The sequence below is a fragment of the Streptomyces sp. NPDC044064 genome, from assembly GCF_056434245.1.
The window spans coordinates 1-57,671 of sequence record NZ_JBWKFN010000042.1; the positions used below are offsets into that span (position 1 = coordinate 1).

At 73.3% G+C, this 57,671-nt stretch carries 34 protein-coding genes (1 of these 34 running past the window's edge); 9 read left to right on the forward strand and 25 right to left on the reverse strand.

Translation table 11 applies throughout. From position 1 onward, the window contains the following. Nucleotides 1-7,877, reverse strand: a 7,877-nt coding sequence (locus AC07DS_RS41850) for an amino acid adenylation domain-containing protein (RefSeq protein ID WP_479153981.1), incomplete at its 3' end; no start/stop codon positions are given. Between the two features lies 1 nt (nt 7,878). Continuing rightward, nucleotides 7,879-21,999: an amino acid adenylation domain-containing protein gene (locus AC07DS_RS41855; RefSeq protein WP_479153982.1), complete on the reverse strand. Its 14,121-nt coding sequence runs from the start codon at nt 21,997-21,999 to the stop codon at nt 7,879-7,881. A gap of 276 nt (nt 22,000-22,275) precedes the next feature. Between AC07DS_RS41855 and AC07DS_RS41860 the strand changes: the two genes are divergently transcribed. Beyond that, on the forward strand, nt 22,276-23,352 hold the full coding sequence (locus AC07DS_RS41860) for a polyprenyl synthetase family protein (protein WP_479153983.1): 1,077 nt from the start codon (nt 22,276-22,278) through the stop codon (nt 23,350-23,352). A 75-nt stretch (nt 23,353-23,427) separates the two neighbouring features. Here AC07DS_RS41860 and AC07DS_RS41865 read toward each other — a convergent pair whose 3' ends face one another. The 8 genes from AC07DS_RS41865 to AC07DS_RS41900 are packed head-to-tail and all read right to left on the reverse strand — an operon-like array spanning nt 23,428 to nt 31,265. Then, entirely contained in the window at nt 23,428-24,366 is a 939-nt protein-coding gene (locus AC07DS_RS41865) for a TauD/TfdA family dioxygenase (protein ID WP_479153984.1), read from the reverse strand. After that, the gene (locus tag AC07DS_RS41870; RefSeq protein WP_479153985.1) at nt 24,363-25,202 is read right to left on the reverse strand and encodes an enoyl-CoA hydratase/isomerase family protein; all 840 of its coding nucleotides are present in this window, start codon (nt 25,200-25,202) and stop codon (nt 24,363-24,365) included. Before AC07DS_RS41870 ends, AC07DS_RS41865 begins: the two co-directional genes overlap by 4 nt. Beyond that, the gene (locus tag AC07DS_RS41875; RefSeq protein ID WP_479153986.1) at nt 25,199-26,029 is read right to left on the reverse strand and encodes an alpha/beta hydrolase; all 831 of its coding nucleotides are present in this window, start codon (nt 26,027-26,029) and stop codon (nt 25,199-25,201) included. Before AC07DS_RS41875 ends, AC07DS_RS41870 begins: the two co-directional genes overlap by 4 nt. Beyond that, nucleotides 26,011-27,615 (reverse strand): amino acid adenylation domain-containing protein, encoded by a 1,605-nt coding sequence (locus AC07DS_RS41880; protein WP_479153987.1) that lies wholly within the window; start codon nt 27,613-27,615, stop codon nt 26,011-26,013. The genes AC07DS_RS41875 and AC07DS_RS41880 overlap by 19 nt, the downstream gene beginning before the upstream one ends. Continuing rightward, nucleotides 27,612-28,799 carry an acyl-CoA dehydrogenase family protein gene (locus tag AC07DS_RS41885; protein WP_479153988.1) on the reverse strand — a complete coding sequence of 396 codons (1,188 nt, stop codon included), beginning with the start codon at nt 28,797-28,799 and terminating at the stop codon, nt 27,612-27,614. Before AC07DS_RS41885 ends, AC07DS_RS41880 begins: the two co-directional genes overlap by 4 nt. Then, nucleotides 28,796-30,205, reverse strand: coding sequence for a TrpB-like pyridoxal phosphate-dependent enzyme (locus AC07DS_RS41890; RefSeq protein ID WP_479153989.1), 1,410 nt, complete (start codon nt 30,203-30,205; stop codon nt 28,796-28,798). Before AC07DS_RS41890 ends, AC07DS_RS41885 begins: the two co-directional genes overlap by 4 nt. Continuing rightward, a complete protein-coding gene (locus AC07DS_RS41895) occupies nt 30,202-30,492 on the reverse strand; it encodes a phosphopantetheine-binding protein (RefSeq protein ID WP_145883672.1) in 291 nt (96 codons plus the stop codon). Before AC07DS_RS41895 ends, AC07DS_RS41890 begins: the two co-directional genes overlap by 4 nt. Further along, nucleotides 30,489-31,265, reverse strand: coding sequence for a thioesterase II family protein (locus AC07DS_RS41900; RefSeq protein WP_479153990.1), 777 nt, complete (start codon nt 31,263-31,265; stop codon nt 30,489-30,491). Before AC07DS_RS41900 ends, AC07DS_RS41895 begins: the two co-directional genes overlap by 4 nt. Before the next feature lie 233 nt (nt 31,266-31,498). Between AC07DS_RS41900 and AC07DS_RS41905 the strand changes: the two genes are divergently transcribed. From AC07DS_RS41905 to AC07DS_RS41925, 5 genes are all read left to right on the forward strand, one after another. Continuing rightward, nucleotides 31,499-32,926: an aldehyde dehydrogenase family protein gene (locus AC07DS_RS41905; protein WP_479153991.1), complete on the forward strand. Its 1,428-nt coding sequence runs from the start codon at nt 31,499-31,501 to the stop codon at nt 32,924-32,926. 260 nt (nt 32,927-33,186) lie between these two features. Next, a complete protein-coding gene (locus tag AC07DS_RS41910; protein ID WP_479153992.1) occupies nt 33,187-34,296 on the forward strand; it encodes a terpene synthase family protein in 1,110 nt (369 codons plus the stop codon). A gap of 44 nt (nt 34,297-34,340) precedes the next feature. Further along, nucleotides 34,341-35,252 carry an oxygenase MpaB family protein gene (locus AC07DS_RS41915; protein ID WP_479153993.1) on the forward strand — a complete coding sequence of 304 codons (912 nt, stop codon included), beginning with the start codon at nt 34,341-34,343 and terminating at the stop codon, nt 35,250-35,252. Next, nucleotides 35,249-36,286: a cysteine synthase family protein gene (locus tag AC07DS_RS41920; protein WP_479153994.1), complete on the forward strand. Its 1,038-nt coding sequence runs from the start codon at nt 35,249-35,251 to the stop codon at nt 36,284-36,286. Before AC07DS_RS41915 ends, AC07DS_RS41920 begins: the two co-directional genes overlap by 4 nt. Then, complete coding sequence (locus AC07DS_RS41925; protein WP_479153995.1) at nt 36,283-37,314, forward strand: ornithine cyclodeaminase; 1,032 nt, start codon at nt 36,283-36,285, stop codon at nt 37,312-37,314. Before AC07DS_RS41920 ends, AC07DS_RS41925 begins: the two co-directional genes overlap by 4 nt. Before the next feature lie 51 nt (nt 37,315-37,365). Here the strand turns inward: AC07DS_RS41925 and AC07DS_RS41930 are convergent, their stop codons facing one another. Beyond that, on the reverse strand, nt 37,366-38,526 hold the full coding sequence (locus AC07DS_RS41930) for a CaiB/BaiF CoA transferase family protein (protein ID WP_479153996.1): 1,161 nt from the start codon (nt 38,524-38,526) through the stop codon (nt 37,366-37,368). Between the two features lie 180 nt (nt 38,527-38,706). Here AC07DS_RS41930 and AC07DS_RS41935 point away from each other — a divergent pair, with 180 nt between their 5' ends. Together AC07DS_RS41935 and AC07DS_RS41940 are read left to right on the forward strand one after the other, a co-directional pair. Beyond that, on the forward strand, nt 38,707-40,335 hold the full coding sequence (locus tag AC07DS_RS41935; protein WP_479153997.1) for an AMP-binding protein: 1,629 nt from the start codon (nt 38,707-38,709) through the stop codon (nt 40,333-40,335). 35 nt (nt 40,336-40,370) lie between these two features. Then, the gene (locus AC07DS_RS41940) at nt 40,371-41,420 is read left to right on the forward strand and encodes an LLM class F420-dependent oxidoreductase (RefSeq protein WP_479153998.1); all 1,050 of its coding nucleotides are present in this window, start codon (nt 40,371-40,373) and stop codon (nt 41,418-41,420) included. Nucleotides 41,421-41,460: 40 nt separating this feature from the next. On the opposite strand, the gene AC07DS_RS41945 is transcribed toward AC07DS_RS41940, so the two are convergent. The 3 genes from AC07DS_RS41945 to AC07DS_RS41955 all read right to left on the reverse strand — a co-directional run bounded on the left by AC07DS_RS41945 (nt 41,461) and on the right by AC07DS_RS41955 (nt 44,215). Next, nucleotides 41,461-43,530 (reverse strand): BTAD domain-containing putative transcriptional regulator, encoded by a 2,070-nt coding sequence (locus tag AC07DS_RS41945; RefSeq protein WP_479153999.1) that lies wholly within the window; start codon nt 43,528-43,530, stop codon nt 41,461-41,463. A gap of 50 nt (nt 43,531-43,580) precedes the next feature. Then, entirely contained in the window at nt 43,581-43,754 is a 174-nt protein-coding gene (locus AC07DS_RS41950) for a hypothetical protein (protein ID WP_479154000.1), read from the reverse strand. 149 nt (nt 43,755-43,903) lie between these two features. Continuing rightward, nucleotides 43,904-44,215, reverse strand: coding sequence for a hypothetical protein (locus AC07DS_RS41955; RefSeq protein WP_479154001.1), 312 nt, complete (start codon nt 44,213-44,215; stop codon nt 43,904-43,906). 178 nt (nt 44,216-44,393) lie between these two features. Here AC07DS_RS41955 and AC07DS_RS41960 point away from each other — a divergent pair, with 178 nt between their 5' ends. Then, complete coding sequence (locus AC07DS_RS41960) at nt 44,394-45,392, forward strand: LuxR C-terminal-related transcriptional regulator (RefSeq protein WP_479154002.1); 999 nt, start codon at nt 44,394-44,396, stop codon at nt 45,390-45,392. 98 nt (nt 45,393-45,490) lie between these two features. Here AC07DS_RS41960 and AC07DS_RS41965 read toward each other — a convergent pair whose 3' ends face one another. From AC07DS_RS41965 to thrC, 11 genes are all read right to left on the reverse strand, one after another. After that, complete coding sequence (locus tag AC07DS_RS41965; protein ID WP_479154003.1) at nt 45,491-46,783, reverse strand: MraY family glycosyltransferase; 1,293 nt, start codon at nt 46,781-46,783, stop codon at nt 45,491-45,493. A gap of 151 nt (nt 46,784-46,934) precedes the next feature. Continuing rightward, the gene (locus tag AC07DS_RS41970) at nt 46,935-48,173 is read right to left on the reverse strand and encodes a serine hydroxymethyltransferase (RefSeq protein ID WP_479154004.1); all 1,239 of its coding nucleotides are present in this window, start codon (nt 48,171-48,173) and stop codon (nt 46,935-46,937) included. A gap of 69 nt (nt 48,174-48,242) precedes the next feature. Next, nucleotides 48,243-48,920 (reverse strand): arsenate reductase/protein-tyrosine-phosphatase family protein, encoded by a 678-nt coding sequence (locus AC07DS_RS41975; protein WP_479154005.1) that lies wholly within the window; start codon nt 48,918-48,920, stop codon nt 48,243-48,245. After that, nucleotides 48,917-49,564, reverse strand: a complete 648-nt coding sequence (locus AC07DS_RS41980) for an L-threonylcarbamoyladenylate synthase (protein ID WP_145883687.1) — start codon at nt 49,562-49,564, stop codon at nt 48,917-48,919. Before AC07DS_RS41980 ends, AC07DS_RS41975 begins: the two co-directional genes overlap by 4 nt. 52 nt (nt 49,565-49,616) lie before the next feature. After that, on the reverse strand, nt 49,617-50,462 hold the full coding sequence (prmC, locus tag AC07DS_RS41985; protein WP_145883688.1) for a peptide chain release factor N(5)-glutamine methyltransferase: 846 nt from the start codon (nt 50,460-50,462) through the stop codon (nt 49,617-49,619). Nucleotides 50,463-50,490: 28 nt separating this feature from the next. Further along, entirely contained in the window at nt 50,491-51,567 is a 1,077-nt protein-coding gene (prfA, locus tag AC07DS_RS41990) for a peptide chain release factor 1 (protein WP_479154006.1), read from the reverse strand. A gap of 106 nt (nt 51,568-51,673) precedes the next feature. Further along, on the reverse strand, nt 51,674-51,898 hold the full coding sequence (gene rpmE / locus AC07DS_RS41995; protein WP_030672379.1) for a 50S ribosomal protein L31: 225 nt from the start codon (nt 51,896-51,898) through the stop codon (nt 51,674-51,676). Nucleotides 51,899-52,044: 146 nt separating this feature from the next. Continuing rightward, on the reverse strand, nt 52,045-53,169 hold the full coding sequence (locus tag AC07DS_RS42000; RefSeq protein ID WP_479154007.1) for an LCP family protein: 1,125 nt from the start codon (nt 53,167-53,169) through the stop codon (nt 52,045-52,047). Between the two features lie 403 nt (nt 53,170-53,572). Beyond that, nucleotides 53,573-55,597 carry a transcription termination factor Rho gene (gene rho / locus AC07DS_RS42005; RefSeq protein ID WP_479154008.1) on the reverse strand — a complete coding sequence of 675 codons (2,025 nt, stop codon included), beginning with the start codon at nt 55,595-55,597 and terminating at the stop codon, nt 53,573-53,575. Nucleotides 55,598-56,001: 404 nt separating this feature from the next. Further along, a complete protein-coding gene (gene thrB, locus AC07DS_RS42010) occupies nt 56,002-56,919 on the reverse strand; it encodes a homoserine kinase (protein ID WP_479154009.1) in 918 nt (305 codons plus the stop codon). Nucleotides 56,920-57,201: 282 nt separating this feature from the next. Beyond that, nucleotides 57,202-57,671 carry the 3' portion of a threonine synthase gene (gene thrC / locus AC07DS_RS42015; protein WP_145883695.1) on the reverse strand. Its footprint extends 589 nt past the window's final position, so the window shows 470 of its 1,059 coding nt (coding positions 590-1,059); its start codon lies beyond the right edge, outside the window; it ends in the stop codon at nt 57,202-57,204.

Below are 57,671 nucleotides of genomic sequence, written 5' to 3' on the forward strand. Positions count from 1 at the left end.
ACCCGGGCATCCAACCCCGCATAAGTGACGGAATCCCCACCACAACACACGGCCACCACATCCGCAGACACAGCCACCCGCCGAACGAACTGCTCGGGAAGCAACGCCGCCGGCAACACCTCAGCCGTCGCGTTCCACTCCCCCAGCAGCAGCCCACGCTCCTCGACCGAGAGGACGTCGAGGTCGTCGACGCGGGCCGTGGGATCGGTCGCCGCCTGGTGCAGCAGCCGTACCAGACGGTCCGTGAGGGAGTGGGCGGTGGCCGGGTCGAAGAGGGCGGTGGAGTACTCGAGGACGCCGTCGACCCCGGCCGGGGTCCCGTCCTCGGTGTGACGTTCGCCGAGGCCGAACGACAGGTCGTAGCGGGCCCACTTGGCGGTGCCGCGCTCCACCGTCGCGGTCAGGTCCGGCAGGTCCAGCGCGGTGCCGGACGCGTGCTCCAGGGTGAGCATGACCTGGAAGAGCGGGTGCCGGGCGAGGGAACGCTCCGGGTTCAACTCCTCGACCAGCCGTTCGAACGGCAGGTCCTGGTGGGCGTAGGCCGCGAGATCGGTCTGCCGGACCCGGTCCAGCAGTTCCGCGAAGGCCGGGTTGCCGCTCGTGTCGGTGCGCAGCACCAGCGTGTTGACGAAGAACCCGACGAGGTCGTCCAGGGCTTCGTCGGTGCGGCCGGCCACCGGGGTGCCGAGCGGGACGTCGGTGCCGGCGCCGAGCCGGGTGAGCAGCGCGGCGACACCGGCCTGGAGCACCATGAAGAGGCTGACGCCGTGCACCCTGGCGAGGGCGGCCAGCCGTCCGTGCAGCTCCGCGTCCAGGGTGAAGCGGACGTCGTCGGCCGGGTGCGGCCCGCCCGCCGTGCGGTGCCGGTCGAACGGAAGGGGGGTCTCCTCGGGGAGTCCGTCCAGGGTGTCGCGCCAGAAGGCCAGCTGGCGGGCGATCTCCCCCGGCTCTGCCCCGCCTTCGGCACCTTCGCCTTCTTCGACTCCTTCGGCACCTTCGCCTTCTTCGACTCCCTCGTCGCCGAGGACGTCCCGCTGCCACAGCGCGTAGTCCGCGTAGCTGACCGGCAGCGGCTTCCAGCCGGGAGCGGAGCCGGTGGTGCGGGCCGTGTACGCGGTGCCCAGATCGGTGGCGAAGGGCCGCCACGACCAGGCGTCACTGGCGATGTGATGCATCACCAGCACCAGGAGGTGCTCCTCCGCGCCCAGTTCGACGAGCGTCGCGCGCAGCGGCGGTTCGGTGGTCAGGTCGAAGCCCCGGCCGGTCAGTTCGGCGAGCAGCTCCGGTGCGTCTCCCTCGGCCGCCGTCCGGACGGGCAGGCCGAGATGGTCCGTGCCGTCGAGCACGCACTGCACGGGCTCGCCGTCCACGGCGGGGAACACCGTACGCAGCGTCTCGTGCCGGACGGCCACGTCACGCACCGCGTCGCGCAGCGCGGCGCGGTCCAGTCGCCCCCGCAGCCGCAGCACGGCGGGCACGTTGTAGAGCGGGCTGTCCGGGTCCATCCGGTTGAGGAACCACAGCCTGCGCTGGGCGTACGACACCGGGACGTGCTCGGGGCGCGGCATCGGCGCGAGCGCGGGACGGGCGTGCTCGGCGTCGCGCAGCAGGCTCGCGAGGCCGGCCGGGGTGGGCCGCTCGAAGAGGGCGCGCAGTGGGAGTTCGACGCCGAGGACGGACCGCACCCGGTTGACGAGACGGGTGGCCAGCAGCGAATGCCCGCCCAGGTGGAAGAAGTTGTCGTCCGCTCCGGCCCGGCCGATGCCCAGGATCTCGGCGAACAGCGCGCACAGCACCTCCTCCTCGGGGGTGCGCGGCGCGCGGCCGGCCGGGACGTGCGAGTCGTCCGGGACGGGCAGCGCGGCCCGGTCGGTCTTGCCGTTGGCGGTCAGCGGCAGCGCGTCGAGGACGACGACGTCATTGGGAAGCAGGTAGGGGGCGAGGCTCCCGGCGAGGTGTGCGTGCACCGACTCGGCGTCGACCTCGGCTCCCGGCCCGTCACCCGCGGGGTCGCGCGGGACGACATAGGCGGCCAGGCGCAGGTCTCCGGGCCGGTCCTCGCGCAGGGCCGCGGCGGCGGACGCCACACCGGGCACCCGCAGCAGGGCCGCCTCGACCTCGCCGAGTTCGACGCGGTGGCCGCGGATCTTGACCTGGTCGTCGGCACGGCCGACGAACTCCAGTGCGCCGTCGGCGTTCCAGCGGACCCGGTCGCCGGTGCGGTACATCCGGGAGCCGGCCGGGCCGTGCGGGTCGGCGACGAACCGCTCGGCGGTCAGGGCGGGCCGGTTGGCGTAGCCCCGGGCCAGGCCGTGCCCGGCGACGTACAGCTCGCCGACGGTGCCGTCGGGGACCGGGCGCAGCCGCGCGTCCAGGACGTAGGCGCGCGTGTTCCACATCGGACGGCCCAGGGGCACCGGCCCGTGCGGGACGGGTCCGTCCTGCGGGAGGCGGTGGTCGAGGCAGCCGACGGTGGTCTCGGTCGGGCCGTAGTGGTTGATCAGTGCCAGGCCGGGGCGGCCGGCCCGGCGGCCGGTGAGCTGCTCGCCGCGCAGGGCCTCGCCGCCGGTCATCAGCTCGGCGTGCGGGGCGAGGACGTCCGGCATCAGCTCCAGCAGCGGCAGATGGCTCGGCGTGACCTTCAGGAAGGTCAGTCCGCCGGGCACGTCGAGCCGTTCGTCCAGGTCACCGACGTGCAGGCAGCCGCCGGCCAGCAGCGTGCCGTACAGGGTGGTCAGGCCCAGGTCGAAGGAGAGCGACGAGTGCAGCAGGGTGCGTCCGGCCAGGCCGGGGTAGGTCCGGGCGGCGCGGGCCGCGTAGTCGGTGAGGGCTCGCTGCGGGACGACGACACCCTTGGGGGCGCCTGTGGAGCCGGAGGTGTAGATGACGTAGGCCGCCTGGTCGGGCGAGGGCGGGCCGAGCGGGTCCGGCGCCTCGGAGGACATGCGGCGCAGTGCCGCGCGGGTCTCCTCGGCGTCCAGGACGAGGAGCCGTTCGGGTCCGTCGGCCAGGCCCGGCGCGCCGGCCAGGGTGTCCTCGGTGGTCAGCAGGACGGCGGCGGCCGCGTCCTCGCGGATGAAGTCGAGCCGGCCGCCGGGCTGTTCGGTGTCGAGCGGGAGGTAGGCCGCGCCCGTCTTGCCGACCGCGAGCATGGCGACGACCGCGGTGACGGAGCGGGGCAGCGCGAGCGCGACCAGGCCCTCCGGGCCGATGCCGCGGCTGGTGAGCAGCCGGGCCAGCCGGTTGCTGCGGGCGTCCAGCTGGGCGTAGGTGAGCACCTCGGTGCTGTCCGCGACCGCCGGGGCCTCCGGGGTGCGGGCGGCCTGCCGGGCGAACAGGGGCGGCAGCGTGCTCCCGGGGAGGGCGTGCGCGGTGTCGTTGCGGCCGTGCAGGAGGTCGGCGTGTTCCTCGGCGGCGAGGATCTCCAGGTCGCCGATCGAGCGGTCGGGCTCGGCGACGGCAGCGCCCAGCAGCCGGACGAACCGGGCGACGAGACGCTCGACGGTCGCCCGGTCGTACAGGTCGGTCGCGAACAGGGCCTGGGCGCGCACCCCGCCGGGGGTGCCGTCCGCGGCCTGTGTCTCGCCGAGCCGCAGGGCCAGGTCGAAGCGGGCCGTGTCGTCGTCGCGCCGTACGACCTCGGCGGTCAGGTCCGGGAAGGCGGGCACGGGCGGCGCGGCGTTCTGCAGCGACAGGGACACCTGGAACAGCGGGTGGCGGGCGAGGGACCGCTCGGGGTTCAGCTCCTCCACGATCCGCTCGAACGGCAGCTCCTGGTGGGCGTAGGCGGCCAGGCCGGTCTCCCGGACCCGGGCCAGCAGCTCCCGGAAGGCGGGGGCGCCGGAGGTGTCGGTGCGCAGCACCAGTTCGTTGATGAAGACGCCGACGAGGTCGTCGGAGGCGTCGTCGGTGCGGCCCGCGACCGGGGTGCCGAGCGGGATGTCGGTGCCGGCGCCGAGCCGGGTCAGCAGTGCGGCGAGCGCGGCCTGGAACACCATGAAGAGGCTGACGCCGCTCTGCCGGGCCAGGACCAGCAGCCTGCGGTGGAGCTGGGCATCGAGTTCGAAGGGCACCTGGTCGCCGCGGTGGGTGGCGAGGGCCGGGCGGGGCCGGTCCGCCGGCAGCGGCAGCTCCTCCGGAAGCCCCGCCAACTGCCGCTTCCAGTAGGACAGCTGCTGTGCGGACAGGCTCTCGGGGTCGTCCTCGGCGCCGAACAGCTCTCGCTGCCACAGGGCGTAGTCGCCGTACTGGACGGGCAGCGGGGTCCAGCGCGGGGCGGCGCCGGAGCGGCGGGCGGAGTAGGCCTCGGTGAGATCGCGGACCAGGGGGCGCATCGACCAGGCGTCACCGGCGATGTGGTGCAGCACCAGCACCAGCACGTGGTCGTCCGGACCCACGGCGAGCAGGGTGGCCCGCAGCGGGATCCGGGCCGAGAGCACAAAGCCCTCCCGGGTGGCCGCCGCGACGTCCCGGGCCAGGTCGTCCGCGCCGGTGGTGCCGGTGCGCAGCACCTGGGCGGCCGCCTCGGCGGGGCCGAGTATGTGCTGGTACGGCTGTCCGTCGCGCTCGGGGAAGACGGTGCGCAGGGACTCGTGGCGCTCCAGCACGTCGGCGAGGGCCGCCCGCAGCGCGTCCAAGTCGAGTGCGCCGCGCAGCCGCAGCGCCATGGCCATGTTGTAGTGGGAGGCCTCCGGGTCCATCCGGTTGACGAACCACAGGCGGTGCTGGGCGAAGGACAGCGGCAGGGTCTCGGGGCGTTCCCTGCGCACCAGCGCGGGACGGGCGGCCGCTGCCGTGTCGACGTACCGGGCCAGACCGGCCACCGTCGGCGCCTCGAACAGCGCCCGGACCGGCACCTCCGCGCCGAGGACCGTGCGGATCCGCGAGACCAGGCGGGTCGCCAGCAGCGAGTGACCGCCCAGCTCGAAGAACCCGTCGTCGATACCGACCCGTTCCAGGCCGAGGGTCTCGGCGAACAGCCCGCACAGGATGTCCTCCTGCGCGGTCCGTGCCTCGCGCCCCTGCCGTGCGCCCAGGTCGGGGGCGGGCAGCGCCTTGCGGTCGGTCTTGCCGTTCGGGGTCAGCGGTACGGCGTCCAGCGCCACGATCGCCGAGGGGACCATGTACTCCGGCAGCAGCCCGGCCGCATGGCGGCGCACCGCCGTGACGTCCGCCTCGGCGGGCACCACGTATCCGACCAGCCGCTTGTCGCCGGGCGTGTCCTCCCGGACCATCGCCACCGCGCGGGTCACCCCGTCGGCACCGGCCAGCGCCTGCTCCACCTCGCCGAGTTCGATGCGGTGGCCGCGGATCTTGACCTGGTCGTCCGCCCGGCCCACGAACACCAGCCGGCCGTCCGGCGCCCACTGGACCACGTCACCCGTGCGGTACATGCGCGAGCCCGCCGGACCGAACGGATCGGCCACGAACCGGCCCGCCGTCAGCCCCGCACGGCCCAGGTAACCACGCGCCACACCGTCACCGGCGATGTACAACTCCCCCGCCACACCCGGCGGAACGAGCCGCAGGGCACCATCGAGGACGTACACCCGCTGGTTGGCCAACGGACCCCCGATCGACACCTCCGCCCCGATGACCGGAGCCGACGTCGACCAGATCGTCGTCTCCGTCGGGCCGTACAGATTGCGCACGGAGGCCGCGCCCGTGGCCAACTGCCCGGCCAGGGAGGCGTCCAGGGCCTCACCACCGACCAGGACCCGCAGGCCGTCGACCGCCCGCGGCGCCTGCTCCAGCAGCGCCCGCCACAGGCTCGGCGTCGCCTGCATCACCGACACGCCCTCGGCGCGGACCAGTTCGCCGAGGACGACCGGGTCGCGTACGTCGTCGCCCGAGGCCAGCACCACCGTCGCGCCGGAGACCAGCGGCAGGAACACCTCCAGCAGCGCGATGTCGAACCCGAAGGTCGTCACCGCCAGCCAGCGGTCCCCCGGTGACAGCGCGACGTGCGACGCCATCGTCCCCAGGAAGTTGCGCAGTGCGCCGTGCGGGACCACCACACCCTTCGGGCGTCCTGTCGAACCCGATGTGTAGAGCACATACGCCGCATCGCCGGCCGTCACCTCCGCTGCCGTCACCGGCCGCTCGGCCGGGGGCACCTCTTCCACGAGCACCGCGCCGGGCACCACGGACGCCGTCTCCCGCGACGCCAGCACCACAGCAGGCGCCGCATCCCCCAGCACGAACGCCACACGCTCCGCCGGGAAACCCGCATCCACCGGAAGGAAGGCAGCACCCACCCGCCCGACAGCAAGCATCGCCGCCACCGCATCCACCGAACGCGGCAACACCAGAGCCACCACCGAACCCCGGCCCACCCCACGCCGCAGCAACTCCGCAGCCAGCGCATCAACCCGGGCATCCAACCCCGCATAAGTGACGGAATCCCCACCACAACACACGGCCACCACATCCGCAGACACAGCCACCCGCCGAACGAACTGCTCAGGAAGCAACCCCGCCGGCAACACCTCAGCCGCCGCATTCCACTCCCCCAGCAGCAGCCCACGCTCCTCGGCCGAGAGGACGTCGGCGGCCGCGACGCGGCTGTCCGTGCTCAGGACGGCGGCCCGCAGCATCCGGACGAAACGGTCCAGCAGGGCCTCGGCCGCCGGGCGGTCGACGAGGTCGGGCCGGTGGTCGAGGCGGACGTGGAGGTCGTCGCCGCGCTGGGAGACGACGAGGGTGAGCGGGTAGTGGGTGGCGTCGCGGCCCTTGGCGCCGACCAGGCGGAGCCCGGAGTCGAGGGGGGCCGAAGCGGCCGCGTCGACCGGGTAGTTCTCCACCAGGACGGCGGTGTCGAAGAGGTCGCCGGTGCCGCTCAGCGACTGGATGGCGGACAGGCCCAGGTGCTGGTGGGCGCCCAGGGCGGACTGTTCGTCCTGCACCCGGGTCAGGGCCTCGGCCCAGGTCTCGGCGGCGTCGAGGCGGACGCGCACCGGAACGGTGTTGATGAACAGGCCGATCATGGTCTCGACGCCCGGGATCTCGGCCGGGCGGCCGGAGACCGTCGTACCGAAGACGACGTCGTCCCGGCCCGTCAGCCGGCCGAGGAGGGCGCCCCAGGCGGTCTGGACGACGGTGTTGAGCGTGACGGCGTGCTCGGCGGTGAGGCGGGCCAGGCCCGTGCGGAACTCCGCGGGCAGGGAGGTCTCGACGCGTTCCGGCAGCCGGGGTTCGGCGGCGGACAGGGCGCCGGGGCACAACCGGGTGGGCCCGTTCAGGCCGTCCAGGGCGGCGCGCCAGGCCCGTTCGTCGGTCTGCCGGTCACGGCGGCCGAGCCACTCCAGGTACCGCCGGTAGGGCGTGGCGGGGGCGAGGGCCTCGGCGCCGCGGTCGTAGGCGGTGAAGACCTCGCGCAGCAGGACGGGGACGGACCAGCCGTCCATCAGGATGTGATGGTTGGTCAGGACGAGGCGGTGCAGGTCGTCGGCGCGGCGGACGAGCAGGCAGCGCAGCAGGGGCGGTGCGGCGAGGTCGAACCGCTCGGCGCGCTCCGCGTCGCAGAGCCGGGCCAGCGCGCTGTCCGCCTCCTGCGCCGGCAGACCGCCGAGGTCCTCCTCCCGCCAGGGCAGATCGACCTGGCGCGGCACGAACTGCACGGGCTTGCCGGAGCGCACCGCCCGGAAACCGGCCCGCAGGTTGGGGTGCCGGCGCAGCACCGCGGTGACGGCCTCGCGCAGCCGGGCGGGGTCCAGCGGGCCCGCCAGGTCGACGAACAGCTGGACGGTGTAGGCGTCCTGGCCCGCGCCGTCGTCGTACAGGGAGTGGAAGAGGAATCCTTCCTGGAGCGGCGACAGCGGCAGCACGTCCTCGATGCCGGACGGGCCGCGCCCCCTGCCGGTGTTCTGTGTCGTCACTTCACTGCCTCCAGTCGGACTCGAGCTCGTCGATCTCGTCCTGGAGGAGGTCCACCAGGGAGAGATCGGCAGGGGTGGCGGGGTCGGCGTCCGGGCCGGGTGTCGCCCCGGTCAGCGCGTCCAGCGCCTCCCACCACAGGTTGGTCAGGGCCGCGATCTCCGGCTCGTCGAACAGCGCGCCGGGCCAGGACCAGGTGGCCTTCAGCCGCGGGCCGTCGGGGCCGTCGTGGACGATCGCGTTCAGTTCCAGGGCGTGCGCGAACGGCATGCCGGGGTCGGTGGGCGCCACGGTCACCCGCTCGGGTGCCGCGCCCCAGGTGGTGGGGCCGTCGCCGCCGGTGCGGACCCGGCCCAGGTAGTTGAAGGCGATCTGCGGGCTGTGCCCGGCGGCGAGCAGCGGTGCGGTCCTCGGGTTGAGGTGGCGCAGCAGGCCGTGGCCGGTGCCCTTGTCGGGCAGGGCCCGCAACTGCTCCGCGACCCGGGTCAGCGCCCCGGCGAGGGAGTCGGGGTCCGCCGTCTCGTGCCAGCGGATGCCGGGGTCGAGGCGCAGCGGGTGCATGGCGGTGAACCAGCCGACCGTGCGCGACAGGTCGGCGGTGTCGTCGCCGTCACGGCCGTGGCCCTCGCGGTGGATCAGAACGGGGCTGCCGCCGCCGGTGCCGCGCCGCCGCCGCCACTCGGCGAGGGCCAGCGCGAACCCGGTGAGCAGGGACTCCTCGGCTCCGGTCGTGAGCAAGGCCTCGGTCCGCTCGGGCGGCAGCTCGGCGGTGTGGTGGCGGGCGGTGCCCTTGGTGTGCTCGGCCGGATCCAGCGGCCGGGCGGTCAGCCTCGGGTCGGGGGCGGCCGTGAGGCCTTCCCACAGGGCGAGTTGGTCCTCGGCCGCCGGGGAGACGGCCCGTTCGGCGAGCCGGTGCGCCCAGGTGCGCAGCGAGGTGCCCACCGGCGCGAGCTCGCGGTCGCCGTCGAGCCACGCGTCCATCAGGTCGGGGGCCAGGATGCGCCAGGACACTCCGTCGACGACCAGGTGATGGGCCATCAGCAGCAGGCGTCCGGGACGGTCGGCGCCGGCGTCGAACCAGACGGCGCGCAGCATGTCGCCCTTGTCGGGGTCGAGCGAACGGCGGGTCTCCTCGGCCTCGCGGGTCAGCAGTGGCTCGAGGTCCGTCTCCGGTACGTCCGCGACGTCGACGCGGCGGACGTGGCGGGTGGCGTCGGCGGTCTCGGCGGCGGGGATCTCCAGCCGCCAGGGGCCGGGTTCGGCGCGATCGAGGCGTCCGCGCAGGGCGTCGTGCCGTTCCAGCAGCGCCTGGACCGCCTCGGTCAGGGTGTGCTCGGTCAGGCCCGCCGGGACCCGGAGCAGCACGGACTGGTTGAAGCCCTCGACCGGGCCGCCGAGTTCGCGCAGCCACTCCATGATCGGGGTGGCCGGCACCTGTCCGGTGCCGTCGTCGTCGACCGCCTGGTCGCCTGCTTCGGCGGCCGCCCGGGCGAGGGCGGCGACCGTCTGGTGCTGGAAGACGTCCCGGGGGGTGAGGGCCAGGCCCGCTTGGCGGGCGCGGCTGACCAGCTGGATCGAGACGATGCTGTCGCCGCCGAGGGCGAAGAAGTTGTCGTCGGCGGTGACGTCGGCGACGCCGAGCAGGTCGGCGAAGAGCGTGCACAGCAGCCGCTCGCGGGCGTCGCCCGGTGCCCGGCCGCCGGTGGCGGAGCGCTCCGGTGCGGGCAGGGCCGCGCGGTCGAGCTTGCCGTTGGCGTTGAGCGGCAGGGCGTCCAGCGTGACGAAGGCGTCGGGGACCATGTAGTCGGGCAGCAGCCCGGCCGCATGCCGGCGCATCGCCGTGACGTCCAGGTCGGCCGGTACGACGTAGGCGACAAGACGCCGGTCGCCGGGCCGGTCCTCGCGGACGGTCACGAAGGTGTGGGCGGTGCCGGGGAAGGAGGCGACCGCGTTCTCCACCTCGCGGGGTTCGATACGGAAGCCGCGCACCTTGACCTGGTCGTCGCCGCGGCCGACGAACTCCAGTGCGCCGTCGGCGTTCCAGCGGACCCGGTCGCCGGTGCGGTACATCCGGGAGCCGGCCGGACCGTAGGGGTCGGCGACGAACCGCTCGGCGGTCAGGGCCGCGCGGCCCGCGTAGCCCCGGGCCAGGCCCTCTCCGGCGACGTGGAGTTCGCCGACGACGCCGTCCGGTACGGGACGCAGGCGGTCGTCGAGGACGTAGACGCGGGTGTTGTCCAGCGGGCGGCCGATGGGGACCGCGCCGCGCTCCAGGTCCCGCGGGGTGAGGGTGTGGTGGACCACGCACAGCGTGGACTCGGTGGGGCCGTAGCTGTTGGTGATGCGGGCGGCCGGGGCGTGGGCGAGGACCTGGCGGACGCTCGTCGCGGCCGGGGTGTCGCCGCCGACGCAGATGTCGCGCAGGTGCCGGAAGCTGTCCGCGTGGTGCTCGGCGAGCAGCCGGAACAGGCCTTCGCTGAACAGGCCGACGGTGACCCGGTGGTCGGTCATGGTGCGGGCTAGGGCCGCGATGTCGGTGGCCTCCGCGTCGCAGACGACGATCCGGCCGCCGCTCAGGAGCGGGCCCCACAGTTCGTACGTCGAGGCGTCGAAGGTGGTCGGCGAGTGGAACAGGACGCGGTCCTCGGGGCCGTGGCCCCAGTAGCGGTCGCGGGCCAGTCCGGCGACCCCGCGGTGGGTGACCGCGACGCCCTTGGGCGCTCCGGTCGAGCCGGACGTGTACATGATGTAGGCGAGCGCGTCGGGGCGGACGGCGGGCCGCGGACGGGTGGCCTCCGGCCGGGACCGGAGCGAGGGGTCGTCGACCAGGACCAGCGGGGCCGCGCCCTTCGGGACGAGAGGTGCGGTGGCACGGTCGGTGACGACGGCCACGGCGGCGGTGTCCGCCAGGATGTGCCGCAGGCGGGCCTCGGGGCTGCGCCCGTCCAGGGGTACGTACACCGCACCCGCCTTCGCCACCGCCAAAGCGGCCACGACGTGGTCGACGCGCCCGCCGAGGAGCAGCGCCACCCGGTCCTCGGTGCCCACACCCCGCTCGGCCAGCGCGTCGGCGAGGGCCTCGGCGCGGGCGTCGAGCTGGGCGTAGGTGAGGGTCAGCTCCGCGCTCTGCACGGCCGGGGCATCGGGCGCCCGGGCGGCCCGCTCCGCGAACAGCTCGGGCAGGGCGGCATCGGGGCGGGCCACGGAGGTGTCGTTGCGGTCGGTGAGCAGCGTGTGCAGCTCGTCCTCGGCCAGCACCGGCAGGTCGCCGATGCCGCGGTCGGGCTCGGCGACGGCGGCGGTGAGCAGCCGGGTCAGCCGGGCCGCGAACGCCTCGGCGGTGGCGGCGTCGAAGAGGTCGGTGGCGTACTCGATCTGCCCTGCGATGCCGTCGGGCCGGCCCTCGTCGGTGTGCCGCTCCCACAGGCTGAAGGAGAGGTCGAACTTGGCCACGGGGGCCTCGGTGGCCTCCACCCGCACCGGCAGGCCGCCCAGTTCGGCGTGCGGCCGGTCACTGATCGCGTTGTGCAGCACCAGCATCACCTGGAACAGCGGGTGCCGGGCCAGCGAGCGCACCGGGTTGATCTCCTCCACCAGGCGCTCGAACGGCAGGTCCTGGTGGGTGTAGGCGGCCAGGTCGGTCTCCCGGACCCGGGCCAGCAGTTCCCGGAAGGTCGGGTCGCCGGAGGTGTCGGTGCGCAGCACCAGGGTGTTGACGAAGAAGCCGACCAGGTCGTCCAGGGCGTCGTCGGTGCGGCCCGCGATCGGGGTGCCGAGCGGGATGTCGGTGCCGGCGCCGAGCCGGGTCAGCAGCGTGGCCAGGGCGGCCTGGAGCACCATGAAGACGCTGACCCCGCTCTTGCCTGCCAGCTCCGCGAGCGCGGTGTGCGCCGCGGCGTCCAGGGCGAGGGGCACGTTCGCGCCGTGGTAGCCGGCGGCCTCCGGGCGGGGCCGGTCGGCGGGCAGGTCCAGCTCCTCCGGCAGCCCGGCCAGGGCCTCGGTCCAGTACGCCAGCTGCCGGGCCAGCGGACTGTCCGGGTCCTGCGGGTCTCCCATGACCTCCTGCTGCCACACCGAGTAGTCGGCGTACTGCACCGGCAGCGGACGCCAGTCGGGCGCGGCGCCGCGGACCCGGGCGGTGTAGGCACGGCCGAGGTCGTGCAGGAGCGGGGCGATCGACCAGCCGTCGGTGGCGATGTGGTGCACGGCCAGCACGAGAACGGCTTCGTCGGACTCGCCGGCGCCGGTCAGCAGCCGGGCCCGCAGCGGGGGTTCGCAGACCAGGTCGAAGCCTCGGGTGACGGTCTCGCGGATCGCCTCGGCCGGGCCCTCGGGCCCGGTCTCGGTCTCCTCCAGCACGGGCGCGCCCTCGACCGGTCCGAGGACCCGCTGCCAGGGCACACCGTCCCGCTCGGGGAAGACCGTGCGCAGGCTCTCGTGCCGGGTGACGACGTCGCGCAGCGCCTCCCGCAGCGCGGCCCGGTCCAGGCCGCCGCCGATGCGCAGCACCAGCGGGACGTTGTAGGTGGCGTCGTCGGCGCCCTCCAGGCGGTTGAGGAACCACAGGCGGCGCTGGGCGTAGGACAGGGCGACGCGCTCGGTGCGCTCGGCGGGCACCAGCGGCGGCCGGGTGTCCTTGGCCGAGCCCAGGCGGGCGGCGATGCCGGCGACGGTGGGGTCGTCGAACAGCGCCTTGATGCCGATCCGGGCGCCCAGGGTGGTGGCGATACGGCTGAGCAGGCGCATCGCGAGCAGCGAGTGGCCGCCCAGGGCGAAGAAGTCGTCGTCGATGCCGACCGGTCCGGTGCCCAGGATGTCGGCGAACAGACCGCAGAGGATCTCCTCCTCCGGGGTGCGCGGCGCCCGTGCGACGGGGCCGGACGGGGCGGCGGGGTCGGGCAGCGCGGTGCGGTCGACCTTGCCGTTGGCCGTCAGGGGCAGCCGGTCGAGGACGACCACGGCGGACGGCACCAGGTACGCGGGCAGCGCCGCGGCCGCGTGGGACCGCAGCCCCTCGGCGACGCCGGGGCCGGCCTCGGCGGCGACGTAGGCGACGAGCCGCCGGTCACCCGGCTGGTCCTCACGGACCAGGCAGACGGCCTGGGTCACCCCGGACGCGGTGAGCAGGCGCGCCTCCACCTCGCCCGGTTCGATGCGGTAGCCGCGCACCTTGACCTGATGGTCGGCACGGCCGACGTAGGTCAGGAGTCCGTCGCGGCTCCAGCGGACCCGGTCGCCGGTGCGGTACATCCGGGACCCGGCGGGGCCGAACGGGTCGGCCACGAACCGCTCGCCGGTCAGTGCGGGGCGGTGGAGGTAGCCGCGGGCCACGCCGGTGCCCGCCACGTACAGGTCACCGGTGACACCGTCCGGCACCGGGTTGAGCCGGGCGTCGAGGACGTAGACCCGGGTGTTGGTCATGGGCCGGCCGAGCGGCACCGGTCCGGCCGGGAGCGCGCTGCCCGCGGGGACGCAGTGGTCCAGGCAGCCGACCGTGGTCTCGGTGGGGCCGTAGTGGTTGACGACCTCGACGCCGGGGTGGCGCTCGCGCCAGGCGGCGAGCTGCTCGGCGTGCAGCGCCTCGCCGCCGATGACGAGCTGGGCGGTGGGCGAGCAGGCCTCGGGCAGCTCCAGCAGCATCGGCAGGTGACTGGGCGTCACCTTGGCGAAGGTGAGACCGCCCGGCACCCGCAGCCGTTCGTCCAGGTCGGCGACGTACAGGCAGCCGCCGGCCAGGAGGGTGCCGTACAGGCCGGTGAGGCCCAGGTCGAAGGAGAGCGGCGAGTGCAGCAGGGTGCGGCCGGCCAGACCCGGGTAGCGGGCGGCGCAGTACGTGGCGTACTCGGCGATCGCGCGCTGCTCCACCACGACGCCCTTGGGGGTGCCGGTGGAGCCCGAGGTGTAGACGACGTACGCGGCGTCGTCCGGGGTGAGCGGGGCGCCGCGCTCGGCGTCGGAGAGCGGGCCTGCGGCCAGCCGGGCGAGGGCCGCCTCGGTGTCCGGATCGTCCAGGACGACGGTGGTGCCGGGCCGTTCGGCGAGGTGCGGGGCCGTCTCCACGGCGGCCCGGGTGGTCAGCAGCAGTGCCGGACGGGCGTCGTCGAGGAGGGTCCGGACGCGGTCGCCGGGCTGGTCGGGGTCGAGCGGCAGGTAGGCGGCTCCGGCCTTCCCGGCAGCGAGCATCGCGACGACCGCCTCGGCCGAGCGCGGCACCGCGAGCGCCACCACGGACCCGGCGCCCGCTCCGTGGGCCAGCAGCAGCCGGGCCAGCCGGTCGGAGTCCTGGTCGAGCCGGGCGTAGGTGAGTTCCCGCGGGCCGCAGACCACGGCGGGCGCCTCGGGCGAGCGGGCCGCCTGCGCGGCGAAGAGCTGCGCGAGGGTGTGCCGGGAGACCTCCGCCGCGGTGTCGTTGCGCCGCCGCAGGGCCTCGTCCCGCTCGGCGGCGGAGACGATCTCCAGCTCGGTCAGACGCCGGGCGGGGTCGGCCAGGGCCGCCTCCAGGAGCCGTACGAAGCGGGTGGTCAGGGACGCGACGGTGGCCTGGTCGAACAGGTCGGCGCAATAGCCTGCCGCGGCGGTGATCCCGGCCGGCTCGCCCTGCTCGCCGAACCGTTCGGCGACGCTGAACAGCAGGTCGAACTTGGCCAGATCGGGGTCCTGCTGGACGAACTCGGCGGTCAGGCCTGGCAGGTCGGCCGCCGGGCGCCCGAGGTTCTGCAGGACCACCTTGGTCTGGAACAGCGGGTGCCGGCCGGCCGAGCGCACCGGGTTGAGGGCCTCCACCAGCCGCTCGAACGGCAGGTCCTGGTGGTCGAAGGCGTCGATATCGGCGCTCCGGACCCGGGTGAGCAGTTCGCCGAACGTCGGGTCGCCGGAGGTGTCGGTGCGCAGCACCAGGGAGTTGACGAAGAAGCCGACGAGGTCGCGGAGGGTGTCGTCGTCCCGGCCGAAGACCGAGCCGCCGATGACGATGTCCTCGCCCGCTCCGACACGGGTGAGCAGGGCGGCGAGCGTGGCGTGCAGCACCATGAACGGCGTCACGCCGTGCTCGCGGGCCGTGCGCAGGACGGCCCGGTGGGTGCCGGCGCCGATCTCGAAGGGGACGAGGCCGCCGGTGCGGCCGCTCTCGCGCGGCCGGGGCCGGTCGGTGGGCAGCGTGAGTTCCTCCGGCAGATCCGCCAGGGCGCTCTTCCAGTGGGCGAGTTGACGGGACAGCACGCTGTCGGGGTCGTCCTCGGCGCCCAGCCGCTCGTGCAGGCGCAGCGCGTGGTCGGCGTACTGGACGGGCAGCGGGGCCCAGTCGGGGGTGCGGCCGTCGAGCGCGGCGCGGTAGGCGGCGGACAGGTCGCTCAGCAGCGGCGCGGTCGACCAGCCGTCACTGGCGATGTGGTGCACGACGAGCACCAGGACGTGCTCCTCGGGACCGCGCGCCAGCAGGGCTGCACGCAGCGGCGGTTCGGTGGCCAGGTCGAAGCCCCGGCCGGTGACGGCCGCGATCAGGGGCGTCTCGTCCCGGCCGGCGGCGTCGACGACGTCCAGGCGGGGCGCCGGGCCGGCCGGCAGCACGACCTGACGCGGGGTGCCCTCGGACTCCGGGAAGACGGTGCGCAGGGTCTCGTGCCGGGCCACCAGGGCGGCCAGGGCCGCTTCCAGGGCAGGCCGGTCGAGGGCGCCGGTGAGCCTCACGACCAGCGGGATGTTGTAGGAGGCGTCGGCGGGGTCGAGCCGGTTGATGAACCACAGGCCGCGCTGGGCGGGCGAGAGCGGCAGCACCTCGGGGCGGGACCGCGGGGCGAGGACCGCGCGCGCCGGCGGGCGCAGGCCGAGCGCGGCCGCGAGGCCCGCGGGGCTGGGGTTGCGGAAGACGGTGGCGACGGAGACGTCCGCGTCCAGCGCCGAACGGACCCGCGCCACCAGGCGGGTGGCCAGCAGGGAGTGGCCGCCGAGCTGGAAGAAGTCGTCGTCGGCGCCGACCCGTTCCACGCCGAGGAGTTCGGCGAAGATCCCGCACAGGATCTCCTCCTGCGCCGTGGCGGGCGCCCGGCCGGCCGTTCGGGTCAGGTCGGGCACGGGCAGCGCCTTGCGGTCCACCTTGCCGTTCGCGGTCAGCGGCATCGACCCGAGCGCCGTCCAGGCGGTGGGGACCATGTGCTCGGGCAGCACCCGGGAGACCGCCTCGCGGACCGCCTCGGAGTCGGCGCCGCCGACCAGGTGGGCCACCAGCCGGCCGTCGACGACCGTGGCCGCCGCGTCGGTGACGCCCGGCACCTCGCGCAGCCGGGCCTCGATCTCGCCCAGCTCGACCCGCTGGCCGCGGATCTTCACCTGCGCGTCCCGGCGGCCCAGGAACTCCAGCTGCCCGTCGGGCAGCCGGCGTACGCGGTCGCCGGTGCGGTACAGCCGGGTCCCGTCCGCCGCGAAGGGGTCCGCCACGAACACGCCGGCGGTGCGCGCCGGGTCGTCCAGGTAGCCGCGGCCGACTCCGGTGCCGGCGACGTACAGGTCACCGGGGACACCGGCGGGCACCGGCCGCAGCCGGTCGTCCAGCACGTACAGGGACGTGTTGCGCACGGCCCGCCCGATCGGCGCGCTCACCCGCTCGGATCCGGCCGAGGCGGCGGTGATCACGGCGTGCGTGACGTCGTCCGAGCACTCGGTGGGGCCGTAGGCGTTGACCACCGGCACCGCCGAGAAGCGCGCGAACCAGCGGCGGCACAGCTCGGCCGGCAGGTCCTCGCCGGTGACGACGAGCCAGTTCAGCGCGGGCAGTTCGGGCAGCTCGGCGCCCTCGTCCCAGGCGTCCAGCGCGGCCCGCAGCAGCGACGGCACGACTTCCAGCACGGTCACCGCGTCCCGCCCGGCCGCCCGGAACAGGCCGACGGCGTCGACGGCCAGTTCCTGGCCGACGGCCACCACCCGGCCACCGACCACCAGTGGCGCGAGCATCTGCCAGACGGAGACGTCGAAGGTGAGCGGCGCGTTCTGCACGACCGCGTCGCGGGCGTCGAGGGCGAGGTCCTCGATCTTGGCCAGCAGGTGGTTGTTCATGCCCCGGTGGTGCACCATCGCGCCCTTGGGCCGACCGGTGGAACCGGACGTGAACAGTACGTACGCCAGCCGGTCCGGGACGGCCGGGACGGCGACGGCCGTCCCGGCGGTCAGGTCGCCGTCCAGGGCCACCGTGTCCGTGCCGAGCCCGGCCGCGAGGCCGGTCAGCCCGGGTCCGGCGAGCACCAGCCGTACTCCGGCGTCGGCCACCAACTCGGCGGAACGGGCCACCGGTGAGCGGGTGTCCAGCGGCAGGTACACGGCGCCCGCGGCGAGGATGCCCAGCAGCGAGGCCACGGCCCAGCGGCCGCGCTCCGCGAGCACGGCCACCACCGGCTCCGGCCCGGCGGGCAGCGCGCCGACCCGGGCGGCGATCCGGTCCAGCAGGTCGACGAGTTCGGCGTACGTCAGCTCGCCGTCGTCGTCCGACACCGCGACCGCATCCGGCCGGCGCGCGGCCGTCTCGCGCACCCGGCGCACCACGTCCGTCAGGGACTCGTCGGCCGCCGTGGCGTTGAACTCCACCAGCTCCCGGCGCAGTTCTCCGTCGGTGAGCAGCGGTACGTCGCCGACGCGCAGCTCCGGGTCGTCCGCGACGGCGGTGAGCAGCCGGGCGAAGCGGTCCAGGAGGTCCTGGGCGGTGCCCGCCTCGAAGGCGTCGGTGCGGTACTCCAGGGCGACGAGGATGCCGTCGGGGGTGCCGGAAGCGGCGTGCTCCTCGCGGACGTTGAAGGACAGGTCGAACTTGGCCGTGGTGTTCGGCACGTCCATGAGTCCCAGCCGCAGGCCGGGCAGTTCGGGCAGCGGGCGGCGCGCGCCGTCCATGGACAGCATCACCTGGAACAGCGGGTGCCGGGAGGCGGACCGCACCGGGTTCAGGGCCTCCACCAGCCGCTCGAACGGCAGGTCCTGGTGGGCGAAGGCCGCGAGGTCGCCCTCCCGCACCCGGGCGAGCAGCTCCGTGAAGGAGGGGTTGCCGGCGGTGTCGGTGCGCAGCACCAGCGTGTTGTTGAAGAAGCCGACGAGCGGCTGGAGCGCCTCGTCGTCGCGGCCGGCGACAGGGGCGCCGAGCACGATGTCGTCCCCGGCGCCGAGGTGGGCGAGCAGGGCGGACAGACCGGCCTGGAGCACCATGAAGGGAGTGGCGCCGGCGGACCGGGACAGCGCGGCGAGGCGGGCGTGGGTGTCCGCGTCCAGACGCGTGGTCAGGGTGCGGGCCCCGGGCGCGCTCGCGGTGGCTGCGGGCAGCCGGTCGAAGGGCAGGTCGAGGTGGTCGGGCAGGCCCGCCAGCCGGTCCTGCCAGTAGGCGAGCTGGCGCACGGCCGCCTCGGAGGGCGCGTCCTCGTCGCCGAGCAGGCGCCGCTGCCAGACGGCGTGGTCGGCGTAGCTCACCGGGAGCGGGGCGAGCTCGGGTGTACGGCCCCGGGTACGGGCCGCGTAGGCGGTGAGCAGGTCGTTCAGCAGGGGTGCGACGGACTCGCCGTCGGCGGCGATGTGGTGCAGCAGGAGCAGCAGGACGTGCTGCCCCGGGGCGAGGGTGAACAGGGTGACCCGCAGCGGCGTCTCGGTGCCGAGGTCGAAGGGGCGGGCGGTCTCCTCGGCGAGCAGGGCGGGCAGTTCGGCCGTGGCCGCGGCCCGGCGCCGCGGGGCGGGCCCGTCGCCGGGCGGCGTGATGTGCTGGCGGGGGGTGCCGTCACGGTCGGGGTAGACCGTCCGCAGCACCTCGTGCCGGTCGGTGAGGTCGGTGAGGGCGGCCGTGAGCGCCTCGGTGTCCAGGTCGCCGTCGAGGGTCAGGACGAGCGGGATGTGGTACGCGCTGCTGGGGCCCTCCAGACGGTGCAGGAACCACAGCCGGCGCTGTGCGGCGGAGAGTTCGGGGTCTCCGTCGTGCTCCACCGGCGTCAGCGCGGGACGGGCGGGCGCGGCGTCGGTGAGCCGCTCGGCCAGGCGGCGCACGGTGGGCGCCTTGAAGACGGCCTCGACTCCGCACTCGACACCGAGTTCGGCGCGGATGCGCGGGGTGAGGCGGGCGGCGAGCAGGGAGTGGCCGCCCAGGGCGAAGAAGTCGTCGTCGAGTCCGACCTGGGGGGTGCCGAGTGCCTCGGCGAACAGGGCGCACAGGCGCTCCTCGCGCGGGGTGCGCGGCGGGGCGTACGGCGTGGCGGGCGCGCCGCCGGTTCCGGCGCCCGGGTCGGGCAGGGCCTTGCGGTCGGTCTTCCCGTTGGGGGTGACGGGGATGGCGTCGAGGACCGTGAGTGTGGCGGGCACCAGGTAACCGGGGAGGCGGTCGGCCAGGGCGGCGCGCAGGGCGGCGAGGTCGAGGGTGCGGCCGTCGGCGGGCACGACGTAACCGGCCAGGGCGGGCACGCCGGTCCGGTCGGTGCGTACCGCCACGGCGGCCTGGGCGACCGCGTCCAGCTCGCGCAGGGCGGCCTCGGCTTCGCCGGGCTCGACCCGGTAGCCGCGGATCTTGACCTGCTCGTCGGCCCGGCCGGCGTACTCCAGGGTGCCGTCGGGGCGCTGCCGCGCCAGGTCGCCGGTGCGGTACATCCGCTCTCCGGGCAGGCCGTGGGGGTCGGCGACGAAGCGCTCGCCGGTGAGCGCCGGCCGGCCGAGGTAGCCCCGGGCCAGGGAGGCTCCCGCCACGTACAGTTCGCCGGTCACGCCGGGCGGCACCGGCTGCAGGGCGGCGTCCAGGACGTAGGTCCGGCTGCCGGTGACGGCGCGGCCGATCGGGGGTTCGCCGGGACCGGAGAGGGGTTCGCTGATGGTGGCGCAGACGGTGGTCTCGGTGGGGCCGTAGCCGTTGAGGAAGAGCCGCCCGGCCGACCAGCGCTCGGCGAGGTCGCCGGAGCATGCCTCGCCCGCGACCAGGATGGTCAGGTCGGCGGGCAGGTCACCGGCGGGGTCCATGACGGCGAGCGAGGACGGCGGCAGGATCGCGTGGGTGACACCGGCCGCGCGGGTGAAAGCGGCCAGCGCCTCGCCCGGCATCAGGTGCTCGGCGGGCGCCAGCACGAAGGACGCGCCCGCCAGCAGACCCATGCACAGCTCCGGGACCATGGCGTCGAAGCCCAGCGAGGCGAACTGCAGCACACGGCTGCCGGGCCGTACCCGCATCTGCCCGACGAAGGTGTCGGCGAGGTGCGGGACGCCGCGGTGGGTGACCACGACGCCCTTGGGCCGGCCGGTGGAACCGGAGGTGTAGATGACGTAGGCCGGGTGGTCCACGGTGAGCGGGGCGGTGCGCTCGGCGTCCGTGAGATCGCCGCCCGGCCGCCCGGCCAGGGCGGCCGCCACCGTGGGGTCGTCCAGCACGAGCGGCGGCGCGGCCCCGGCGGCCTCGCCGGCGAGCGGTGCGGTGGTGGAGTGGGCCAGCAGGCAGGAGGGCCGGGCGTCGCCGAGGACGTGCTCGATCCGGGCCCGGGGATAGGCGGGATCGAGCGGCAGGAACGCGGCACCCGTCTTGAGCACGCCGAGCACGGCCACGACGAGATCGGCGGAGCGGGGCAGCAGCAGGGCGACCCGGTCCTCGGGGCCGATGCCGCGGGCGGTCAGGTGCCGGGCCAGCCGGTTGGCCCGCCGGTTGAGTTCGGCGTAGTCGAGCACCGTGTCGCCGAAGCGGACGGCCGGGGCGTCGGGGAAGCGGGCCGCGGTCCGCTCGAACAGGGCGGGGAAGGTGGCCGTGGGATCGGCGGCGACCGGCTCGGCGGCGGGTACGACGAGGGCGCGTTCGGCGTCGTCGAGGAAGCCGAGGCGGCCGACGGGGGTGGCGGGGTGCTCCAGGGCGCGGGCCAGGCGGCCCAGGAAGCGGACGTACCGCTCCTGGTGGGCGGCGAGTTCCGCGGCGTCGTACAGCTCGGGGTGGACGTCGAAGTCGACACGGATCGCGCTGCCGTCGGAGCGGTCGTACACCGAGATCGCGAGGTCCTCGATGAGGCGCAGCGACATGTTGCGGGCGTCCGCACGGTGGCCGCCGAAGCGGATGTCGTAGGAGAACGGGACGACGTTGAGCAGCGGCCCGAAGAAGCGCCGGTACTCGTGGCCGAGGCCGAGGTCACGGCGCAGGTCCTCGCCGCGGTAGCGCTGGCGCGGCACCAGTTCGCGCAGGGCGGTCCGGGTGCGGTCGAGCAGTTCGCCGACGGTGGTGGCGGAGTCGACGGCCACCCGCAGCGGCAGCACGTTGGCGACCATGCCGGGCGCCCTGCGGACCTCGTCGTGGGTGCGCGCGGTGACCGGCAGACCGGCGACGACGTCGGTCAGGCCGGTCAGGCGGTGCAGGTACGCCATGGTCGCGGCGATGACGATGCGGGAGCGGGCGACGCCGATCCGCTCGGCCGCCGCGGTCAGTTCGCCCTGGACGTCCTCGGGCAGCAGGGCGGTACGGCGGACGAACTCGGCGGACGGCTTGAGGGGACGCGCCGAGAGCGCCACCGGTTCGGGCCGGTCGGCGAAGCGGTCGGTCCAGTGGGCGCGGTCCTCGTCGAACGCGGCGGACGCGCGGTAGGCGGCGTCGTCGTCGAGCAGGACGCGCACGGAGGCGAACGGCGACGGCCCGGGATCGGTGCCCTCGGCCAGGGCCGTGTACAGGTGTGCGGCACGCCGGACCAGGAGGGAGGCGCCCACTCCGTCGAGGAGGATGTGGTGGTAGGCGTGGTACCAGAACCACCTGTCCTCGCCGGCCCGGAACAGGGCCTGGGTGAACAGCGGTGAGCGGGTGAGGTCGACGCGGCGGCGCAGGTCGCGGCTCATCCACTCCTCGGCCGCCTGCCGGGGGTCCCCGGCGGCGGAGACGTCGACGACGTGCAGGGTCCACTCGGGAGCCGGGCCGACCGTCTGCCGGGGACCCTCGTCGGTCTCCAGGAACCGCACGTGCAGCGCGTCGGCCTCGTCGACCAGGCGCCGAAGTGCCCGCTCGAAGAGCTGCGGGTCGACCGGTCCGTGAATTTCCAGGTATTCAGCCGCCCGGAATATCGGGCTGTCCGGGTCCATCTGCTGCGCGAACCACACCCCGGCCTGGGCGCCGGTCAGAGGAAACTTCCGCGCACCGTCGACAAAAGACTGAAATCGCTCCATGACTCCTCGTCAATTCACCCGGGTATATGCGGCGGACACCGACGACGGGCGCACCTTCGCCGCCGTGCTCGATTCACCTGGATCGGCCCGCTTGCCATGTCGGAGACTAGGTGCGGCCGCCTCGTCCGACCTGGACGGTGGCTGGACGAGGAGCTGCCTCTGCCGTTCACGGCGGCGTCCGCGCCGGAAGAATGGGCCGGGCCATTGGAGATCAAGAGGCAGCGTCATTCGCTTGGTTCCCGGTTCGATCGCTGCCGCGGCACGAGGAGAGCTGACATGTCGACCGCCCCGCCGGTGAGCCAGGAATTCACGGACACCGGACTCATGGAAACAATCGCGACTCGGGACGAGTTGCTGAACCGCGTCGAGCTGCGCCTGCGGAATTTCCTGGACGAGGAACGCCGGGTGTGGAAGTCACGCAACCCGGATTCCGTCGAACTCGTCGACTGCGTCGCGCGCATGGTCGGCAGCGGCGGCAAGCGGCTGCGCCCCGCGTTCTGCGTGGCCGGCTATCTGGCCGCCGGTGGCGACCCGGACAGTGCGGAGATCGTGGACGTCGCCGCGGCGCTGGAGCTGCTGCACAGCTTCGCGCTGCTGCACGACGACGTGATGGACGAGTCCGAACTGCGCCGCGGCGCCTCGACGGCACAGGTCGCCCATGCCGAGCTGCACACCGAGCGGGGCTGGCGCGGGACGGCCCGCCGCTACGGCGAGAGCGTCGCCGTCCTGGCGGGCGACCTCGCCCTGGTGTACGCGGAGCGGCTGCTCGCGGGCTGCCCGGAGCGGGTGCGGCCGGTCTGGGGCGAGCTGTGCACGGAGTTGATGGTCGGTCAGTTCCTGGATGTACGGGCCGCCGCCCAGTTCGCCCCGGACGCGGAACTGTCCAGCTGGATCGCGCTGTTCAAGTCCGGCCGGTACACGGTCTTCCGGCCGCTGGCCATGGGTGCGCGGCTGGCCGGTGCGGACGAGCTGGTGGCGCCGTTCGAGGCGTACGGGCTCGCGGTGGGCGAGGCGTTCCAGCTGCGCGACGACCTGCTGGACGCCTTCGGCACCTCGGCGGCCACGGGGAAGCCGGCCCGGCTGGACTTCAAGCAGCACAAGATGACGCTGCTGATGTCTCTGGCGCTGCAGACGGTGCCGGAGGTACGGGAGCTGGTGGGTGACGACCTGTCCGCGACCGACCCCGACGAGCTGCACGACCTGCTGCTGCGGACCGGGGTACGGGACCGGGTGGAGTCGGTGATCGCCGACCGGCTGGCGGCGGCGGAGGACGCGCTGCGCGGGACGGTACGGGCCGACTGGGCCGAGGGGCTGCGGCGGATGGCCGTGCAGGCGGTGTACCGCGACCACTGAGCCGGACGGCCACGGCCACCGGACGGGACGACGAAAGGGGGGAGGCCACCGGGCCTCCCCCCTTTTTTCGTGCGCTCAGCCGGACATGGCCACCAGGATGCGCCGCCGCCCCGTGTACGCCCGCCTGCCGTGCGCCACGGCCACGTTGTCCACGAACAGCAGGTCGCCCACCTGCCAGTCCACGTCGACCGCCAGCCGCATCCCGGTCTCCTGGATGTGCCGGACGTACGCGTCGGGGATCGGCGAACCGTCCGCGAACACGGCGTGCTGCGGCAGTTCGTCCTCCGGGACGACCGCGGCCAGCGCCGCCGCGTCCTCGCCGAGTCCCGCCGGGTGGAACTGGTCGGCCTGGTTGAACCACACCTCGGTCCCGGTGACCGGGTGGGTGAGGGTGGCCGGGCGCAGCAGGCTCACCCGCAGCGAGCCGTCCGCGCGCCACTCGTGGTCGGCGCCCGTACCGGCGAGGAACTCCTCGACCGCCGTCCGGTCGTCCGTCTCGAAGGTGGCCTGCCAGCTCTTGCCGAAGCCGACACCGTCGTGCAGGTTCTGCGTGTACCGCACCCCGCCGGCGAAGGCCTCGCGCACCTCGGCGTCCAGCGAGTCGAGCCACAGCTGCCCGTCGACCACCGGGGTGGCGCCGCCGGTCTCGGCGGCGATCGCACAGTGGAAGAGGATCCGCGACGGCCAGGAGCTGGCGTACGACATCTCGTTGTGCATGGAGATCTCGTACTCGGCCGGGTACTCGGTCGAGGTGTAGAGGTTGCGGCCGACCTTGGTGCGCGGGGAGTTGCCGTGCACGTAGGCCAGCCGCTCCGGCAGCAGCAGGCCGGCCAGGCCGTCGTAGCTGTCCTCGGTGACGAAGAAGCCGCGCAGGACGACCGCCTTCTCGCGGACGAGGAGGTCGTCGAGGTCGGTGCCGCGCAGGTACTCGGCGAGCCCGTCGGGGCTCGCGGCGACGCCCGCCTCGGCGGGCCCGACCAGTTTCGGTGCCCAGGTCGTGCTGGTCTGCGTCATGGTTGTTCCTCCTTGGTGCCGGCCCGGTCGCCGGTGCCGAAGTGCGGGGACCTGCGCTCGCGGAAGGCGGTCACCGCCTCGTGGACGTCGGGTGACTTGGCCGCCATCACCTGGACGGGGATCTCGCGCTGCAGCGCGGCCCGCAGCGACGGGGCGTCGATGTTGGACTGCAGGACCTGCTTGGTCAGCCGCAGCGACACGGGGCTGTTGCCGGCGATCTGCCCGGCGCTCTCCATGACGACGGGCAGCAGGTCCTGGATGGCGCAGACCCGGCCCGCCAGGCCCCGCTGGAGAGCCTCCTCGGCGGTCACGAACCGGCCGGTGAGCAGCATCTCGGAGGCGAAGCCGAACCCGGCGATCCGCGGCAGCAGCCAGGACGCGCCCATGTCGCCGCCGGACAGGCCCATCCGCACGAACGCGGCCCGCAGCCGGGCGCGGGCGGTGAGCACGCGGACGTCGGCGGCCAGGGCGAGCGAGAGCCCCGCGCCGGCCGCGACCCCGTCGACGGCGGCGACGACGGTCTGCGGCAGTTCGCGCAGCGCGGCGATCACCTCCGCCTGGCGCTCCAGCAGGGCGGTCAGCTCCAGCGGCGGCAGCGCGGCCACCCGGCCGACCTCGGCGACGTCGTACCCGGAGCAGAAGGTCTCCCCCGCCCCCCTGAGGACCAGCACCCGCACCGAGGGGTCGGCGGCGAGCTCGGCGCACAGCGCGCCGAGCTCCTCGAAGACCTCCTCGGTCAGCGCGTTGGCGCGGTGGGGACGGTTCAGGGTGGCCGCCACGACACCCTCGCGCGGCCGGGTCACCAGGACGACGGGCGCCTTCTCGTGGGCGGTCATGCCCGTACCTCCTGGGGTGTCGCGGCCGCCGCGGTGAGCCGGCCGTGCAGGAAGGCCAGCGCGCCGGGCAGGGCGTCGTTCACGAACTGCCAGTCGTGGCCGCCCGGCAGTTCCCGGTACTCCATCGGCCAGCCCCGCTCCCGCAGAGCGTCGCGCACGGACCGGTTCATCCGGACCATGCGGTCGTGGTCGCCGGTGCCGACGTCCAGGTACAGGGCCGGCGGCGGCAGCGGGTCCTCCCGCGCCATCAGCCGGTACGGGTCGTAACTGCGCCGGGTCTCGCTGCCGGGCGGTCCCCACACGCGCTCGTGGCTCTCGACCGTGGGCATCACGAAGTCCGCCTCGCCGCGGTGCTCGTGGTAGGGGTCGCCGATCCGCCGGGGGGCCTCGAAGGCGCCCGCGTGCGAGGTGACGGCCGAGAACAGGGCGCGATGGCGCAGCGCCAGGAAGAGCGCGGTCGCCCCGCCCATGGAGAACCCGCCCACGGCCCGGGCCGAGCGGCGGGCGAGCGTGTTGAACCGGGCGTCGACGGCGGGCAGCAGTTCCTCGGTGAAGTGGTCCTCGTAGCGCAGGCCCGCGTGGTCGTTGACGAACCAGCGGCGCCCGCTCTCCGGCATGACCACCACGAGCCGGCTGCCCCGCAGGTACTCCGCGAGCCGGGTGCGCTCCAGCCAGGTGCCGCGGCCGCCGCCGTAGCCGTGCAGCAGGTAGAGCACCGGGTGGCCGGGGCCGTGCGGCTCGTAGCCGTCCGGCAGCAGGACCGTGGCGCGCTTGGTGCGGCCGAGGATCCGGCTGGGCACTTCCAGGGTCAGTGGTTCACCAGGCACGGTTCCTCCTCGGGACGCGGGCGCGGCGGCGCGGCCAGCGCCCGGCGGTCGACCTTGCCCGTCGAGGTGCGCGGGAAAGCCGTCAGGAACCGGAACTCCTGCGGGACCATGTAGCGCGGCAGGTGCTCCAGGCAGTGCCGGCGCAGCGCGTCCGGGTCGGGGCGGGCCCCGTCGGCGGGGATCACATGGACCTCCAGCGCGGTGGCGTCGGGGTCGCCGCCGGGGTCCGGTACGGCGACGCAGGCGGCCTCGTGCACCTCGGGCAGTTCGAGCAGCCGGGCCTCGATCTCCTCGGGTTCGACGCGGTAGCCGCGGATCTTCACCATGTGGTCCCGGCGGCCCAGGTAGACGTACCCGGTGCCGGCCTCGTGGCGGACCAGGTCACCGGTGCGGTGCACCCCGGCCGGGCCCTCGGGGGCGCCCCAGTAACCGAGCATCACCGAGTCGCCGGCGATGACCAGTTCGCCCTCGGCGCCGGGGACGTCGTCGACCGGGCGGCCCTCCGCGTCGTGCAGGGTGGCCAGGGCGTAGGGGCAGGGCCGGCCGATGGGCGGCGGGGCCGTCCGGCCGGGGGCGAGGTCGTCGCCGGTGACCCGGTGGAAGGTGCACACGTTGGTCTCGGTCGGCCCGAACAGGTTGTAGAGGGCCGCCTCGGGCAGGGCCTCGCGCAGCCGCCGTACGTGCTTGAGCGGGAACGGCTCCCCGGCGAACAGGACCGTGCGCAGCCCGCTCGACTCCAGCAGCTCGCGGTTCTTCGCGTCGAGCATGCGGATCAGGGCGCCCGGCACCGAGTACCAGACCGTGATCCGTTCCTCGGCGACCAGCCGGTTCAGGGCGACGCCGAGCCCGCGCCGGTTCTCCGGCACCAGGACGAGGCAGGCGCCGGCCCGTACGGTGGCGAACAGGTCGAAGACGGAGAGGTCGAAGTGGACCGGGGCGTGCGAGGACACCCGGTCGGCGGCGGTCAGCCCGGTCTCGGCCACGGCCCAGTCGACGAACGCCAGCGCGTTGCGGTGCGAGAGCATGACCCCCTTCGGGGTGCCCGTGGAACCGGACGTGTACAGCACGTAGGCGAGGTCGTCCGGCGCGGCCGGGGCGGGCGCGACGCCGTCGGCCGGGGCCAGTTCCAGCGCGGCCTGCCAGCCCAGCCGCGGGGCGCCCTCGGGGCGTCCGTCCGGCGCCGGGTCCGGCGTGTCCGTCACCACGACGAGCCGGAACGGGTCGTCGTCGCCGGCGTTCTGCTCGTCCAGCAGGGCGAGCCGGCCGCTGTCGGTGACCAGGGCCGCGACGGAGCAGTCGCGCAGGATGTAGGCGGCGCGGGCGGGCGGGGCCGCGGGGTCCACCGGTACGTAGGCGGCGCCCAGCCGCAGCGCCGCGTGGACGGCTACGACGGTCTCGGCGGACTTGGCCAGCCACAGCCCGACCCGGTCGCCGGGGCCGACGCCGGCCTGCCGCAGCGCGGCGGCCAGCGCACCGGCGGCCCGGTCCAGTTCGGCGTAGGTCAGCGTCCGCTCGCGGTCGCGCAGCGCGGGGGCGCCGGGCCGCTCGGCGGCGGCGCGCGTGAGCAGGTCGGCAAGGGTCGTCACGGTGTGTGCCTTCCGTCCGCGGTGTGCCGCGCCCGGACGGTGAGGCCCAGCTTGTCGGCCATCACCTTGCGCTGCATGTCGGAGGTGCCGGAGGAGATCCGGGTGCCGAGGGCGTCCCGGAGATTGCGCTCGGCGTCGGTGGCGGTGGTGTAGCCGAGGCCGCCGTAGAGCTGGACGGCGTCCAGGAAGGTCTGGACGGCGGACTCGCTGGTCTCCAGCTGGGCGGCTTCCGGGAACACCGAGCCGGTGTCGCCGCGGCCCAGGTCCCAGGCGGCGCGGTAGGTGAGCAGCCGGGCGGCCTCCAGCCGTATCTGCATGCCGACCACGCTGTGGGACACGGAGGGGAAGCGGCCGATGATGCTGCCGAACTGCTCGCGGCTGCGGGCGTACCGGGTGCACTCGTCGATCTGGCGCTGCATGGTGCCGAGCAGCGGGGCCAGGATGAGGGACCGTTCCCAGGCCATCGCGGTGGCGAGGATCCTCGACCCCTGCTTCTCCGCGCCGAGCCGGTTCGCGACGGGGATGCGGCAGTCGCGCAGGACGATCTCGCCCCAGGGCGCGGTGCGCAGCCCCGTCTTCTCGAAGCCGCTCTCGACGGTGAGGCCGGGCGTGTCCCGGTCGACGAGGAACGCGGTGACGCCGGTGAATCCCAGCTCGGGGTTGACGGTCGCGTAGACGATGAACAGGTCGGCCACCGGCGCGTTGGTGATGAACCGCTTGCCGCCGTTCAGCACGTAGTGGTCGCCCTCGCGCCGGGCCACGGCGGACAGCGACAGTGCGTCGGAGCCGGAGCCCGCCTCGGTGATCGCGTGGGCGCCGATGCTGCTGCCGTCGACCAGGGCCGGCAGGTGGCGGCGCTGCTGCTCCTCGGTGCCGAAGAGCAGCAGCGGCAGCTCCACCGCCCACAGGTGGGCGCCGGCGGCGATCAGCAGCCCGTTGTCCCGGCAGCCCCGCCCCAGGCCCTCCAGGGCCAGCGCGCAGGTCAGCGGGTCGAGGCCGAGGCCGCCGTACTCCTTCGGGACGGGCAGCGCGAACACCCCGGCGTCCGCGCAGCGCTGCCAGTCGCCGGGCTGAAGGGTCCGGGTGCGCTCCCGCTCCTCCAGGTCGCCGCCCAGGGCGGTGGCGCCGAGTTCGCGCAGCCGCTCCGCCAGCGCCGTCTGCTCGTCGGTGGGGGCGAGTCTCATGACACCGCACCCGCGGGCTCGGCGTCCGGCAGGGCGGCCAGCGAGGCGGCGATGGTCTCGTCGGAGACCACGTGGTCGTCCAACTGCCCGGACAGGTACTGCTGGTAGGCGGACAGGTCGAGCATGCCGTGCCCGCTGATGTTGAGCAGGATGACCTTCTCGGTGCGCTCCTCGCGGGCCCGTACGGCCTCGTCGACGGCGGCCCGCACGGCGTGCGCCGACTCGGGTGCGGGCACCAGGCCCTCGGCGCGGGCGAACAGCACGCCCGCCTCGAAGACGGTGTTCTGGCCGTAGGCCACGGCCTCCATCAGGCCCTGGTCGTACAGGGCGCTGACCAGTGGCGCGGCCCCGTGGTAGCGCAGCCCGCCGGCGTGCACGCCCGGGGCCTCGAAGGCGTGGCCGAGGGTGTACATCTTGGTCATCGGGGTGGTGCCGGAGATGTCGTTGTAGTCCCAGGCGTAGCGGCCCCGGGTGAGCTTGGGGCAGGCCTCGGGCTCGACCGCGACGAGCCGGGTGGCGGCGCCGGTGCGCAGCCGCTCCCGGTGGAAGGGGAAGGCGAGACCGGCGAAGTTGCTGCCGGCGCCCATGGAGGCGACGACGACGTCCGGGAACTCGCCGACGGCGGCGAGCTGTTTGAGCGCCTCCTCGCCGATGACCGTCTGGTGCAGCAGGACGTGGTTCTCGCCGCTGCCCACGCAGAACCGGCCGCCCGGCACGGACCTGGCGTACTCCAGCGCCTCGGCGTTGGCGACGGAGACGCTGCCCGCGCTGTCGGGCCGCTCGGCCTGCAGCCTGCGCCCGGTCTCGGTCAGCCCGCCGGGGCTCGGCACGACCCGGGCTCCGTGCAGCTCCATCAGCGCGCGCCGGTAGGGCTTCTGGTCGTGGCTGACCCGGACCATGAACACCGTGCACTCGAGGTCCATGGCCTGGCAGGCCACGGCCAGGGCGCTGCCCCACTGCCCGGCGCCGGTGCCGGTGGTGAGGTGCTCGACGCCGGACTTCTTGTAGTAGTACGCCTGGGCCAGCGCGGAGTTGAGCTTGTGGCTGCCCACCCCGTTGGCGCCCTCGTACTTGTAGTAGATGCGGGCCGGGGTGTCGAGGACGCGCTCCAGGGCCCGGGCCCGGACCAGCGGGGTGGGCCGCCAGCGCTGGTACTCGGCGCGGACCTCGGCGGGAATCTCCACGAAGCGCTCGCGGCCCACGCTGGCCCGGTACATCGACAGCGGGATGTTGGGGGCGAGCCCGGACGCGGCGCCCCGCTGCGGCGGGGTGCCGTCGGCGGGTTCGGTGCGCGGGCGGGCCCGGCGGACGTCGGCCGTCGGCACGTCCAGGTCGGCCAGGATGTTGTACCAGTGGGTGGGGACGTCGTCCTCGCCGAGCAGGATCTGGTTGCGGGTCACCTTCATGCCACGCCGTCCCGGACCGCGGTCGCCGGCATGTGCTTGCCGATCAGCGCGACGAGGTCGCCGACGTTCTCCAGGTCGGCCTCCATGATGTCCTCGTCCTCGATATGACCGCCGAATTCCTCCTCGACCGCCATCAGGAGTTGCAGCAGGTTGAGCGAGTCCAGGCGGATCACCGGAGAATAGAGCGATATGTCGTCGCGTATTTCCGCCGGCGTCAGCCGAAGATCCAGTACGTCGACCATGATTTCCCGGACGCGGCGGGCCACTTCGTCGTCGTGACCGATCATTTGCAGTCTCCTCCCAGCCGTTCGGTGATGTCGGCCAGAAGTGCTTCTTCGTGGTCCGACAGATAGAAATGCCCCCCGGAAAAGGCACGGAACGAGAACTCCGCGGAGGTCAGGTCCTGCCAGGCGCGCGCGTCGTCCGGGTCGACTCCGGGGTCGGCGTCACCGACGTACGCGGTGACCGGGGCGGCCGTCAGCCGGCCCGACGGTGGCCGGTAGGTCTCGATGAGCCGCAGATCCGCACGCATCGCAGGAAGCACGAGCGGACGCAGTTCAGGGTCCGCCAGCACCGCCTCGTCCATCGCACCGAGTTCACCGAACCACTCCACCATCGCGTCGTCGCTTCCGAGATGTACGTCCGTGTGGCTCCGCGGGCGCAGCGGGGAGGCTGCGGCGGACACGAACACCCGCTGTGGCCTGGCCCGATAGCGGTGTTCCAGGCGCAGCGCCACCTCGTAGGCGACCGACGCCCCCATGCTGTGCCCGAAGAGGGCGAAGGGCCGGTCGAGCAGCGGCACAAGGGCCGCGGCGACGCCGTCGGCGAGCGCCTCCATGTCCGGGAGGCACTCCTCGGCGAAGCGGTCCTGACGCCCCGGGTACTGCACGGCGACCACCTCGACCCCGTCGAGCGGGGCCTGGGCCCACCGGTGGAACGCCCCGGCGTTGCCGCCCGCGTACGGCAGGCAGAACAGCCGCAGAGAGGGTGACTCCAGCGGTCGGTATCTCTTGATCCACGCGCTGTCGCCGTGCGCTGGGCGAATGTGTGTCAGGGACACTGATGGCCTCTCCATCGGAAGACGAACACGACCGGCCAAATACGGTTCGCCACCCTAGCCACAAATTTCTTCGGTTGGCTGCTCAGGCCGGTGCGGAGGCAGTTGCCCATTCAGGTTGTCTCCAGTCCTCTGTGCGTCGGTTGGGCGAGGGTTTGACCTGCCTGTTGCACCGCCCGACGCATGAAGGGTCTTTTTCGACAGCCATGGATTCGCCAGTGATGGATTCACCAGTCATGGATTCGCTGCCACTTGGCTCGGTTTATCTGGACGGCCGTTGGACCGCTCCCGAGGGCCGGGAGACGCTTCCGGTCGAGAATCCGGCCACCGAGGCGGAGATCGCCCGGGTGCCGGCGTGCGGCGCCGCGGACGTGGCGCGCGCCGTGGCGGCGGCCGGCGCGGCGGGTGCCGGCTGGGCCGCGACGGACCCGGCCGCCCGGGCCGGGACACTCCTGTCGCTGCGCGACTCCCTCGCCCGGCACCACGACGAGATGGCGCGGTTGATCACCCTGGAGATGGGCTCGCCCATCACCTTCTCCCGGCGCGTGCAGGCGGGTCTGCCCCTGAAGGTGCTGGACGGGTTCGCCGAGGCCCTGACGGCTCGGCCGGACGAGGAGCGGATCGGGCACTCGCTGGTCGTGCGCGAGCCGGCCGGGGTGGTGGGCGCGATCACGCCGTGGAACTATCCGCTGCACCAGGTGATCGCGAAGGTGGGCGCCGCGCTGGCGGCGGGCTGCACGGTGGTGCTCAAGCCCAGTGAACTCGCCCCGCTCTCCGCGTACTTCCTCACCACCCTGATCGACGGCCTCGGCCTGCCGCCGGGCGTGTTCAACCTGGTGCCGGGCCGCGGCACGGAGGCCGGCCGGGCGCTCGCCGGCGCCGACGGCGTCGACGTGGTCTCCTTCACCGGCTCGCTGCGCGCCGGCCGGGAGGTCGGCTCGGTCGCGGGGGCCGGCGTCAAGCGGGTCTGCCTGGAGCTGGGCGGCAAGTCGGCGACGGTGGTACTGCCGGACGCCGACCTCGTCACGGCCGTCACCGACGGGGTGCACTCGGCCCTGCACAACGCCGGTCAGACCTGTTCCGCCCGCAGCAGGCTGCTCGTGCCCCGGTCCCGCCTGGACGAGACGGTGGACGTGGTCCGTTCGGCCCTCGCCGCCTATCGGCCGGGCGACCCGAACGACCCCGGCTGCCGGCTCGGCCCGCTGGTCTCACGGGACCAACGCGACCGCGTCCGGGAGTACCTGCGGGCCGCCGAGGCCACCGGCGCCCGCCGCGTCGCCGGCGCCGCACAGGACGACGTCCCCGCCCGCGGCCACTACGTGCCGGCCGGCGCCTGGACCGGCGTACCGCCCGACGCCCCGCTCGCCCAGGAGGAGATCTTCGGCCCCGTCCTGGTCGTACTCCCCTACGAGGACGAGCCGGACGCGATCCGCCTGGCGAACGCCACCCCCTACGGACTGGCGGCGACCGTGTGGTCCGCCGACCAGGACCGCGCCACAGCCGTGGCCCGCCGGCTCCGTGCCGGCCAGGTCGACATCAACGACGCGAACTTCAACCCGTCGGCCCCCTTCGGCGGTTACGGCATGTCCGGCACGGGCCGCGAACTGGGCCCGCACGGCATCCACGAGTTCCAGGAGACCAAGTCCCTCCAACTACCGGCCTGAACCGACGCCGCACTGCCCCAGCCGCGAAGGGGATGCCGAGCCGACGCCCCCCGCCTCCCCCCACACCCCACACCCCACACCCCACCGACCACCGACCGCCGACCGCCGACCGCCGACCGCCGACCGCGAGCCCGGATCTCCGCCGAGGGCGAAGTCGAGGGCGAAGCCGAGGCGACGCACGTCCGCAATCCCCGCACGCCGCCGACGGCGAGCACCCCCCCCCCACAGGGGCCACCCGCACCCGACGTCGAAATCCGCACGTGTGGTTCGGGTGGGGACCCGATCCCGCCGAAGGCGAAGCCGAGGCGGCACACACCGACGACGACCACGACCACGACGGGTGCCAGATGACCCTCCGCATGCCGCCCCTCCACTCCGACTTCCCCACCAGGATCAGCCCGTTCACCGACAGCGTCGAACAGAGCACCCGCGCCTTCGTCGCCCACTTCGGCCTCGTCCCCGACCAGGCCGCCCGCGACCACCACGCCCGCTCCCTGCTCGGCACCCTGATGTCCCGCGCCTATCCCCACTCCGGCGAGACGGAACTCGCCCTGGTCACCGACTGGATCAGCTGCATGCTGGTCCTGGACGACCAGTTCGACGAGACCCGGCTGGGCCAGGACCCCGACCGGCTGCGCCACGTGTGCGACGAGGTCCTGCGCTGGCTCCCCGCCGACGGCACCGTCCCCGCACTCCCGCAGAACCCGGTGGAGGCCTCCCTGAGCCGGGTGTTCCACCCGGCCTACGCGGACCTGTGGCGCCGTACCGCGCCGTACACCTCCGACACCTGGCGCGCCCGCTTCGCCGGCCACGTCGGGGCGTTCTTCGACACCTGCGTGTGGGAGTCCCGCAACCGCCTCACCGGCCGGGTGCCGGGCCTCGCCGAGTACATCGAGTACCGGGGCCGCGCCCTGATGCCGTACCTGGACCTGATCGAGGTGACCACGCACGCCGAGGTCCCCGAGGAGATCTACCGCCTGCCCGAGTTCACCGAGATGAACCAGGCGCTCTCCGACGCCGACCTGTGGACCAACGACCTCTTCTCCTGCGAGAAGGAGGCGCTGCTCGGCGACCCGCACAACCTCGTGCTGGTCCACCGGCACGAGCACGGCTGCGACCTGCAGACCTCGGTCGACGCGGTCGGCGCGATGGTCCAGGAGCGCTTCGACCGGTTCACCGAGCTGAGCCGGACCTTCCCCGGCCCCGCCCTGGCGGCCGAGCTGTCCCCCGCCGAGCGCGAGTCGCTGCGCCGCCACATCGAGGGCCTGCGCAGCTGGCTCAGCGGCCAGCTCCAGTGGCGCTACGAGACCGGCCGGTTCGACCCGACGCGGCCGGAGGTCGTCTCGGCCACCGGCTCGACCCCGCTGTAGCGGGCCCCCGACCCATGCGGATCACCAGCGATCGAGGTACTCGAATGCGAGACCGGTACGCGACCCTGAAACACCTGCAGACTCTCGATCCCAAAGCGGATCACGAGCTGATCCACCGCATATCCTCCGACCGTGAGTTCCCCTGGGACTACGGTCGCGGACTGGAAGTCGCGATCTGGCGCACCTGCTGTGTGCCCAGCATCTCCGAAACCCTGGACGGCAGCGGGGAATTCGCGCTGCGCGCCCAGAAACGGTATGACGACACCAGAATTCTGCTCGGTGAAATGGTGCGCGGCGGATACGACTCCGAGCGCGGCCGGCAGGCCCTGCGGCAGATCAACCAGGCGCACCGCCGCTTCACCATCGACAACGACGACATGCTCTATGTGCTGTCCACGTTCGTCTTCGAGCCGATCCGGTGGATCGACCGCTGGGCGTGGCGCCGGGTCAGCGAGACGGAGCGGCTGGCGGCGTTCTACTTCTACACGGAGGTGGGACGGCGGATGAACATCCGTGACCTGCCCACCGACGTGGACGCCTTCGAACGGTTCAACCGGGACTACGAGAAGGAGCGCTTTCGCCCCGCGCCCAGCAACGAGCGGGTGGGCGGCCACATTCTCCGGCTCTACGCCTCCTGGTACCCGCGTCCGGTGAGCGACGCGGTGGCCGCGACCCTGCCCTGCCGCCTGGACCGCGCGGCCCGGGACGCCCTCGGCATGCCGGAGCCGGCCGGATGGGTGCGCGGTCTGAACGCGCTGGGGCTGCGGGGCCACGCGGCGGCCGAACGGGTGGCGCCGGCCCTGATGGCCCGGCTGATGACCAGGCCCACCGCCCGGACCTACCCGGGCTACCCGCACGGCTACCGCATCGGCGACATCGGCCCCGACCACGTCACCCGGCCCACCGCGGGGGCGCGGCCGGAGCAGGTCATGACCGCAGGAAACGATCACTCATGACGTCGTTCAACGCGCCGACGACCACGGTCCACCCGCCGGGGCGGATCGGCGGCACCCCCCTGGTGCCGGTCCGTGTCCCGCTGCCGGACGGGTCCGTGCGGCTGTGGCTGAAGCTGGAGTGGCACAACCCCTTCGGCTCGATCAAGGCCCGCACGGCACAGGCCCTGCTGGACGCCCTGGAGGCGAGCGGGCGGCTGGGCCCGGGCAGCAGGGTGGTGGAGTCCACCTCCGGCAACCTCGGCATCGCGCTGGCCGGCCTGTGCGCCGCGCGGGGCTACGCCTGCACCCTGGTCGTCGAGCCGAGCACCCCGCAGGCCAGCGTGGGCCGTATGCGGGAACTGGGCGCCGACGTCGTCGTGGTGCGGGAGGTGCCGGGCGGCCGGACGCTGGACGCCCGGCTGCGGGCGGTCGAGGACCTGCTGCGCCGGGACCCCGGCGCCGTGTGGACGGACCAGTACCGCAGCCCCGCCAATCCTGGTGTGCACGAGAGCCGGACCGGGGCGGAGCTGGTGCGGGAGGCACCGGGCGGCGCGTACGACGCGGTCGCCGTGGCGGTCTCGACGGGCGGCACGCTGGCCGGGATCGCCCGTTCCTTCCGGGACCGGCTGCCCGCCGCCCGGGTCATCGCCGTGGACGCCGTCGGCTCCGCCGCGCTGGGCGGCCCGCCGGCCGAACGGCCCCACAAGCTCGCCGGGTTCGGCTCGGGCCGCCCCTCCGACTTCGTGCGCCCGCACCATGTCGACGACGTCGTCCGGGTGCGCGACGAGGACGCCGCAGCGGCCTGTGTGCTGCTGCGACGGGCCACCGGGCTGTCGCTGGGCGGAAGCTCGGGAGCCGCCGTGCTGGCCGCGGTGGCCCGGGCCGCCGCGGACCCCGCCCTGCGCGAGGTCGCCTGCATATGCCCGGACAGCGGCGAGAAGTACCCCCTCGGGGAGACCGCGGCGAAGGCCCGGGCCACCGCGTCGCCGGACGTCGCCACGGCTCTGGAGGCCCTGGCCGGCACCACCCACGCACAGGAGACAGCGATCCCATGACCGACTCCCCCATGCCACCGCTCACTTATCTCGGCAGCGCGGACGTGGCCGACGTGTGCGCCACCCTGCCGGTCGTCGACATCGTCGAGGACACCCTGCGGGCCGTACGCCGCGAGACGGCCGGGCTCACCCCCGAGGCCGCGCTGCGCTGGACGACGCCTTCCGGTGCCGCCGCGCGCAGCCTGATCCTGCCCGGCTGGTCCGGCGACGCCTACGGCTGCAAGATCATCAACGCCTCGCTGGGCAACCACCGCCTCGGCCTGCCCCGCGCCGCCGGGCTGATCGTCCTGAACGACCCGGAGACCGCCCGGCCCGCCTGGGTGATGGAGGGCGGACTGATCAGCGCCCTGCGCACCGCGGGCGTGTCGCTGGCCGCGCTGCGTGCCCTGCGGGATCCGGCCGAGGTCACCGAGGCGGCCTTCCTCGGCTGCGGACGGCAGGCCGAGGTGCATCTGGACCTGCTCGTGCGGACCTGCCCGAAGCTGTCCGAGGTCGTCCTGTACGACCAGGACCCGGGCAACGCCCGCCGGCTGGCCGCCCGGCTCGGCACCTCGGCACCGCAGCTGGCCGTGTCCGTCGTGACCGATGCGCGGGAGGCGGCCGGCCGGGCGCGGCTGGTCGTGGCGGTGACGACGACGACCGAGCCGTACGTCGAGCTGGACTGGCTGACGGAGGGTTCGGTCTTCGTCAACGTCTCGCTCGACGACGCGGCCGAGAGTCTGCTGATGGGCTGCGACGCGCTGTTCGTCGACGACTGGCAGCTGGTCGCCGAGGACGAGCACCGGCTGCTCGGGAAGCTCGCCCGGGCCGGCCGGATCACCGGCCCGGGCGAACCGGCGCCGGACGGCGGGCGAAGCGTCGACGCCACCCTGCCGGCGCTGGTGTCCGGCGCGTTCACGGGGACGGTCGGTGCCGCGGACCGGGTGGTGGTCAACCCGTTCGGCATGGGCGTGCACGACATCGCCGTGGCCGCGGCGGTCCGCGACCGGGCGGACGAACTGGGCCTCGGTGTGGCGCTGCCGCACTGACCCGGAGGGGCCGGTGCCGTCATGCGGACGGCACCGGCCCCTTCGGTCCGCTCACTCCCCCTCGGCCGGCTCCGGCCGCAGGCCCAGCACCTCGGCCGTGTGCTCACCGTGCGCCGGGGCCGCGTCGCGCAGCGAGTCGAGGCCCGCGCCGAACCGCACCGGGAACCGCACCTGGCGGCGCGGCCGGTCGGTGGCGGAGCCCGGCAGCGTGCCCACCAGCTCCCGCTCGGCCGTGTGCGGGTCCGCCAGCAGTTCCGCGGCGGACTCGTAGACCGGCGCCCAGGGGATGTCGAGGCCGGACAGGACCGAGGTCCACCAGGCGAAGTCGCGCTGCGCGAACACCCCGGCCAGCAGCTCGGCCACCTGGTGCTTGGCCCGGGTGCGGTCGGGCCGCCGGTCCCAGGAGTCGTCGTCCAGTTCGGGGAACTCCGGTGCCAGGGCGTGCCGGAAGACCAGCCAGAACTTGTCCTCGAAGGTGGCGAGGGTGATCCGGCGGCCGTCGGCCACCGTGAACACGTCGTTGTCCCCGGTGACCAGCGGGCTGTCCACCGGCTCGGCCCGCTCCAGCAGCGGCAGCGCGAACGGCCCGCTCCACGCCGCGGCCGCCTCGTGCAGGGAGACGTCGAGGTGCTGGCCCTCGCCCGTGGTGCGGGCCGCGAAGGCGGCGACGACGGTGGCGTACGCGGCGTACATCGCGCCGGCCAGGTCCGCCACGCGCACGCCCACCCGGTCGGCGCGGCCGGCGGTGCGATGCGGTACGGCGAAGAACCCGGACAGGGCGAGGAAGTTGAGGTCGTGGCCCGGCCGCCGCGCGTACGGCCCGGTCTGCCCGAAGCCGGTGACCGAGCAGAGCACGATCCGTGGATTGGCCTCCCGCAGCCGGTCGTAGCCGAGGCCCATCCCGTCCAGCACGCCGGGCCGGTACGACTCCACGACGACGTCGCTGTCCCGTACCAGCCGCAGCAGGTCCGCGCGCCCGTCCTCGGTCCGCAGGTCGAGCACGACCGACCGCTTGTTGCGGTTCAGTGCGGCGAAGGCGTCCGGGTCCACGAGCCGCCCGTAGTCGCCGAGTTGCGGGTCTTCGACCTTGACGACGTCGGCGCCCAGATCGGCCATCATCAGCGTCGCGAATCCCCCGGGCAGCAACCGGGACAGATCCAGAACCCGCAGCCCGGACAATCCGGGCCAGGCGCCCGCCAGATTTCGCGTCATGAAGAACTCCCAAGCTTTTCCGCGCAGTTCGGTCGCTGCACCGTAAAGCACCGGAAGAAACACGGAACTGGAAACAGCCTGAATTTCCTTCTGCCCCATTCCCCGTGACAGCCGTTTGTTTCCCGAGAATGTTCGCCGTCCTGGCCGAATGCGGCCGCCCCCGTCCGAAGGAGCCCGTTCATGCCCGCTGAGTCGTCCTGGCCCGCGGACCGGTCCGTCCCCCTCTTCGACCGGTCCGTCGGTGCGCTGCTGCGCGAGGCCGCGGCGGCCCACGGGGACACCGTCGCCCTGGTGGGCGTGCCCGACGGCGACGGGCCCCGGCAGCAGTGGACCTACCGCGAACTGCTCGCGGAGGCGGAGTCCGTCGCGGCGGGCCTGCTGCGCCGCGTGGAGGTGGGCGCCAAGGTGGCCGTATGGGCGCCGAACGTGGCCCGGTGGCCCGTGTTCGCCTACGCGGCCGCGCTGGCCGGCGTGACCCTGGTGACGCTGAACCCGGCGCTGCGCGCGGAGGGTCTGGAGCACGCGCTGCGCGCCTCCGGCACCGAGCTGCTGCTGCACGCCGAGCGCAGCCGCGACCACGACATGGCCGCGATCGTCCACGAGGTCGAACCGCGGCTGCCCGGCCTGCGGCACATCGTCCCCCTCGGCGCGTGGGACACGCTCCGGGCGAGCGGTCCGCTGCCCTCGGACGAGGAGGTCCGCGCGGTCCCGGCCCAGCTGCAGTTCACCTCGGGGACCACCGGGACGCCCAAGGCGGTCCTGCTCTCCCACCGTGCGGTGGTCAACGTCGCCCGTCTCACCTTCGAGGGGCTCGGCGTCCCGCGCGGTGTCACCGTGGTCTCCCCGCTGCCGATGTTCCACACCGCGGGCTGTGTCATCTCCACCCTGGGGCCGCTGTGGAGCGGCGGCACGTTCGTCCTGCTGGAGCGCTTCCACCCGCTGGCCCTGCTCGAGACGCTGCGGGAGCACCCGGGCGCCCTGCTCACCAGCGTGCCGACGGTGCTCACCTCCCTGTGCGAGGTGGCCGCCGCCGCCCCGGGACCGCTGCCGGCCCTCTCGGCGGTGCTCACCGGTGCCGCCCCGGTGCGCGCCCAGCTCATCCGCGACACCGAGGAGTTGTTCTCCACGACGGTCTTCAACCTGTACGGGCAGACCGAGACGGCCTCCGTCCTGACCCTGACCCGGCCCGAGGACTCCGCCGAGCTGAAGACCACCACGGTGGGCCGGCCGCTGCCGCACGCCGAGGTGCGGATCGTGGAGCCCGGCACCGGGGTGGTGCGGCCGCTCGGTGTCCAGGGCGAGATCTGTGCCCGCGGTTACCAGCAGATGCTCGGCTACCACGGCGACGAGGAGGCCACCGCCCGCAAGGTCGATACGGACGGCTGGCTGCACACCGGGGACCTCGGCTCGATGGCCGCGGACGGCACCCTGCGCGTCGCCGGACGCCTCGACGACCTGATCATCCGGGGCGGCGAGAACATATCGCCCGCCGCCATCGAGGAACTGCTGTGCACGGTGCCCGGGGTCCGCGACGCCGTCGTCGTCGGTGTCCCGGACGACAAGTACGGCGAGGTCGTGGCCGCCGTCCTGCAGCCCGCCGCGGACGGGCCGGAGCCCGACGCCGGGCAGGTGCTCGCCGAGTGCGCGCGCCGGCTGCCCCCGCACATGGTGCCCGCGGCGCTGTACCTGGCAACGGACCTGCCGCTCACCTCCTCCGGGAAGGTGCAGCGCTTCCGGGTCCGCGAACTGGTCCTGGCCGGCCTGATCCGCCCCCTGACGGCCCGTCCGGTCGCCGCCGCCCGCGGCTGAGCCGGGACGGACACACACGAGGACGCGAGGACAGCATGAAGATCTCGATGCAGCTGCGCTACGACGGCGACATCGTCCGGGCAGCCCGTGACGTCACCGCGCTCGAACGGGCCGGCCTCGACCTGATCTGGGTGCCCGAGGCGTACGGGTTCGACGCGCCCAGCTTCATGGGCGCGATCGCCGCCCGCACCAGCCGGGTGGAGATCGGCTCCGGAATCCTGTCGGTCTACACCCGTACCCCCGCCCTGCTCGCGATGACGGCCGCCGGGGTCGACGCCCTCTCCGAGGGCCGCGCCCATCTCGGTCTGGGTGCCTCCGGTCCGCAGGTCGTGGAGGGGATGCACGGCGTGCCCTACCGGTCCCCGGTGGACCGCACGCGGGAGACCATCGAGGTGATGCGCGCGTTCTGGCGACGCGCGGAGCCGGTCTCCTACGACGGCTCCGCGGTCCGGCTCCCGCTGCCCGCCGACGCCCCCGGCGCGACCGGCCTGGGCACTCCGATGCGGCTGCTGACCGCGCCGACGCGGCCGGAGGTCCCGGTGTGGGTGGCCGCCCTCGGCCCGCGCAACGTGCGGATGACCGCGGGGACGGCCGACGGGTGGCTGCCCATGTTCTTCGTGCCCGAGTGGTGCGACCGAGTCTGGGGCGAGGACCTCAGGGCCGGGGCCGCGGCCCGCGAACCCGGCCGGGCCCCGCTGATGATCTCCGCCGGCGGCCTGCTGGCCATCGGCGGCGACGCCGCCCGGCACCGCGAGCGGGCACGCGACCGGCTCGCGCTGTTCATCGGCGGCATGGGAGCACCCGGCCGCAACTTCTACTACGACCTGGTCTGCCGCTACGGCTTCCGCCGTGCGGCCGAAACCGTCCAGTCGCTGTTCCTGCGCGGCGAGCGCCGGGCGGCCGCGGCCGCGGTGCCGGACGCCCTGCTGGAGGCCACCACGCTGTGCGGCCCCGAGTCGTACGTGAAGGACCGCATCGCCGCCTACCGCGAGGCCGGTGTGACCCACCTGGAGGTCGCCCCGGTCCCCGGCGACGGGGAGACCGAGGCGGACCTGGTGGCCCGGGTGAAGGAGCTGTGCGGCTGAGCCGGGAGGTTCCGTTGGGATCACGCCGGATCGGGCCGGATCAGGCCGCGGCGTCCCCCCGGTGACCCCTGTCCCTGGCCAGGGCGGCCAGCCGGGTCAGGGGCAGGAAGGCGTACTCCCCGCCGGAGCGGGCCGGGCCCTCCAGGACCTGCCGGTCCACCAGGGCCTCCAGGACGTCCTCCGCCTCCCGCGGCGAGCAGCCGAGCAGCCCCACCGTGGCGGCGATGGTGAACGACCCGGCGCTGCCGACCAGTTCGGACACGGCGTCGCCCAGTCGGGTCCCGGCCTCCGGCAGCGCGCGGGCGATCCGGGCGGCCACGTCCAGGTCGCCCGTGACCAGCTCGTCGAGCCGCTTGCCCGGGTCCTCCAGGCGCTCGGCCAGCCGGGACAGCGGCCAGTGCGGACGCGCCGCCAGCCGCATGCCGGCGACCCGTACGGCCAGCGGCAGCCCGCCGCACAGCCGGGCGACGCGGTCGGCCGCGCCGCGCTCGGCGCTCACCCGGCCCTCCCCGATGACGGACGCCAGCAGGGCGGCCGTCTGGTCGGCGTCGAACGGGGTGATCCGGAAGTGCCGCGCGCCCTCGAGGCCGGACAGCGGCTCCCGGCTGCACACGAGCAGCGCGCTGCTGACCCCGCCCGGCACGAACGGCCGGACGGCCTGCTCCCCCGGTGCGTCGTCGAGGACGACGAGCAGTTGCCGCTTGCCCAGCAGGCTCCGGTAGAGCGCGCTGCGGGCCGGCAGCGACTCGGGCAGGGACTCGGCCGGCAGGCCGAGCGCGGCGAGGAAGCGGCCCAGCAGCAGCCGCACCTCCTCGGGCGTGCCGGTGCGCAGTTCCCCGTGCAGCACGCCGTCGCGGAACGTGGGCCGGGAGGAGGCCGCCACCCGGGCGGCCAGGATGGACTTGCCCACGCCGACGGGTCCGTACAGCGCCGCGATGGGCGCGGCACCGAAGGCCACCTGCGGTCCGCGCCCGGTGAGGTGGTGCAGGATCCGCTGCTGTTCCGGCCGGTCCACGTAGTCGCGGATGCCGGGCGGCATGTGGAAGGGGCGCACCGGCTCACCCGCGGTGCGGCGGGCGGCGGGGCGTGGCGCCGCCTCCTCGTCCGTGCGCAGGATGGCCGACTGGGCCTGGCGCAGTTCGTCGCCCGCGCCGATGCCGCTGTAGTTGCGCAGCCGCCGGTCGACGGCGGCGAACATCTCCAGCGCGGCGGCCCGCTGGCCCGAACCAGCCAGCGCGGCCACGAGCCGGGCGTGCACGCCCTCGTGCAGGCGGTGGTCCCGGGCGATGGGTCCGAGGTGGTCGATGACCTCCTCGTACCGCCCCTGCGGCAGGACGAGGTCGGCCAGCCGCAGCGCAGAGGTGACCCGCTGATTGCGGGCCTCCGTGGCGACCGGATGGTCCATGAGCCCGGGCCCCATGCCTTCCAGCACGGGTCCGCGCCACAGGGTCAGGGCCTCCTCGAGCAGGGCGATCTCACGCTCCGGCTGCTCCCCCTCACGCGCCTGACCGGCCAGCCGGGCACACCGGCGGAACCGGAGCAGGTCGAGCTGGTCCTCCTCGGGGACGAGCAGTTCGTAGCCGTTGGACCGGCGCATGAGCAGGGCGGGCGGCGCCTCGTCGCCCGTGTGCGTCTCCAGCAGCTGGCGGATGCGGTAGACGTAGGTGTGGATCAGCTGCCCGAAGGAGTCGGGTATGTCGTCGCCCCACAGGACGTTGGTGATCTCGTCGCGGTCGACGGGCTGGTTCACCCGCAGCGCGAGCAGGCCCAGCAGGCTCTGCTGCTTCGGGGTGCCCGCCGTCACCTCGGCCGGCCCCCGGCGCACCGAGAGCCTTCCGAGGATCTGCAGGGCGAGCGGTTCATGGGCGGCGTGGGCGGCCGGGTCCGACGGAGTCGGCACGGGCTCGGGGAACAGCACCGGCTCGTCGAGGACTTCGGCGAGCCGCTGCAGGGAGCTGGCCCGGGGTGCACGTACGCGGCCCTGTTCTATCTCGCGGAGCGTCCGCAGGCTGAGCCCCGATCTCTCCGCTACCGCGCGCTGGCTGACTCCCCGCCGGACGCGCGCATTCCTGACGATGGTGCCGATATCTCGGTGTGCGATCGGCGACATGCGATTTCGAAGCCCCCTCTCGGCATGAACGGAATGCATGATTCCTGAATTCAGTCCCACACCATGGAGTCGTCCGGGCCGACCGGGAGGTGGACTCCCGTGACACCGGAAACCACGGCGGTGGTCGGGGCCTGCTCATCCGCGGAAGCGGTGGCGGCCCCGATGCCGAGGAGGGCGAAGAGCGTGGCGAAAACGGCCAAGGCACGGTGAACGTTGCGGTTCATGAAATTCCCCCGTCATGAAGTCCCGGCTGTTTGCCGGGTCACGTCTTTGCTGACGTGACTTCACTCTTGCGTGCCGTCAGGGACATCTGAAGGGTTTACTGCTGGACGGAAGCGTCCCCGTCCGGTTCCGTCCAGCACTAATGACGGGTTCATGCCACCCCTGGATCGTCGCCGGCGGCCTCCCCGATGAACGCGTCGTGGTAGCGCGGGACGAGCACGCCACCGCAGGACTGCAGCACGTAGCCCCGCAACGGCCCCTCGTCCACCGCCCGGCGCGACAGGCGGAGCGCACCGCGCTCGGCATCGCGCAGCCTGGCCGTGACGTGGAAGAACCCCAGGGTGAGGGCCCCACCGGAGAGGGCGTGGACACTGACGTGCTCCAGGGCGTCGGCGGGCTCGCTCGCGGCCACCAGCCAGTCGACGAGCCCGTCGGGAACCCCGAGGGGAGGAGAGGCACACATTTGAACGTGAATGAGGTGCATGTCACGACCTTTTCGGCTGTCCGGCCACCCGAACAACCCCGCACCCTCGCCGCTTTCGGCCATGGAACAAAGCGGCCAGCCATTATTGGCTACCGCAACGCGGCGTTCCCATGCCATGATCAAATGGCCGTAACGATCGCCCCAAGGAGATTCGCCGATGCTGGAGCTGCTGGGCCTCGACACCAAGGCTGAAGCGGTGTACAGGTCCATGCTCGCCAATCCCGAGGCGGGAACCACGAACCTCGCCCGGACGACCGGTCTGCCCGAGCAGGAAATCCGTGACAGCCTCGACCTGCTGAGCGAACTGGCACTGATCCGCCCGCAGAATACGGAATCCGGAATTCCGCGCGCGGTGTCCCCGGATCTCGGGCTGGAGATCCTCCTGGCGAGACAGCAAGCGGAATTGGCAGTTCACCAATCCAGAGTCGAGGCGTCCAGAGCGGCGGCGGCGGAACTCATGGCGCAGTACGCGGACATGCGCCTGCAGGCGGCCGCCGCGGGCGGCAACTTCCTGTCCGGCGTCGAGGCCGTGCGGGAGCAGCTGGCCTCGATGACCCGCAAGGTCCGCGACGAGGTCCTGTGCTTCGCGCCGAACGGTGCCCACTCGGAGGCGAGCCTGCGTGCCGCGAAGCCCCTCGACGAGGAGCTCCTCGACCGCGGGGTGCGGATGCGCACCGTCTACCTCGACAGCGTGCGCAACAGCCCGCACACCCAGGCGTACGCCGAATGGCTCGCGGAGCGGGGCGGTGCGGTGCGCACGGCCCCCTCCCTGCCGGTACGGCTGATCATCACCGACCGCACCTGCGCCGTCATATCCGCCAACGCGCAGAGCTCCGGCGACGGAGCCGTGGTCATCACCGGCGAGGGCACCCTGGCCGCGCTGTGCGCCCTCTTCGAGAGCGTCTGGGCCACCGCGACCCCGCTGAGCGCGCTGCCCGAGCCCGACCAGCGTGGGCTCACACCGCAGGAGAGCCAGGCCCTGAAGTTCCTCTACGAGGGCCACACCGACGAGACGATCGCCAAGCGGCTCGGCATCTCGCCGCGCACCGCACGCCGGATCGCCAACACGCTGATGTCGAGGCTGGACGCCCGCAGCCGCTTCCAGGCCGGTGCCAAGGCGGTCCAGATCGGCTGGCTCTCCGCGGAGCCGGACTGAGGAACAGCGGCAGACCCGCCCGATGACAACGATGCCGGGCCCCGCACCGCCGAAGAGGCGGCGCGGGGCCCGGCATCATGCTGCGGACCCCGCCCGGGCTACCGGGCGTCGGCCTCGGCACCCCGGTCCGGCACCAGTGCCTGGTCCCGGAGCGCGGTGGCCCCGTGGCACTCGCGCACCGCGCCGCCCGCCGGCACCGCGGCGTCGAGCGCGGGGACCGCCCGCCGCCTGCGGTAGCGCGGCGGCACGAAGCGCTCCGCCCACCTGGGGGCACGCGGGGTGAAGCGGGGCAGCAGAAGCAGCACCAGGCCGACCGCGCTGAGGAAGACCACGCCCAGCACGATCCACATGGACGCCGAGTTCACCGAGTAGGCCAGCGCGCCGAAGGCGATCAGCGCCGACCAGAAGTACATGATCAGCACGGCCCGGCTGTGCGAGTGGCCGATCTCCAGCAGCCGGTGGTGCAGATGACCGCGGTCGGCCGCGAACGGGGACTGGCCGCGCCAGGTGCGGCGCACGATGGCCAGCACCAGGTCCGCCGCCGGCACGGCGATGATCGTCAGCGGGAGCAGCAGCGGGATGTAGACCGGCACCGTCTGGTGCACCGCCGCCTTCTCCGAGCCCGTGAAGAGGGCCAGCGCGTCCGGGTCGACCTGGCCCGTGATGGAGATCGCACCCGCGGCCAGCACCAGCCCGATCAGCATCGAACCCGAGTCGCCCATGAAGATCCGCGCCGGGTGCATGTTGTGCGGCAGGAAGCCCAGGCACATGCCCATCAGGATCGCCGCGAACAGGGTCGCCGGAGCGGCGGCCTCGATGCCGTACGAGTACCAGATCCGGTACGAGTACAGGAAGAACGCCGCCGCCGCGATGCACACCATGCCCGCAGCCAGACCGTCCAGGCCGTCGACGAAGTTCACCGCGTTGATCGTGATGACGACCAGGGCAACCGTGAGCAGCGTGCCCTGCCACTGGGTCAGCGCCACGTTGCCGACGCCCGGGATGGGCAGCCACAGGATCGTCAGACCCTGCATGACCATGACGCCCGCGGCGATCATCTGGCCGCCCAGCTTGATCAGCGCGTCGATCTCGAACTTGTCGTCCAGGACACCGATCAGCCAGATCAGCGCGGCCCCGGACAGCAGCGCCCGTGGCTCGTTGGATCTGGCGAAGACCTGGTTGAGGTTCGTGAGGTGGTCCGCGACCAGCAGACCGGCGCACAGGCCGAAGAACATGGCGATACCGCCGAGGCGCGGAGTGGGCTCCCGGTGCACGTCACGTGCCCGGATCTCCGGCATGGCTCCCGCCACGATCGCGAACTTCCGTACCGGCCCTGTCAGCAGATACGTCACCGCGGCCGTGATGCAGAGCGTCAGCAGGTATTCACGCACGGGCTTCCCCACAGGTCTCGCTGGCCATCACAGCCCACCACCCTAGCGAGCGACGCATATGGATGAGGACTTCCGGGTAGCGACGATGGTTGCACGAATGGCTGTGCACGTCGGTGCACACCGGGCTGTACGGGTGTGCGCCTACCCCCGCTCAGCCGGGATACGGCGGAAATCTGCCGGCCAGCTCGCGCACCTCCTCCCGGGCCCCGGCCGGTTCCGTCCCGCCCCGCAGGACCGAGACCAGCAGCATGGCGATCCTGGCCATCTCCGGCTCCCCCATGCCCTGTGTGGTCACCGCGGCCGTCCCCAGGCGCAGCCCGCGCCCGTCGCCGTGCGGCAGCACACAGCAGTCCAGGACGAACCCGGCGGCGGCCAGCCGGCCGCGCGCGGTGCGCCCGTCCACGCCGAGCGGGGCCGGATCGGTGGTGATCAGGTGGGTGTCCGTGCCGCCGGTGACGACCGCGAGGCCCTCGGCGGCCAGCTGGGCCGCGAGAACCCTCGCATTGGCGACCACCTGATGGGCGTACACGCCGAACGCCGGTGTCGCCGCCTCGCCGAACGCGACGGCCTTGGCGGCGATGGTGTGCATCTGCGCGCCGCCCTGGGTGAAGGGGAACACCGCCCGGTCGACGCGCTCGGCCAGCTCGGCGCCGCACAGGATCATTCCGCCGCGCGGGCCGCGCAGCACCTTGTGGGTGGTGGCGCACACCACGTCGGCGTACGGCACCGGGTTGGGCGCCGCTCCCCCGGCGACCAGGCCGATCGGATGCGCGGCGTCCACGATCAGATACGCCCCGACCTCGTCGGCCACCTCACGGAAGAAGGCGTAGTCGAGGTGGCGGGGGTAGGCGATCGAGCCGCACACGATGGCCTTGGGCCGGTGGTTGCGGGCCAGGTGGCGCACCTGGTCGTGGTCGACCAGCCCGGTCTCGGCGTCGACGCCGTAGCCGACGAAGTCGAACCAGCGGCCGGAGAAGTTCGCGGGCGAGCCGTGGGTGAGATGCCCGCCGTAGGGCAGCCCGAGGGCGAGGACGGTGTCTCCGGGGCGCAGCAGGGCGGCGTAGGCGGCCAGGACGGCCGAGGAGCCCGAGTGGGCCTGGACATTGGCGTGCCGGGCGCCGAAGAGCGCCTTGGCCCGCTCGACCGCGAGGCGTTCGGCGACGTCGACGAGTTCGCAGCCGCCGTGGTGCCGGGCGCCCGGATAGCCCTCTGCGTACTTGTTGGCTAGCGGCGAACCGAGGGCGGCGAGCACGGCCCGCGAGGTGAAGTTCTCGGCGGCGATCAGCTGCAGTGTCGTCGACTGCCGCTCCAGCTCCCCCTGCAGGATCTCGGCCAGCTCCGGGTCCTGCCGCCGCAGGACATCGGTCTCGAGGGTATGGGTGACCGACATGGCGGGCTCCCGGGCGGTCGACGGTGACGTAGGTCCAATGTAGGCCCGGGGCCGGTGGGGTGCGCGGTGTCACATCCGCGCGGTCACGCCCGTCAGCGCGGTCACCACCGGATCGAGCGCCTCATGTATCTCGTCCCCGATCGACCGGAAGAACGGCAGCGGCGCCCCGTACGGGTCGTACACCTCGTCCGCCTCGGCGGTGGGGGCCAGCAGCCACCCGCGTAGAGCCGCGGCCGCACGGACCAGCGCCCGCGCCCGCGCGACCACACCGTCCTCCAGCGGCGGCAGCGTGGCCGGATCTATCGCCCGGACCAGGCGGGTGAACTCCTTCAGCGTGAACGTCCGCAGCCCGGCCGAGTGCCCCATCGAGATCACCTGCGCCCGGTGGTCCCGCGTGGCCGTCAGCACCAGGTCGGACGTGATCACGTGCTCGTCGAGCAGCTCCCTGCCGACGAAGCCGGAGGCGTCCGCGCCGAACTCGGCCAGCACGGCCTCCGCGTTGGCCTCCATGGGCGCGCCCTCGTGGCCCCAGGTGCCCGCGCTCTCCACGATCAGCCCGCCGCCGAGTACGCCGAGCCGCTCCGCCACGAAATGGCGGGTCAGCCGCTCCGTGATGGGCGAGCGGCACACGTTGCCGGTACTGACGTGGAGGATGCGGAAGGTGTCGCGCGGCAACCCGAACGTCGTCGTCTGTTCCGCCGCACGTTCCCCGTTGCCTATGCCACGCCCCGCCTCAGGGGCCGTCAATTCGCCACCTCGAGGTCGGGTACGACCTTCCGCAGCTCGTCCGGGGAGATCGCGCCCTCGCGCAGCAGCACCGGGACCGGGCCGCTGACGTCCACGATGGACGAGGGCACGTTGCCCGGGGTGGGGCCGCCGTCGAGGTAGACGGAGACGGAGTCGCCGAGCATGTTCTGGGCGGCGTCGCAGTCCTCCGGCGCCGGGTGGCCGGTGAGGTTGGCCGAGGACACGGCCATGGGGCCGACCTCGGTGAGCAGCTCGATGGCGACCGGGTGCAGGGGCATGCGGACGGCGACCGTGCCGCGGGTGTCGCCGAGGTCCCACTGCAGGGACGGCTGGTGCCGGGCGACCAGCGTGAGGGCGCCCGGCCAGAACGCGTCGACCAGTTCCCAGGCCAGCTCGGAGAAGTCCGTGACCAGGCCGTGCAGGGTGTTCGGGGAGCCGATGAGGACAGGGGTGGGCATGTTGCGGCCCCGGCCCTTGGCGGCGAGCAGGTCGGCGACGGCTTCGGAGGAGAACGCGTCGGCGCCGATGCCGTACACCGTGTCGGTCGGGAGCACCACCAGCTCGCCCCGGCGGACCGCGGACGCGGCTTCACGCAGACCCGTCACGCGGTCGGTCGCGTCGTTGGTGTCGTATCGCCGTGCCATGTCTAGCGGGCCTCCTCGTACACGTACTGCGGGCTGGAAGTCGTCGGGGTGGTCACGGCAGCGCCCTGCGGGCGGTCGCGAACCGGGGGCGGTTGTTGAGGTCGGGGTGATCGGCCGCGTCGGCCCAGCCCCGCTCCTCGGTGAAGATCCACGGCACCTGGCCGCCCTGCGTGTCGGCGTGCTCGATGACGACGACACCACCGGGGCGCAGCAGCCGGTGCGCGGTGCGTTCGAGGCCCCGGATGAGATCGAGGCCGTCCTCGCCGGAGAACAGCGCCAGCTCCGGGTCGTAGTCGCGGGCCTCCGGGGCGACGTACTCCCACTCGGTGAGCGGGATGTACGGCGGGTTGGAGATGACCAGGTCGACCTGTCCGTCGAGGTCGCGGAAGGCGTCCAGGGCGTCGCCCTGGCGCAGGTCGACCCTGGACCCGGCCACGTTCTTGCGCGTCCACACCAGGGCGTCGTCGGACAGCTCCACGGCGTGCACGCGCGAGCGCGGCACCTCCTGGGCGAGGGCGAGCGCGATGGCGCCCGAGCCGGTGCACAGGTCGACGATGCAGGGCTCGACGACGTCCATGGCGCGCACGGCGTCTATGGCCCAGCCGACCACGGACTCGGTCTCCGGCCGGGGCACGAAGACACCCGGGCCGACCTGGAGCTCCAGGTACCGGAAGTAGGCCCGCCCGGTGATGTGCTGCAGCGGCTCGCGCTGCTCACGCCGGGCGATGACCTCCCAGTAGCGGGCGTCGAAGTCGGAGTCCTTCACGGAGTGCAACGCGCCCCGCTTCACGCCGTGCACGAACGCGGCGAGCTCCTCCGCGTCGTTGCGCGGCGAGGGCACGCCGGCGTCGGCCAGCCGCTGGGCGGCCTGGGCCACCTCCGCGAGCAGCAGGTTCACGCAAGTCCTCCGGTAACTCGTACGTGCCTTATGCGGCTGCCAGCTTCGCCGCCGAGTCGGCGTCGACGCAGGCCTGGATCATCGCGTCGAGGTCGCCGTCCAGGACCTGGTCCAGGTTGTACGCCTTGAATCCGACACGGTGGTCGGAGATGCGGTTCTCCGGGAAGTTGTAGGTGCGGATCTTCTCGGAGCGGTCGACGGTGCGTACCTGGCTGCGGCGGGCGTCGGCGGCCTCCCGCTCGGCCTCCTCCTGCGCCGCGGCGAGCAGCCTGGAGCGCAGGATACGCAGAGCCTGCTCCTTGTTCTGCAGCTGGCTCTTCTCGTTCTGGCAGGAGGCGACGACTCCGGTCGGGATGTGCGTGATGCGCACCGCGGAGTCGGTCGTGTTGACGGACTGGCCGCCGGGGCCGGAGGACCGGTACACGTCGATCCGGAGGTCGTTCGGGTTGATCTCGACGTCGACCTCCTCGGCCTCGGGGGTGACGAGCACACCGGCGGCGGAGGTGTGGATACGGCCCTGGGACTCGGTGGCCGGCACCCGCTGCACGCGGTGCACACCGCCCTCGTACTTCAGCCGGGCCCACACGCCCTGGCCGGGCTCGGTGGCACCCTGGCCGCCCTTGGTCTTCACGGCGACCTGGACGTCCTTGTAGCCGCCCAGCTCGGACTCGGTGGCGTCGATGACCTCGGTCTTCCAGCCGACGCGCTCGGCGTAGCGCAGGTACATGCGCAGCAGGTCCCCGGCGAACAGCGCGGACTCGTCACCGCCGGCGCCGGCCTTGATCTCCAGAATGACGTCCTTGTCGTCACTCGGATCGCGCGGGACGAGCAGGAGGCGCAGCTTCTCGGTCAGCTCGTCGCGCTGCTTGTCCAGCTCCTTGACCTCTGCGGCGAAGTCAGGATCGTCGGCGGCGAGCTCGCGCGCGGTCTCCATGTCGTCGCCGGTCTGCTTCCAGGAGCGGTACGTGGCGACGATCGGGGTCAGCTCGGCGTAGCGCTTGTTCAGCTTGCGCGCGTTCGCCTGGTCGGAGTGGACCGACGGATCGGCGAGCTTCTTCTCCAGATCGGCGTGCTCGGCGACGAGTTCCTCGACGGCCTCGAACATCTTTCGGCTCCTGTACTGCGGGGGGAGGGGTGGCGGGCGACCAAAAACGCCGGTCCCGGGCACACCCCGGCTGGGGCGCGACCGTGGACCGGCGAATTGGGGCTCGCTACTTCTTGGAGCCGGCGGCAGCCTTGCCGAAGCGGGCCTCGAAGCGGGCCACACGGCCACCGGTGTCGAGGATCTTCTGCTTGCCCGTGTAGAACGGGTGGCACTCGGAGCAGACCTCAGCACGGATGGTGCCGGACTGGATCGTGCTACGGGTGGTGAACGACGCGCCACAGGTGCAGCTGACCTGCGTCTCGACGTACTCGGGGTGGATGTCGCGCTTCAAGGTGTCTCCTAGATTTCGGGAGGGCGCCGGGTCGCTGCCGCGGGCTGCGAAAGCGTGAACCGGAGCCGACGTACCAGTCTGCCAGGACTGGCGCCATCCCCCAAAACCGGGGGCCGTCGTCTTCTATTCCCCGGGGGTGGGCGGGCTCAGGGAGTCACCACGCCCCTGGCCTCGCCCGTGGCCGTTCCCTTGGTCGCCGACGCCGGGATGGGCCGGTCGTTGCGCAGGGCGTCCCAGACCAGCCGGGCCTTCGGCTTCGCCACCAGGACCCGGTTGAGGTCGGCCGGGTCGTACTGGACGGGCATCGTGACCATCTTCGTGTGGGACGAGCTGATGCCCTTCAGGCCGTTCGCGAAGTCCGCGAGGGCGTTGACCGAGCCGAGGTCGGAGTCGGTGGTTACGGCCTTGGTGGCGGTGTCGGCGAGGTCGTACAGCTTCTTCGGGCTGCTGAACACGCCGACGTGCTTGACCTGGTCCATCAGCGCCTTGACGAACGCCTGCTGGAGCTGGATGCGGCCCAGGTCGGAGCCGTCGCCGACGCCGTGCCGGGTGCGGACCAGGCCGAGCGCCTGCTCCCCGTCGAGGGTGTGGGTGCCGGCCTTGAGCTTCAGGTGGCTCTGCCGGTCGTCGATGTTCGCGGTCGTGGTGACCGGGACCCCGCCGAGGTCGTCGATGAGCTTCTGGAAGCCGGCGAAGTCGACCTCCAGATAGTGGTCCATGCGGATGCCGGTGAGCGACTCGACGGTCTTGACGGTGCAGGCCGCGCCGCCGGTGGAGTACGCCTCGTTGAACATCACGCCGGACGCGGCCGGATGCGTGGTGCCGTTGGTGTCGGTGCACTCGGGGCGGTCGATGAGGGTGTCACGCGGGACGGAGACCACACTGGCCTTCTTGTGGCCCTTGTAGACGTGGACGATCATCGCCGTGTCGGAGCGGGCGCTGCCGTCGTCGGTGCCGCCGCCGAGCTTCTTGTTGGAGCCGGAGCGGGAGTCCGAGCCGAGGACCAGGATGTTCTCGGAACCGTTGTCGATCTTCATGGGCCGGTCGGCGCCGAGGGCCTGGTCGATGTCGACGCTCTTGATGTTGCCGTTGAGCTTGAAGTAGACGTACCCGGCTCCGGTGCCGCCCAGCACGACCACACCTGCGGCGGTCCAGGCCGTGACGAGCAGGGCCTTGCGGCGGGTGCTGCGGGGCTTGCGGCGGCTGCCACGGCGGGCTCCGGTCTCGTCCAGCCCCGGTATGCCGGGCTCCGGCGTGCTCTCGGCGGACACGTCACTCCTAGGTCTCGTCCGGTCGGTTACCCCCTGCTTTCAGGGTCGGGTGCGGTCGTCACCGCACCATCGTCGCCCCGTCAGGTCAGACGGAGAAACTCGGGAAAGGGTTGCACGACGCAAAAGTGCCCATCACGTACGGCGATGGGCACTCTGCGTAGCCGACCGAACGGGACGAACCCCGCTCACCAGCGTTTTCAGCCGAAAAAGCCGTAAGCCCGGAATCCGGTGCCGACCGAGGCCCTTGTGGCAAAGATCTCGGCCGACGTACGCCGGGACCGTACCGAAGACGGGGTACGAACCCTTCACCACACGGTCCGGCCTGCGTGTCGCCGACGGCAAAAAGCCGCCCCCCGTCACTTCTGGACGGGGGGCGGCCCTGACTCCCTGAGGGACGCGTCGACTAGTCGCCGTTCCCGGGCGTCGGCGTCGTCTTCTGAATCTGCATCAGGAACTCCGCGTTCGACTTCGTCTGCTTCATCTTGTCGAGGAGCAGCTCGACCGCCTGCTGCTGGTCGAGGGCGTGCAGCACCCGACGCAGCTTCCAGACGATGGCGAGCTCGTCGCTGGCGAGCAGGATCTCTTCCTTACGGGTACCGGACGCGTCCACGTCCACCGCCGGGAAGATGCGCTTGTCGGCGAGCTTGCGGTCGAGCTTGAGCTCGGCGTTGCCCGTGCCCTTGAACTCCTCGAAGATCACCTCGTCCATGCGGGACCCGGTGTCCACCAGCGCGGTGGCGAGGATGGTCAGCGAGCCGCCGTCCTCGATGTTGCGGGCCGCACCGAAGAAGCGCTTCGGCGGGTACAGGGCGGTCGAGTCGACACCACCGGACAGGATGCGGCCGGAGGCCGGGGCGGCGAGGTTGTACGCACGGCCCAGACGCGTGATCGAGTCGAGCAGCACGACGACGTCGTGACCCAGCTCCACCAGACGCTTGGCGCGCTCGATGGCGAGCTCGGCGACCGTGGTGTGGTCCTCGGCCGGGCGGTCGAAGGTCGAGGAGATGACCTCGCCCTTGACCGACCGCTGCATGTCGGTGACCTCTTCCGGACGCTCGTCGACGAGGACGACCATCAGGTGGCACTCGGGGTTGTTGTGCGTGATCGCGTTGGCGATCGCCTGCATGATCATGGTCTTGCCGGTCTTCGGCGGGGCCACGATCAGACCGCGCTGGCCCTTACCGATCGGCGACACGAGGTCGATGATGCGGGTGGTCAGCACGCCCGGGTCGGTCTCCAGGCGGAGCCGGTCCTGCGGGTAGAGCGGGGTCAGCTTGTTGAACTCCGGGCGGCCACGGCCGTGTTCGGGCGCCATGCCGTTGACGGAGTCGAGGCGGACCAGCGCGTTGAACTTCTCGCGGCGCTCGCCTTCCTTGGGCTGACGGACCGCGCCGGTGACGTGGTCACCCTTGCGCAGACCGTTCTTGCGGACCTGGGCGAGGGAGACGTACACGTCGTTCGGACCCGGCAGGTAGCCCGACGTACGGATGAAGGCGTAGTTGTCGAGGATGTCGAGGATGCCCGCGACGGGGATCAGGACGTCGTCCTCGGCGACCTGCGGCTCGTTCGTGAACTCGTCGCGGCCACGGCGGCCCCGGCGGTCGCGGTAGCGGCCGCGACGGCCACGGCGGCCGCCCTCGAAGTCGTCGTCGTCCTGCTGCTGCTGGCCGCGCTCCGGGCGACCGCCACCCTGCTGCTGGCCCTGCTGCTGACCGCGCTGGCCACCCTGGCCCTGCTGGTCGTCACCCTTGCCCCGGCGGTCCCGGTCCCGGCCGTCCCGGTCCCGGCCACGCTCACGGCGGTCGCGACGGCCACGGCCGTCGCCCTCACCGGCGTCACCCTTGGCCTCGCCCTGCTGCGCGGACGTCTCGGCCTTCGCCTCGGCCTTCGCCTCGGCGACGACGGTCTCGGCGCTGCTCGCGGCCGGGGCGCCCGCCTCGGCGGTGGCGCGACGGCGACGGCGCTCGGTCGGGGCCTCTTCTCCCCCGCGCTCGGCTTCGCCCGTGCGGGAGGTGCCTCCGGCCGGCTGGCCGGGAATCTCGATCTGCTGCTGAGCCACGGCCTTGTCGGCGGGGGCCTCCGCGGCCTTCTCCGCCTTCTTCTCGGCGGCGTCCTCGCCCGTCCGGGTCTTCGAGGTGGCCCGGCGCTTCGGCTTGGTCTCGGCGGCGGCCTCGGCCTTGGGGGCGGCACCCCCACCGGCCTGCGCCTCCTTGATGACCTCGATCAGCTGGCTCTTGCGCATGCGCGCGGTGCCCCTGATACCGAGGCCCGAGGCGACCTGCTGCAGCTCGGCCAGCACCATGCCCTCGAGGCCGGTACCACGGCGCCGCCGGGAGCCGGCACCGGTGGCAGGCGCGGAGGCGTCCGTGGCGGGCGCGGCAGCGGTCTCCTCGACACGTGCGCCCATCAGATCGGTGGTGTCGCTCACGAAGGGTCCTTCCCTGGAGCGGACGTCGGCCTGTCTGGCTCGGCGACCGGTTGTGCTGTCCGGCTACGGTCCTGACTCTGCGAACCGTGCCGGGGCGGTGGTCCGCCAACGCGGCGGAAAGAGATTTGCAGGTGATGGCGCTTCCGCGAACCGTGGCACCCAGTGTCACGTGGCGTGGTAGCACCGATTCCGAAGCGTGCCCGACGGCCCGCTCAGTGCGCGCATACGACGTACTGCCCAGGTACGACACATGGAACACGGAGTGGCTTGGGAGGCTCCCGGAAGAAGGTCTGTCCCGGACGGGGACACGAAGCACCTCGCCATGGTGGGGTCGGGTGCAGACTTGAGATTAACACTACCGGATCCAACAAACATTCCCCCTCTCCAAATCCGGCAACCGTGTGTCAGGGCGCAAGCGGCAGCACGCTCGCTCCCTGCACGTCCAGGCTCAGCCGGTTGGCGGCCCAGTCGGCGCCGGCCAGGCTTTCGACCTTGTCGGCGGTGCCGACGTCGGCCAGGGCCATGACGGTGGGCCCGGCGCCGGAGATGACGGCCGGGATCCCGTCGGCCCGCAGCCGCTCCACCAGCGCGGCGCTCTCCGGCATGGCCGGGGCGCGGTACTCCTGGTGGAGGCGGTCCTCGGTGGCGGGCAGCAGCAGCTCGGGGCGCCGGGTGAGGGCCTCGACGAGCAGGGCTGCACGGCCCGCGTTGGCGGCGGCGTCGACATGCGGCACGGTGCGCGGGAGCAGGCCGCGCGCGGTCGCGGTCAGTACCGGCTTCCCGGGCACGAAAACCACCGGAACGATGGAATCGTTCGGCTCCATCCTGATCGCCCGGGCAGCGCCGGCCTCCATCCAGGACAGGGTGAAACCGCCGAGCAGGCAGGCCGCCACGTTGTCCGGGTGGCCCTCGATCTCGGTGGCCAGCTCGAGGAGCGCGGCGTCGTCGAGCCGGGCCTCGCCGCCTATGGTCACCGCGCGGGCGGCGACGATGCCGGCACAGATGGCGGCGGATGAGGAGCCCAGGCCGCGGCCGTGCGGAATGCGGTTGGCACAGACGATTTCGAGGCCGCGGGGCTGTCCGCCCAGCAGGTCGAAGGCGGTGCGCAGGGAGCGGACGAGCAGATGACTCTCGTCCCGGGGCAGGGTCTCGCTGCCCTCACCCGCGATGTCGATGTGCAGCCCGGAGTCGGCCACCCGGACGACGACGTCGTCGTACAGCCCCAGCGCGAGGCCCAGGGCGTCGAAGCCCGGACCGAGATTGGCGCTGGTGGCGGGAACGCGCACCCGGACGGCGGCGGCGCGGAACGCTGGACCGGCCATCGCTCGAAGACTCTCCTTGAGCTGCGTGACTGTCGAAAGACATCCGATGGAATCGAATGTCACCCGATGGATTCGATGGACATTCGATGGCGTACGAAGACCCTTCGGGGCGCGGTGACGGCGCGACCCCGTGCCCACACGCAGGGGCATATGCGGTAGGCGGGTTCAGTACAGCCTATCGAAGGAAGGTTCTGCCGCGACATAGGGCGCACAGGAGGCGCACGATGCGTGTCGTAAGCCCCCTGTGCACCCTGCCGCGGGTTACCCCTGCTCAGGCCTGTTTCAGACCAGACCGAGGCGCTCGGCCGCCGTGGTCGCGTCGACCGGCACGGTGACCGGCTGCGGGGCGCCGGCGACGGCCCAGTCGGGGTCCTTCAGACCGTTGCCGGTGACGGTGCACACGATGCGCTGTCCCGGGTCGACCTTGCCCTGCTCGGCGGCCTTCAGCAGACCGGCCACGGAGGCGGCGGAGGCAGGCTCCACGAAGACACCCTCCTGCGCGGCCAACAGCCGGTAGGCGCGCAGGATTTCACGGTCCGTCACCTCGTCGATGGCGCCGCCGGACTCGTCCCTGGCGGCAAGGGCGTACTGCCAGGAGGCGGGGTTGCCGATGCGGATCGCGGTGGCGATGGTCGACGGGTCCTTGACGACCTCGCCGCGCACGATCGGGGCACTGCCGGAGGCCTGGAATCCCCACATGCGCGGGGTCCTGGAGGCGATGCCGTCGGCGGCGTACTCCCGGTAGCCCTTCC

What these genes read in the sequence shown, in the direction of transcription:
- AC07DS_RS41890 (WP_479153989.1), bottom strand. Translation starts at nt 30,205, where the DNA reads ATGAAGGTGACCCGCAACCAGATCCTGCTCGGCGAGGACGACGTCCCC.
- AC07DS_RS41980 (WP_145883687.1), bottom strand. Translation starts at nt 49,564, where the DNA reads ATGGCACGGCGATACGACACCAACGACGCGACCGACCGCGTGACGGGT.
- AC07DS_RS41970 (WP_479154004.1), bottom strand. Translation starts at nt 48,173, where the DNA reads ATGTCGGTCACCCATACCCTCGAGACCGATGTCCTGCGGCGGCAGGAC.
- AC07DS_RS41925 (WP_479153995.1), top strand. Translation starts at nt 36,283, where the DNA reads ATGACCGACTCCCCCATGCCACCGCTCACTTATCTCGGCAGCGCGGAC.
- AC07DS_RS41945 (WP_479153999.1), bottom strand. Translation starts at nt 43,530, where the DNA reads ATGTCGCCGATCGCACACCGAGATATCGGCACCATCGTCAGGAATGCG.
- AC07DS_RS41955 (WP_479154001.1), bottom strand. Translation starts at nt 44,215, where the DNA reads ATGTGTGCCTCTCCTCCCCTCGGGGTTCCCGACGGGCTCGTCGACTGG.
- AC07DS_RS41940 (WP_479153998.1), top strand. Translation starts at nt 40,371, where the DNA reads ATGAAGATCTCGATGCAGCTGCGCTACGACGGCGACATCGTCCGGGCA.
- AC07DS_RS41935 (WP_479153997.1), top strand. Translation starts at nt 38,707, where the DNA reads ATGCCCGCTGAGTCGTCCTGGCCCGCGGACCGGTCCGTCCCCCTCTTC.
- AC07DS_RS41860 (WP_479153983.1), top strand. Translation starts at nt 22,276, where the DNA reads ATGTCGACCGCCCCGCCGGTGAGCCAGGAATTCACGGACACCGGACTC.
- AC07DS_RS41915 (WP_479153993.1), top strand. Translation starts at nt 34,341, where the DNA reads ATGCGAGACCGGTACGCGACCCTGAAACACCTGCAGACTCTCGATCCC.
- AC07DS_RS41960 (WP_479154002.1), top strand. Translation starts at nt 44,394, where the DNA reads ATGCTGGAGCTGCTGGGCCTCGACACCAAGGCTGAAGCGGTGTACAGG.
- AC07DS_RS41865 (WP_479153984.1), bottom strand. Translation starts at nt 24,366, where the DNA reads ATGACGCAGACCAGCACGACCTGGGCACCGAAACTGGTCGGGCCCGCC.
- AC07DS_RS41920 (WP_479153994.1), top strand. Translation starts at nt 35,249, where the DNA reads ATGACGTCGTTCAACGCGCCGACGACCACGGTCCACCCGCCGGGGCGG.
- prfA (WP_479154006.1), bottom strand. Translation starts at nt 51,567, where the DNA reads ATGTTCGAGGCCGTCGAGGAACTCGTCGCCGAGCACGCCGATCTGGAG.
- AC07DS_RS41930 (WP_479153996.1), bottom strand. Translation starts at nt 38,526, where the DNA reads ATGACGCGAAATCTGGCGGGCGCCTGGCCCGGATTGTCCGGGCTGCGG.
- AC07DS_RS41870 (WP_479153985.1), bottom strand. Translation starts at nt 25,202, where the DNA reads ATGACCGCCCACGAGAAGGCGCCCGTCGTCCTGGTGACCCGGCCGCGC.
- AC07DS_RS41895 (WP_145883672.1), bottom strand. Translation starts at nt 30,492, where the DNA reads ATGATCGGTCACGACGACGAAGTGGCCCGCCGCGTCCGGGAAATCATG.
- AC07DS_RS41885 (WP_479153988.1), bottom strand. Translation starts at nt 28,799, where the DNA reads ATGAGACTCGCCCCCACCGACGAGCAGACGGCGCTGGCGGAGCGGCTG.
- AC07DS_RS41950 (WP_479154000.1), bottom strand. Translation starts at nt 43,754, where the DNA reads ATGAACCGCAACGTTCACCGTGCCTTGGCCGTTTTCGCCACGCTCTTC.
- thrB (WP_479154009.1), bottom strand. Translation starts at nt 56,919, where the DNA reads ATGGCCGGTCCAGCGTTCCGCGCCGCCGCCGTCCGGGTGCGCGTTCCC.
- AC07DS_RS41905 (WP_479153991.1), top strand. Translation starts at nt 31,499, where the DNA reads ATGGATTCGCTGCCACTTGGCTCGGTTTATCTGGACGGCCGTTGGACC.
- AC07DS_RS41855 (WP_479153982.1), bottom strand. Translation starts at nt 21,999, where the DNA reads ATGGAGCGATTTCAGTCTTTTGTCGACGGTGCGCGGAAGTTTCCTCTG.